This is a genomic window from Rhizobium sp. BK418 (assembly GCF_004341105.1).
Classification (GTDB): Bacteria; Pseudomonadota; Alphaproteobacteria; order Rhizobiales; family Rhizobiaceae; genus Rhizobium.
In genome coordinates this window covers 1-55,744 of sequence record NZ_SLZK01000005.1, presented here as the reverse complement: position 1 = coordinate 55,744, position 55,744 = coordinate 1, and the positions used below count along the sequence as shown (strand labels likewise).

At 59.7% G+C, this 55,744-nt stretch carries 55 protein-coding genes and 1 tRNA gene (1 of these 56 cut by a window edge); 28 read left to right on the top strand and 28 right to left on the bottom strand.

Translation table 11 applies throughout. From position 1 onward, the window contains the following. Together EV281_RS20110 and ftsE are read right to left on the bottom strand one after the other, a co-directional pair. On the bottom strand, positions 1-688 hold the 5' portion of the coding sequence (locus EV281_RS20110) for an ABC transporter permease (RefSeq protein WP_132655568.1). Its footprint begins 335 nt before the window's first position; 688 of the gene's 1,023 nt are visible here — the first part of the coding sequence; its start codon is at positions 686-688; its stop codon lies beyond the left edge, outside the window. After that, a complete protein-coding gene (gene ftsE, locus EV281_RS20105; protein ID WP_132655566.1) occupies positions 681-1,340 on the bottom strand; it encodes a cell division ATP-binding protein FtsE in 660 nt (219 codons plus the stop codon). The genes EV281_RS20110 and ftsE overlap by 8 nt, the downstream gene beginning before the upstream one ends. A gap of 205 nt (positions 1,341-1,545) precedes the next feature. On the opposite strand from ftsE, the gene EV281_RS20100 reads away from it, so the two are divergent. The 3 genes from EV281_RS20100 to EV281_RS20090 all read left to right on the top strand — a co-directional run bounded on the left by EV281_RS20100 (position 1,546) and on the right by EV281_RS20090 (position 3,344). Continuing rightward, complete coding sequence (locus EV281_RS20100; RefSeq protein WP_132655564.1) at positions 1,546-2,211, top strand: hypothetical protein; 666 nt, start codon at positions 1,546-1,548, stop codon at positions 2,209-2,211. Positions 2,212-2,322: 111 nt separating this feature from the next. Continuing rightward, a complete protein-coding gene (gene hpt / locus EV281_RS20095; RefSeq protein ID WP_132655562.1) occupies positions 2,323-2,865 on the top strand; it encodes a hypoxanthine phosphoribosyltransferase in 543 nt (180 codons plus the stop codon). A 119-nt stretch (positions 2,866-2,984) separates the two neighbouring features. Further along, positions 2,985-3,344 (top strand): response regulator, encoded by a 360-nt coding sequence (locus EV281_RS20090; RefSeq protein ID WP_132655560.1) that lies wholly within the window; start codon positions 2,985-2,987, stop codon positions 3,342-3,344. Positions 3,345-3,401: 57 nt separating this feature from the next. On the opposite strand, the gene EV281_RS20085 is transcribed toward EV281_RS20090, so the two are convergent. The 4 genes from EV281_RS20085 to argH form a co-directional block, all read right to left on the bottom strand. Beyond that, positions 3,402-6,041, bottom strand: a complete 2,640-nt coding sequence (locus EV281_RS20085; RefSeq protein ID WP_132655558.1) for a TIGR02302 family protein — start codon at positions 6,039-6,041, stop codon at positions 3,402-3,404. Between the two features lie 168 nt (positions 6,042-6,209). Then, a complete protein-coding gene (lysA, locus tag EV281_RS20080) occupies positions 6,210-7,478 on the bottom strand; it encodes a diaminopimelate decarboxylase (RefSeq protein ID WP_132655556.1) in 1,269 nt (422 codons plus the stop codon). A gap of 12 nt (positions 7,479-7,490) precedes the next feature. After that, positions 7,491-7,685: a lipoprotein gene (locus EV281_RS20075; RefSeq protein ID WP_132655554.1), complete on the bottom strand. Its 195-nt coding sequence runs from the start codon at positions 7,683-7,685 to the stop codon at positions 7,491-7,493. 134 nt (positions 7,686-7,819) lie between these two features. Then, positions 7,820-9,223: an argininosuccinate lyase gene (argH, locus tag EV281_RS20070; RefSeq protein ID WP_132655552.1), complete on the bottom strand. Its 1,404-nt coding sequence runs from the start codon at positions 9,221-9,223 to the stop codon at positions 7,820-7,822. A 26-nt stretch (positions 9,224-9,249) separates the two neighbouring features. Here argH and EV281_RS20065 point away from each other — a divergent pair, with 26 nt between their 5' ends. Beyond that, positions 9,250-9,912: a TlpA disulfide reductase family protein gene (locus EV281_RS20065; protein ID WP_132655550.1), complete on the top strand. Its 663-nt coding sequence runs from the start codon at positions 9,250-9,252 to the stop codon at positions 9,910-9,912. Between the two features lie 175 nt (positions 9,913-10,087). On the opposite strand, the gene EV281_RS20060 is transcribed toward EV281_RS20065, so the two are convergent. The 7 genes from EV281_RS20060 to EV281_RS20025 all read right to left on the bottom strand — a co-directional run bounded on the left by EV281_RS20060 (position 10,088) and on the right by EV281_RS20025 (position 15,475). Next, the gene (locus EV281_RS20060; protein ID WP_132655548.1) at positions 10,088-10,969 is read right to left on the bottom strand and encodes a 3-hydroxybutyryl-CoA dehydrogenase; all 882 of its coding nucleotides are present in this window, start codon (positions 10,967-10,969) and stop codon (positions 10,088-10,090) included. A gap of 147 nt (positions 10,970-11,116) precedes the next feature. Then, positions 11,117-12,046, bottom strand: a complete 930-nt coding sequence (locus EV281_RS20055; RefSeq protein WP_132655546.1) for an electron transfer flavoprotein subunit alpha/FixB family protein — start codon at positions 12,044-12,046, stop codon at positions 11,117-11,119. A 24-nt stretch (positions 12,047-12,070) separates the two neighbouring features. Continuing rightward, a complete protein-coding gene (locus tag EV281_RS20050; RefSeq protein ID WP_132655544.1) occupies positions 12,071-12,820 on the bottom strand; it encodes an electron transfer flavoprotein subunit beta/FixA family protein in 750 nt (249 codons plus the stop codon). Between the two features lie 183 nt (positions 12,821-13,003). After that, the gene (locus EV281_RS20040) at positions 13,004-13,789 is read right to left on the bottom strand and encodes a rhomboid family intramembrane serine protease (RefSeq protein ID WP_132655542.1); all 786 of its coding nucleotides are present in this window, start codon (positions 13,787-13,789) and stop codon (positions 13,004-13,006) included. Between the two features lie 37 nt (positions 13,790-13,826). Beyond that, positions 13,827-14,405: a cob(I)yrinic acid a,c-diamide adenosyltransferase gene (locus EV281_RS20035; protein ID WP_132655540.1), complete on the bottom strand. Its 579-nt coding sequence runs from the start codon at positions 14,403-14,405 to the stop codon at positions 13,827-13,829. Between the two features lie 14 nt (positions 14,406-14,419). Continuing rightward, positions 14,420-14,623, bottom strand: a complete 204-nt coding sequence (locus EV281_RS20030; protein ID WP_007825545.1) for a twin transmembrane helix small protein — start codon at positions 14,621-14,623, stop codon at positions 14,420-14,422. A gap of 18 nt (positions 14,624-14,641) precedes the next feature. Further along, positions 14,642-15,475, bottom strand: a complete 834-nt coding sequence (locus tag EV281_RS20025) for an SDR family oxidoreductase (protein WP_132655538.1) — start codon at positions 15,473-15,475, stop codon at positions 14,642-14,644. Positions 15,476-15,543: 68 nt separating this feature from the next. Between EV281_RS20025 and EV281_RS20020 the strand changes: the two genes are divergently transcribed. Next, positions 15,544-16,515: a YihY/virulence factor BrkB family protein gene (locus EV281_RS20020; protein ID WP_132655536.1), complete on the top strand. Its 972-nt coding sequence runs from the start codon at positions 15,544-15,546 to the stop codon at positions 16,513-16,515. On the opposite strand, the gene gluQRS is transcribed toward EV281_RS20020, so the two are convergent. Then, positions 16,480-17,361 (bottom strand): tRNA glutamyl-Q(34) synthetase GluQRS, encoded by an 882-nt coding sequence (gene gluQRS, locus EV281_RS20015; RefSeq protein WP_132655534.1) that lies wholly within the window; start codon positions 17,359-17,361, stop codon positions 16,480-16,482. The two genes, EV281_RS20020 and gluQRS, sit on opposite strands and share 36 nt — an antisense overlap. Here gluQRS and EV281_RS20010 point away from each other — a divergent pair. Both EV281_RS20010 and EV281_RS20005 read left to right on the top strand, forming a co-directional pair. After that, positions 17,360-18,046 (top strand): DNA-3-methyladenine glycosylase, encoded by a 687-nt coding sequence (locus tag EV281_RS20010; RefSeq protein WP_132655532.1) that lies wholly within the window; start codon positions 17,360-17,362, stop codon positions 18,044-18,046. The two genes, gluQRS and EV281_RS20010, sit on opposite strands and share 2 nt — an antisense overlap. Before the next feature lie 112 nt (positions 18,047-18,158). Further along, entirely contained in the window at positions 18,159-18,716 is a 558-nt protein-coding gene (locus EV281_RS20005; RefSeq protein WP_132655530.1) for an HNH endonuclease, read from the top strand. A gap of 72 nt (positions 18,717-18,788) precedes the next feature. Here EV281_RS20005 and EV281_RS20000 read toward each other — a convergent pair whose 3' ends face one another. Further along, positions 18,789-19,304 (bottom strand): disulfide bond formation protein B, encoded by a 516-nt coding sequence (locus EV281_RS20000; RefSeq protein WP_132655528.1) that lies wholly within the window; start codon positions 19,302-19,304, stop codon positions 18,789-18,791. A gap of 22 nt (positions 19,305-19,326) precedes the next feature. Further along, positions 19,327-19,917 (bottom strand): YqaA family protein, encoded by a 591-nt coding sequence (locus EV281_RS19995; protein ID WP_132655526.1) that lies wholly within the window; start codon positions 19,915-19,917, stop codon positions 19,327-19,329. A gap of 223 nt (positions 19,918-20,140) precedes the next feature. On the opposite strand from EV281_RS19995, the gene EV281_RS19990 reads away from it, so the two are divergent. Continuing rightward, positions 20,141-20,410, top strand: a complete 270-nt coding sequence (locus EV281_RS19990; protein ID WP_245508330.1) for a hypothetical protein — start codon at positions 20,141-20,143, stop codon at positions 20,408-20,410. Between the two features lie 21 nt (positions 20,411-20,431). Here EV281_RS19990 and EV281_RS19985 read toward each other — a convergent pair whose 3' ends face one another. Beyond that, positions 20,432-22,174 carry a cation:proton antiporter gene (locus EV281_RS19985; protein WP_132655522.1) on the bottom strand — a complete coding sequence of 581 codons (1,743 nt, stop codon included), beginning with the start codon at positions 22,172-22,174 and terminating at the stop codon, positions 20,432-20,434. A gap of 156 nt (positions 22,175-22,330) precedes the next feature. Between EV281_RS19985 and EV281_RS19980 the strand changes: the two genes are divergently transcribed. After that, positions 22,331-22,612 carry a hypothetical protein gene (locus tag EV281_RS19980; RefSeq protein WP_132655520.1) on the top strand — a complete coding sequence of 94 codons (282 nt, stop codon included), beginning with the start codon at positions 22,331-22,333 and terminating at the stop codon, positions 22,610-22,612. 112 nt (positions 22,613-22,724) lie between these two features. Here the strand turns inward: EV281_RS19980 and EV281_RS19975 are convergent. Together EV281_RS19975 and EV281_RS19970 are read right to left on the bottom strand one after the other, a co-directional pair. Further along, positions 22,725-22,809 (bottom strand) — tRNA-Leu (locus EV281_RS19975). An 85-nt stretch (positions 22,810-22,894) separates the two neighbouring features. Then, a complete protein-coding gene (locus EV281_RS19970; RefSeq protein ID WP_132655518.1) occupies positions 22,895-24,190 on the bottom strand; it encodes an MFS transporter in 1,296 nt (431 codons plus the stop codon). Between the two features lie 124 nt (positions 24,191-24,314). Here EV281_RS19970 and EV281_RS19965 point away from each other — a divergent pair, with 124 nt between their 5' ends. Beyond that, positions 24,315-24,893, top strand: coding sequence for a TetR/AcrR family transcriptional regulator (locus tag EV281_RS19965; protein WP_132655516.1), 579 nt, complete (start codon positions 24,315-24,317; stop codon positions 24,891-24,893). A 70-nt stretch (positions 24,894-24,963) separates the two neighbouring features. Here the strand turns inward: EV281_RS19965 and EV281_RS19960 are convergent, their stop codons facing one another. Beyond that, positions 24,964-25,944: an aldo/keto reductase gene (locus EV281_RS19960; RefSeq protein WP_132655514.1), complete on the bottom strand. Its 981-nt coding sequence runs from the start codon at positions 25,942-25,944 to the stop codon at positions 24,964-24,966. Between the two features lie 223 nt (positions 25,945-26,167). On the opposite strand from EV281_RS19960, the gene EV281_RS19955 reads away from it, so the two are divergent. Then, the gene (locus tag EV281_RS19955) at positions 26,168-27,826 is read left to right on the top strand and encodes an AMP-binding protein (protein ID WP_132655512.1); all 1,659 of its coding nucleotides are present in this window, start codon (positions 26,168-26,170) and stop codon (positions 27,824-27,826) included. On the opposite strand, the gene EV281_RS19950 is transcribed toward EV281_RS19955, so the two are convergent. From EV281_RS19950 to secA, 3 genes are all read right to left on the bottom strand, one after another. Beyond that, positions 27,801-29,078: a GNAT family N-acetyltransferase gene (locus EV281_RS19950; protein ID WP_132655510.1), complete on the bottom strand. Its 1,278-nt coding sequence runs from the start codon at positions 29,076-29,078 to the stop codon at positions 27,801-27,803. The genes EV281_RS19955 and EV281_RS19950 overlap by 26 nt on opposite strands. Next, on the bottom strand, positions 29,079-30,494 hold the full coding sequence (locus EV281_RS19945; RefSeq protein ID WP_132656277.1) for an oligosaccharide flippase family protein: 1,416 nt from the start codon (positions 30,492-30,494) through the stop codon (positions 29,079-29,081). It abuts the gene before it with no gap. Between the two features lie 158 nt (positions 30,495-30,652). Continuing rightward, positions 30,653-33,370: a preprotein translocase subunit SecA gene (gene secA / locus EV281_RS19940; RefSeq protein WP_132655508.1), complete on the bottom strand. Its 2,718-nt coding sequence runs from the start codon at positions 33,368-33,370 to the stop codon at positions 30,653-30,655. Positions 33,371-33,617: 247 nt separating this feature from the next. Here secA and EV281_RS19935 point away from each other — a divergent pair, with 247 nt between their 5' ends. From EV281_RS19935 to EV281_RS19910, 6 genes are all read left to right on the top strand, one after another. Further along, positions 33,618-34,502 (top strand): peptidylprolyl isomerase, encoded by an 885-nt coding sequence (locus EV281_RS19935; RefSeq protein ID WP_132655506.1) that lies wholly within the window; start codon positions 33,618-33,620, stop codon positions 34,500-34,502. Between the two features lie 226 nt (positions 34,503-34,728). Beyond that, the gene (gene argJ, locus EV281_RS19930; RefSeq protein ID WP_132655504.1) at positions 34,729-35,970 is read left to right on the top strand and encodes a bifunctional glutamate N-acetyltransferase/amino-acid acetyltransferase ArgJ; all 1,242 of its coding nucleotides are present in this window, start codon (positions 34,729-34,731) and stop codon (positions 35,968-35,970) included. Then, positions 35,951-36,757 (top strand): GNAT family N-acetyltransferase, encoded by an 807-nt coding sequence (locus tag EV281_RS19925; protein ID WP_132655502.1) that lies wholly within the window; start codon positions 35,951-35,953, stop codon positions 36,755-36,757. Before argJ ends, EV281_RS19925 begins: the two co-directional genes overlap by 20 nt. After that, a complete protein-coding gene (gene mutT, locus EV281_RS19920) occupies positions 36,754-37,167 on the top strand; it encodes an 8-oxo-dGTP diphosphatase MutT (protein WP_132655500.1) in 414 nt (137 codons plus the stop codon). Before EV281_RS19925 ends, mutT begins: the two co-directional genes overlap by 4 nt. Before the next feature lie 126 nt (positions 37,168-37,293). Next, positions 37,294-37,614, top strand: a complete 321-nt coding sequence (locus tag EV281_RS19915) for a hypothetical protein (RefSeq protein WP_132655498.1) — start codon at positions 37,294-37,296, stop codon at positions 37,612-37,614. 69 nt (positions 37,615-37,683) lie between these two features. Then, positions 37,684-37,851, top strand: coding sequence for a Flp family type IVb pilin (locus tag EV281_RS19910; protein WP_132655496.1), 168 nt, complete (start codon positions 37,684-37,686; stop codon positions 37,849-37,851). Positions 37,852-37,866: 15 nt separating this feature from the next. Here the strand turns inward: EV281_RS19910 and EV281_RS19905 are convergent, their stop codons facing one another. Then, positions 37,867-38,751 carry a methyltransferase domain-containing protein gene (locus tag EV281_RS19905; RefSeq protein WP_132656276.1) on the bottom strand — a complete coding sequence of 295 codons (885 nt, stop codon included), beginning with the start codon at positions 38,749-38,751 and terminating at the stop codon, positions 37,867-37,869. Positions 38,752-38,827: 76 nt separating this feature from the next. Between EV281_RS19905 and EV281_RS19900 the strand changes: the two genes are divergently transcribed. The 5 genes from EV281_RS19900 to EV281_RS19880 are packed head-to-tail and all read left to right on the top strand — an operon-like array spanning position 38,828 to position 41,767. Further along, positions 38,828-39,604, top strand: coding sequence for a ComF family protein (locus EV281_RS19900; RefSeq protein WP_132655494.1), 777 nt, complete (start codon positions 38,828-38,830; stop codon positions 39,602-39,604). A 33-nt stretch (positions 39,605-39,637) separates the two neighbouring features. Then, on the top strand, positions 39,638-39,895 hold the full coding sequence (grxC, locus tag EV281_RS19895) for a glutaredoxin 3 (RefSeq protein WP_132655492.1): 258 nt from the start codon (positions 39,638-39,640) through the stop codon (positions 39,893-39,895). A gap of 9 nt (positions 39,896-39,904) precedes the next feature. Continuing rightward, complete coding sequence (locus tag EV281_RS19890; RefSeq protein WP_132655490.1) at positions 39,905-40,762, top strand: carbon-nitrogen hydrolase family protein; 858 nt, start codon at positions 39,905-39,907, stop codon at positions 40,760-40,762. Then, the gene (locus tag EV281_RS19885; protein ID WP_132655488.1) at positions 40,759-41,187 is read left to right on the top strand and encodes a DUF1178 family protein; all 429 of its coding nucleotides are present in this window, start codon (positions 40,759-40,761) and stop codon (positions 41,185-41,187) included. Before EV281_RS19890 ends, EV281_RS19885 begins: the two co-directional genes overlap by 4 nt. A gap of 1 nt (position 41,188) precedes the next feature. Then, complete coding sequence (locus EV281_RS19880; RefSeq protein ID WP_132655486.1) at positions 41,189-41,767, top strand: DUF3291 domain-containing protein; 579 nt, start codon at positions 41,189-41,191, stop codon at positions 41,765-41,767. Between the two features lie 9 nt (positions 41,768-41,776). On the opposite strand, the gene ubiG is transcribed toward EV281_RS19880, so the two are convergent. After that, positions 41,777-42,523 (bottom strand): bifunctional 2-polyprenyl-6-hydroxyphenol methylase/3-demethylubiquinol 3-O-methyltransferase UbiG, encoded by a 747-nt coding sequence (gene ubiG, locus EV281_RS19875; protein ID WP_132655484.1) that lies wholly within the window; start codon positions 42,521-42,523, stop codon positions 41,777-41,779. 155 nt (positions 42,524-42,678) lie between these two features. Next, a complete protein-coding gene (locus EV281_RS19870; RefSeq protein ID WP_132655482.1) occupies positions 42,679-43,164 on the bottom strand; it encodes a BA14K family protein in 486 nt (161 codons plus the stop codon). 403 nt (positions 43,165-43,567) lie between these two features. Between EV281_RS19870 and EV281_RS19865 the strand changes: the two genes are divergently transcribed. The 6 genes from EV281_RS19865 (at position 43,568) to clpB (ending at position 53,282) form a co-directional block, all read left to right on the top strand. Next, the gene (locus EV281_RS19865) at positions 43,568-44,842 is read left to right on the top strand and encodes an aspartate kinase (RefSeq protein WP_132655480.1); all 1,275 of its coding nucleotides are present in this window, start codon (positions 43,568-43,570) and stop codon (positions 44,840-44,842) included. Between the two features lie 90 nt (positions 44,843-44,932). Further along, on the top strand, positions 44,933-47,200 hold the full coding sequence (gene ptsP / locus EV281_RS19860) for a phosphoenolpyruvate--protein phosphotransferase (protein ID WP_132655478.1): 2,268 nt from the start codon (positions 44,933-44,935) through the stop codon (positions 47,198-47,200). A gap of 28 nt (positions 47,201-47,228) precedes the next feature. Next, the gene (prfA, locus tag EV281_RS19855; protein ID WP_132655476.1) at positions 47,229-48,308 is read left to right on the top strand and encodes a peptide chain release factor 1; all 1,080 of its coding nucleotides are present in this window, start codon (positions 47,229-47,231) and stop codon (positions 48,306-48,308) included. Continuing rightward, on the top strand, positions 48,305-49,174 hold the full coding sequence (gene prmC, locus EV281_RS19850) for a peptide chain release factor N(5)-glutamine methyltransferase (RefSeq protein ID WP_132655475.1): 870 nt from the start codon (positions 48,305-48,307) through the stop codon (positions 49,172-49,174). Before prfA ends, prmC begins: the two co-directional genes overlap by 4 nt. A gap of 345 nt (positions 49,175-49,519) precedes the next feature. Next, complete coding sequence (locus EV281_RS19845; protein ID WP_132655473.1) at positions 49,520-50,224, top strand: DUF4167 domain-containing protein; 705 nt, start codon at positions 49,520-49,522, stop codon at positions 50,222-50,224. 454 nt (positions 50,225-50,678) lie between these two features. Further along, complete coding sequence (clpB, locus tag EV281_RS19840; RefSeq protein WP_132655471.1) at positions 50,679-53,282, top strand: ATP-dependent chaperone ClpB; 2,604 nt, start codon at positions 50,679-50,681, stop codon at positions 53,280-53,282. Positions 53,283-53,351: 69 nt separating this feature from the next. Here clpB and EV281_RS19835 read toward each other — a convergent pair whose 3' ends face one another. Continuing rightward, positions 53,352-55,292, bottom strand: coding sequence for a M23 family metallopeptidase (locus EV281_RS19835; protein WP_132655469.1), 1,941 nt, complete (start codon positions 55,290-55,292; stop codon positions 53,352-53,354). A 252-nt stretch (positions 55,293-55,544) separates the two neighbouring features. Next, on the bottom strand, positions 55,545-55,744 hold a 200-nt coding region (locus tag EV281_RS31465; RefSeq protein ID WP_207896882.1), incomplete at its 5' end, for a hypothetical protein.

The following is a 55,744-nucleotide window of genomic DNA, read 5'->3' as shown; positions in this document are numbered from 1 at the left end:
CGACGAAATGCAGCACTTCGACAATGTGGCGGTTGCCGGAGAGGACGCCGCGGGTGGCGAAGACTACCGTCAGCACCATAGCGGTAAAGACCAGCAGCAAGATGCCGGTGCCGATCATGACCGTGGTGCGAGCCATCGCAACCAGCCTGTCGACCCAGGTGCGGTGATCGTCGAGGAAAGCCTGCGGAATGCTTTCCTTCAGCAGGTCGCGCATTGCCGCAAAATCTGGCGGATTACTCTCGTCGATGGTGATGATGACCAGGCGCGGTACGGGCAATTCCTTGATATCCAGCCCGCTGCCCAGCCAAGGCTCGAGCAGACGCGCTGTGGCGGCTTCATCGACGATCTGGCCGCTCTTCGTGCCGACGAAGGTCAGCGCGATATCGCGGGCCTGAACGAGAGCCTTTTCCATATCCAGATTATCATCCGGCTTGATCTGAATGGTAATCTCTCGTGAGATTTGGCTTTCCCAGCTTGCTGCTGTCGAGCGGACCATACTGACGCCGCCGAGTGTCAGACAGGCGAGGAAGGCCATGATGGCAATCACCACAGTCAACGCATTGCCCTGAATGTTCGACGGCGGCAGGATAGGTGCCGTCGGGCGCACACGCATCTCCGGTCGCTTGGGCTGCTCGGCTGGAGCGGCGGTAGGCTGCTTGGTGCGGGTCCTGGTCGGCGTCTTAGTCATAAATATCGAGGTGCCCTTCCGAAAGGATCATGCGGCGGGCTTCCACCTGGTCCATCAGCGAGAGATCGTGGGTAGCGATCACCACGGCTGTGCCCAATCGGTTGAGTTCGAGGAAGAGGTTCAGCAGGCGCTTGGCCATAGGCGGATCGACGTTGCCGGTTGGTTCGTCGGCAAGCAGCACTTCCGGTCGGTCCATCAGCGCGCGGGCGATGGCGGCGCGCTGCTTCTCACCACCGGATAGCACCGCCGGCAACACATTGATGCGCTCACCGAGGCCGACCCATTTCAGGAGTTCTAGTACATCGGTCTTATAGGTGCTCTCGTCCTTGCCGCGCACGCGAAGCGGCAAGGCGACGTTTTCATAGGTCGTCAGATGGTCGAGAAGACGGAAATCCTGAAAGACGATGCCGACGCGACGGCGCAGCAGCGGCAGTTCCGGACGCGGGATTTCGGAGATGTCACGCCCGAACATGCGGATCAGGCCGCGGGTCGGCTGCAGCGACATGAAGAGCAGGCGCAGCAGCGTGGTCTTGCCGGCGCCGGACGGGCCGGTCAGAAACTGGAAGGACTTTTTCGGGATGTCGAAAGTCAGGTCCCGGAGGATTTCCGGGCCCATTCCATATCGCAAACCGACATTCTCGAAGTGGATCAACGGGCAGCTCAGTCTTTCGTGGTTTCACCGCATGACTTGTTAACCAACACCGTTAACAGCCGGTAAATTTTGCCGGAAAGACGCCCGTTTGATGGCGATCTTTGCGAAGCATTAACCATTGAAATTTACGACTGGGGTGGATTCGTTTCAATGCCAAGATTGTCTCAGGCAGCGAAACCATGTGGACATCCGAGAGGCCGCCACCATGGAAGCATCCTTCTTCAGACGACAGGCCGCCGGCCAGGCTTATGATTTTCTGCCGCCGGAACCGTCTATCCGCCAGGTCCGTCGCATGCCGCGAATGGATGATGTTGCGGATGCCGAGTTCGTCGTTGTCGGCAAGGCGAAGCCGCAAGGGACCCGTGCCGGAGTCCGCAATGCGAGCTTCAATGACAACAGCCGCCGTACCGCTTCGCCCAAGGCCCATCCGTCCGGTCCACTTGCCACCATCTCTGCAACCTTGCTCGGCACGGAGGTCTGGCTGCAACAGGCGTCGCTAAGAGGCTTTGCGGCACTGGTGATCTCGCTCTTCGTGCTGGTCTTCGGGCTTGCCGGCGGATTTTCCGGCTTGTCGCAGGGCGGAACCTCTCCGACCGATACGCTTCATTTCTCCCATGTGACGATCACGCCACGCGATGCCAATGGCATGCGCATCCTGCTGATCAACGGCATCATCGAGAACGATAGCGGTGTGACACAGCAGGTCAGGCCGATCCGCGCCGATCTCGTCTCCGACGAGCGGCTGACGGCCAGCATCGTCATCGAGCCGCCGACGGATGTCGTCTATGCCGGCCAGAGCCGGGGTTTTTCGGCCCGCGTACAACATGCCGGCGGCAAGCTGCCGGAGGTCCGGCTTTCCTTCATGCCTTGATAACCGGCAGGCGTTTTTAGGTTCGTCGGTGGCAAAAACCTGTCCTTGCGGGGTGTTTCGGCGGAATTAATGTGCTAACGGCTTACCCTTCATTTTATGGAGCAAGTCTTTATGCCTGTCGTGCGCGGAAAAAACATCGAGCCGCTCTTCACCGCCGAGCAGATCGCCGAGCGCAATCATTCCATGGCGCGAGAGATCGCCGCCGGGCCGACGAAAGATCTCCTGGTCATCGCCGTACTCAAGGGCTCTTTCATTTTTGCCGCCGACCTGCTGCGGGCCCTGCACGATACGGGCCTTGCTCCCGAAGTCGAGTTCATCACGCTATCGAGCTATGGCACTGGCACGGTTTCGCAGGGCGTGCGCATCGTCAAGGACATCGACAGCGACGTGAAGGACCGTGATGTCCTGCTGATCGACGATATCCTTGAATCTGGTCGGACACTGCTATTTGCCAAGGAACTCCTGTATGAGCGTGGTGCGCGCAACGTCACCATCGCCGTGCTGCTCGACAAGAGCGTGAAGCGCAAGGAAAAGCTGGAAGCAGACTATGTCGGCTTCGAGTGCCCCGACTATTTCGTCGTCGGCTACGGCATGGATGTCGCCTATGCTTTCCGCGAACTGCCCTTCGTCGGTGTGGTTACCGGCGACGCGTGAGCCGTCTCGCTTCAAGACGGCTTGTTAACCATTTCGCCGATCGGCTTGGCATGTTTACCGATCGCTAGGGAACCGCATGCGATTTCCGTCGCGGGGCATGACGACGGAGCAATGCACAGATGGCAAAAATTCTGATCACGGAAGACGAGGATTCCCTTCGCACTTTCGTAGCCCGGGCACTACGCCTTGACGGTCATGAGACCGATGAAGCCGCCGATGGGGCGGAGGGGCTGGAGAAGCTGAAGGGTGGCAGTTACGACCTGCTGCTCTCCGATATTCGCATGCCGGTCATGGACGGCATCGAACTTGCACATCAGGCCAAGGACGCCTTTCCGGCGTTGAAAATCCTGCTGATGACCGGCTATGCCGAACAGCGCGAACGGGCCGACGACCTCGCCGAAAAGATCGTCGATGTCGTGCCTAAGCCGTTCGCCCTGCCGGATATCCGCAAGGCGGTGGCACGAGCTTTGGTGGCTTAACATCTTGTGGCACGGGCGTGCCTCTGGGCACGCCAACTGCCTTTCATTTTCTCGGCATCACTGAATATCCAGCAGCCGCTCGAGATACTGTCGCTCGATCGCCTGGGTTGGATTGTTGCCGAGCTTTTCGCGGATCGCGTCCAGGATCTCCCGGGCACGCTGAACATCGATCTCGTCGGGTATCTTCACATCATTGTTCATGTCAGGCCCATCGGTCTGGCGTGGACGGCCAAGCGGATCGCGGCCGTTCTGGTTGCCCTGGCCGAGCTGCCCGTTCGGGCCTTGCTGTCCTTGCTGGCCCTGCTGTGCCTGCATCATCTGGCTCATCATGTCGCGAGCGCCCTTGCGCAAGGCTTCGAGCGCGCGGCCCTGGCCTTCCAGGGCGCTGCTGCCGTTGCCCTGGCCGAGGTCGCGGCCGGCGCCCTCCATCTCACGCTGGGCCTGACCGAAGCCTTCGCCCGGCTTCATACCCATATCGCCAAGGCTCTTCTGCAGTTCCTGCAGTTGCTTGCCAAGCGCATCCTGTTGCGAACGAAGCTGCTTTAACGCTTCGCGCAGTTGCTCTGCCGTCATCTGGTTCTGGTCGCCCGGCTGGCCTTGCTGCTGCTCCTGGCCCTGCTGTGGTTGCTGCTCGCCTTCCTCGCCCGGCATCATTTCGTCCATGTTGGGATCGCCGCGTTGCATGCGGTCGCGGAGCTGCTGGTCGAGGCGGAAAGTTTGCTCCATCAGCTTCTGCTGGTCGCGCAGGATCTGGCCGAGCTTGTCCATCTGCTGCGTCATCTGGCTGTTCTGGTTCTGCTGGCCGCGCTGCGGACGTGCCGTCTGCAGGTTGTTCATCAGTCGCTGCAGATCTGAGAGCATCTGCTGGGCAGCGTCACGATTGCCTGACCGGGCCAGATTCTCGATCTGGTCCAGCATGCGCTGCAAATCCTGCTGGCGCAGGAAATTCTGGGCATTCTGGTTCGGTTGCTGCATGGGGGCGTTCTGCAGGCGCTGGGCGAGCTCGTTCACATAGTCCTGCATTGCCTTGCGAAGCTCGTCCATCAGCTTCTTGATTTCGGCGTCGGGCGCATTGCGGTTCAGCGCATCGGCAAGGTTCTGCTGGGCATCTCGCAGCCGCCGCTCGGCAAGCGAGAGATCACCCTCCTCGATGCCGAGAGCGATATCCCAAAGATATTGCGCCGTATCCTTAAGCTGCTCGTCGCCTTTGGCAAGTTTCATGCGGGCGAGCGCGGATTCGATCAGCAGATAGTGGGTCGTGTTGGGGATGGTCTCTTCGGGCCGGATCGTCAGCGCCTCGTTGAGGGCAATCGCTTCCGGCATCTTGCGGGTATCGAGCGCAAAGGTCTGGCGCTCTTCGGCAACGGCGGCGGCAAGCGGCTCGCTGAAGGGGCGCGATGGCATGACCATTTCGTAGGGCGGGCTGCGGCCGGTCTGGCCTGCGGCATCCTTGGCGACGAGGGTAATGCGCACTCGCTTGCCGGCGAGCGGATGTTCCGTCAGGTTCTTGCTTGTCAAGCCCTTGCCGTCGCGCGCATTGCGGCGGGGAATATCGAGCTTGAATTCGGGCAGCGGATAGAGCGGCGTGGCCAAGGGGTCGGATTCGATCGGGACGATCTCTGCGTGGGCTTCCTGCACGCCGTAATCATCCTTCATCGTGAAGCCGATTTCCAACGCGCCGTTAACGGCGCGGCGTGGCATGCCGTCAAAGGCGATTTCCGGCGCCTTGTCAGGCAGCACATTGAAGCTCCAGGTGCGCCCATTTGCCTGCAGTGCACCATCCTCCTCAAGCTTCATGATGTGCGTCTGCGCCATCGATTGAGACGCGGCGGGAGCGCCCGAAGCCTGTTCGGCATTGGTGTTTGCGATTGGCTGCTGTGGCCGGCTGTCATCCTGAACGGCGATTTCTTCGCTTTCGCCATTGGCTTTCCTGAAGATCACTTTTTCGGCCGACTGGCCGCCGCTGACGCGTACCGTGAGGCTGGAGAACTGCGGAACGCCAATCGGCGCCTGCTCGCTGCCATCGGCCGTCAGATAGATCGGCGGCCGGCCGGTATAGGCAGGCGGGGTTACCCAGGCGTCAACGCGCACAGCGGGATTGCTCGTTACCTGAGCGGGAGCAGGCTGAAACGCATCGGCAATGGAGCCGCCATTGATCGACAGGGAATAACCAAAGGCGCTGACGACGAGCAGTGCCGGAATGGCGCGCAATGCGAAGCGGTCGTGCCGGGCAATATCGGGTCGCGGCAAACCGGCGTCCAGCGTCGCGATCTTCCGCGCCATGCGCGTCTGGTGTTCGCGCCACAAGGCGCGGGCGAAAGGCGTGTCGAAGGCTGGCTCATCTTCCTGCACCATGACCGGCTGGTGCGGCAGGCCGTTGCGCTCTTCGAGCATGCGATCGGCTTCAACCACCTGTGGCCAGCGAAGCTTGCGGAATGGCAGCAGCGAGGCGACCAAACCGGCGGCAAAGGCGATCAGCAGGATGATGCGCAGCCAATCCGGTACGACGCGAAAGACGCCGAACCAGGAGGCGGAGAGATAAATTGCAACGATAGAAAGGACCGGCACCGCCAGCGGAAGGACTTGCTCAGCGAAAAGCACGATGCGGGCTAGGAAACGTTTTGCCGCCACCAGCCGCGCCAGAGAGGGGTGAAGCGCGAATGCGCCTTTCTTCTTCTGCCCTGCGGGGCTTGTCATCAATCCGGTCTCCGCGATCTGGCGTTCAGGGAACACAGGGCCCTTCCGGCGATTGCTGGGCAATACGCTCGCGAAGGAAAAGGATAACACTCTTTGTGGCGAAGGCGAGGGCGAGGCCCCCCGAATACCAGTTTTTCGCCTTTGGTAGCCAAAAAGTGATTGCGACTTTCAGTCCAGCCAGGCCGGAACGGAATCGAGACCGATCAATTCCGAATAGGTGCGGCGTGGGCGAATGACGTGAAATTCGTCGCCGTTGACCAGCACTTCGGGCACCAGCAGGCGGCTGTTGTAGGTACCGGCCTGGACCGCGCCATAGGCACCGGCGGTGCTGACGGCCTGGAGGTCGCCCGGCTTCGGGGCTGCCATTTCGCGGTCGAGGGCGAGGTAATCACCCGTTTCGCAGACGGGGCCGACGACATCGGCACGGATGCGCGGAGCGTTAGCAGCCGAAATCACCACCGGCTTGATCTCATGATAGGCTTCATAAAGGGTCGGGCGGATGAGGTCGTTCATCGCGCCATCGACGATCACGAAAGTCTTCTCGCCGCCATCCTTCACATAGAGGACCTCGGTGACGAGGATGCCGGCATTGCCGACGATCAGTCGGCCGGGCTCGGTGATGATCTTACAGTTCAGCCCGCGAAGCTGGTTCTTGACGATTGCGGCATAGGCGTCCGGCAAGGGCGGCGGATTGTTGTCGTCCTTGTAGGGAACGCCGAGCCCGCCGCCGATATCGACATGGTGGATCGTGTGGCCATCGGCGCGCAACGTATTGACCAGATCGTGCAACAGCTTGAAGGCATCGTCAAAGGGCTGTAGCTCGGTGATTTGGCTGCCGATATGCATATCGATGCCGGTCACTTCAATGCCTGGCAAGCTGGCGGCGCGGGCGTAGATAGTGCGGGCACGCTCCCAGGAAATGCCGAACTTGTTTTCTTTCTTGCCGGTCGAGATCTTCGCGTGCGTGCGGGCATCGACATCGGGATTGATGCGGAAGGAGATGGGAGCCTTTTTGCCGACACGGACGGCGCGCTGGTTGAGGATTTCGAGCTCCGGTTCGGATTCGACGTTGAAACAGTAGATGCCGGCTTCCAGCGCATAATCCATCTCATGCGGGGTCTTGCCGACACCCGAGAACATGATGCGGCTCGCGGGAATACCGGCAGCAAGCGCGCGGCGCAGTTCGCCCTCCGACACCACATCGATACCGGCGCCGAGCCGACCGAGTGTTTTCAGCACGGCCTGGTTCGAATTCGCCTTCATCGCGTAGCAGACCATGGAATCGATGTCGCCGAAGGCTTCGGCGAATACCCGGTAATGGCGCTCGAGCGTCGCTGTCGAATAGACGTAGAACGGCGTGCCGACCGCCTTGGCGAGGTCAGGAACGGAAACATTCTCGGCGTGGAGAATGCCGTCGCGATACTCGAAATGGTTCACAGGAGTCTGGCCTTAGAGAAGGGGATCGAGAATAAAAGGCTTGTCGACGGAGCCTGGTTGTTTCGTCGGCTTGGAAAGATCGCCGCCCTTCGTCGCGTTGGCGCTCGGAGGATCAAGATCACCCTTGCGGCCGCATCCGGCAACGGCAAGGCCGATGACGGCAAAAACCACCGTGAGGCGGATGAAATGCGGCAAGCTCGTCTGCATGGATATCCTCATGTCGGGCACTGGCTGGCACCTTCATAGCGAAGTTTATCAGCCTTGTGCACCCTGATTGTTGAAGCTTCGTGCTCAGCGCATTTCCCGATGGTGAACAGGTTTTCGCTTTGCCCGGAAATGCATTAGTTGCGGGTACGCCAATAGGCTATCTGCTTCTTGACTTCCGATGGTGCGGTGCCGCCGAAGCTCTTGCGGCTGGCGACGGAGGCTTCGACCGTCAGCACGTCATAGACCTTCTCTGTAATGGCCGGATTGATCGCCTGCAGATCGGCAAGCGAAAGCTCCGAAAGATCGCAGCCCTTGCTTTCAGCGAGTGCCACGGCACGGCCAGTTACATGGTGAGCGTCGCGGAATGGAAGGCCCGCCTCGCGCACCAGCCAGTCGGCAAGATCGGTCGCAGTCGAATAACCGGATCCGGCTGCTGCTTTCATTCTGGCCGTGTTGATCGTCATGTCGCGGACCATGCCGGTCATGGCGGCGATCGCCAGATCGAGGCTTTCGGCGGCGTCGAAGACCTGTTCCTTGTCTTCCTGCATGTCCTTGGAATAGGCAAGCGGCAGGCCCTTCATAATTGTCAGCAAGGCGATCAGCGAGCCGTTGATGCGGCCGGTCTTGGCGCGCACCAGCTCGGCCGCGTCCGGATTCTTCTTCTGCGGCATGATGGAGGAGCCGGTCGAGAAGGCGTCGGAAAGGCGCACGAAGCCGAATTGCGGAGTCGACCAGATGACGATTTCCTCGGCAAGACGCGACAGATGCACGGCGCAGATCGCGGCAATTGCCAGGAATTCGATAGCGAAGTCGCGATCGGAGACGGTATCGATCGAATTGCGGGTCGGCTCGCGGAAGCCGAGAGCCTTTGCCGTCATGTGGCGGTCAATCGGATAGCCGGTGCCGGCAAGTGCCGCCGCACCGATCGGGCTTTCGTCCAGATGTTCAATAGCATGGCGAACGCGCGAACGGTCGCGGCCGAACATTTCGACATAGGCCATGCAGTGGTGGCCGAACGTGACCGGCTGGGCGGTCTGAAGATGCGTGAAGCCGGGCATGACGCTCTCGGCATGTTCCTCTGCACGGTCGAGGAAGGCTGCGATCAAATCGGTCAGCATCGCCTCGGTCTTCTGCAGCTCTTCCTTGACCCACAGGCGGAAATCGAGCGCTACCTGGTCGTTGCGCGAGCGGGCCGTATGTAAACGGCCGGCGGCCGCACCGATCAGGGTCGCAAGCCGAGCCTCGACATTCATGTGAATGTCTTCGAGCTGGCGCGAGAATTCGAAATTGCCGCTTTCGATTTCTGACAGGATCGTGTTTAGCCCGTGAACGATCTTGTCCTTATCGTCTGATGAAATGATGCCCTGATGGGCGAGCATTGTAGCGTGGGCAATCGATCCGCGGATATCCTGGGCAAACAGCTTCTTGTCGAAACCGATCGAGGCATTTATCTCCTCCATGATCGCATCGGGACCGGAAGCAAAACGTCCGCCCCACATCTGGTTGGAGGATTTGGTATCCGTATTGTCCTCGGCCATGGAAGATGCCCGTCCTGGAGAATGAAATGACGACAAAAAAACCCTTCGGGCTGCCGTCCGTTAAACTGATCGCAATCGCCGCCGTTGCAGGCATTGTTGCCGGTGCGGCAGCGGTATACGTGAAGGAGACGGGCATTGGCAATGGCGTCAGTGATACGGCCTCGGCCGAGTGCCCGCTGACGAAGGAGCATGCTGCCAATCTGAGCCCGCTGATGAAGGGTCAGGTTGCGGCCATGGTTGCCGCCAGCCAGCCGAAGAAGCTTGAGACCATCGCCTTCAACGGCCCCGATGGCAAGCCGATGACGCTCGATCATTTCTCGGGCAAGACCGTGCTTCTCAATCTCTGGGCCACATGGTGCGTGCCCTGTCGCGAGGAGATGCCGGCGCTGAACGCGCTGGAGAAGCAGATGGGCAGCGACAAGTTCCAGGTCGTGCCCGTCAATATCGACACCGGCGACGACGAAAAGCCAAAGGCATTCCTCAGCGAAATCGGCGTCGATGCCCTGCAGCTCTACCGGGACAACACGATCGGCGTGTTCAACAGTCTGAAGAAGGAGGGCCTTGCGTTCGGTCTGCCGGTAACGCTGCTGCTCGATGACAAGGGGTGCCTGATTTCGGCCATGAACGGCCCGGCGGCATGGGACAGCGAAGATGCCAAGGCGCTGATCAAGGGTGCTGTCGGTTCATAGCGAGCGATCAGGGGTCGCCGGCGCCGCGAATGAAGAAGATGCCGGAAAGTCCGATCAGGACACAGCACTGAAGCAGAAACATCGGCAATTCGCTCGACATGGCGTCTCCTTCCGTTCATGCAAGGAAAGCACGTTGCGAGCATTTGTTCCACTCGCCTCTTCAGGCGATGCTCGCTCAGCGGGTCGGAATTGGGGTTTCGCCGCGATAATCGTAGAAGCCGCGGCCGGATTTGCGGCCGAGCCAGCCTGCCTCGACATATTTCACCAGAAGCGGGCAGGGACGGTATTTGCTGTCGGCGAGGCCATCATGCAGCACCTGCATAATCGACAAACAGGTATCGAGGCCGATGAAATCGGCAAGCTGCAGCGGCCCCATCGGATGGTTGGCCCCAAGCTTCATGGCAGTGTCGATGGCATCGACGGTGCCGACGCCTTCGTACAGCGTGTAGATCGCTTCGTTGATCATCGGCAGAAGGATGCGGTTGACGATGAAAGCCGGGAAATCCTCGGCGACCGTGACGGTCTTTTCCAGCGATGCGACGAATTCCTTGGCGGCGGCGAAGGTCGTTTCTTCGGTGGCGATACCACGCACCAGTTCCACGAGCTTCATAACCGGTACCGGATTCATGAAATGGATGCCCATAAAGCGTTCGGCGCGGTCGGTCGCTGCGGCAAGTCGGGTGATCGACAGGGAAGAGGTGTTGGTGGCAAGGATTGCTTCCGGCTTCAGCACCGGACAGACCTGCGCGTAGATCTTCCGCTTGACGCTTTCATCCTCGGTCGCCGCCTCGATGACGAGGTCGGAAGGAGCGAGGTCGTTGATATCGGCGGAGCCGGTGATACGCGAAAGCGCTGCGCTGCGCTCTTCGTCGCTCATCTTGCCGCTCGTCACCTGGCGCGCAAAATTGCCGTTGATGGTGGCAAGGCCGGATTCGATGCGATCCTGCGACAGATCGTAGATGTGAACCTTGTATCCTGCGGCGGCCGAAACATGCGCGATGCCACAGCCCATCTGGCCCGCACCGATGATACCAATATTCTTCAACACCGCACTCATCTCCAACCCCCGCCCGGCATACACCCCCGCGCTGCCGGTATTTTTATATGAAATTGCCGGACGAAAGATCGCCCGGCAAAAGTAGTAGACCGATAGAAGACAATTTTCCAGTCATTCGCAAGTGCGAAAAGAAGTCAATCTGCCCGATCAGAGGGCTTTTTCGAGCTCCGGCAGCACGTCGAAGAGATCGGCGACAAGTCCATAGTCGGCAATCTGGAAGATCGGCGCTTCCTCGTCCTTATTGATGGCGACGATGACCTTCGAATCTTTCATGCCGGCCAGATGCTGGATGGCACCCGAGATGCCGCAGGCGATGTAGAGCTGCGGGGCGACGACCTTGCCGGTCTGGCCGACCTGCCAGTCATTCGGCGCGTAACCGGCATCAACTGCGGCGCGCGAAGCGCCGACGGCAGCGCCGAGCTTATCGGCGACTGGCAGGATGACTTCCTTGAACTTCTCGGCGGAGCCGAGCGCGCGACCGCCGGAAATGATGATCTTGGCAGACGTCAGTTCCGGACGCTCGGAGGCCGACAGTGCGTCGGATACGAAATTCGAAAGGCCGGGATCCGAGACGGCCGGGATTGCTTCGACCGCAGCCGAGCCGCCCTCGGAAGCCGAGGCGAAGGAGGCGGTGCGCACGGTGACGACCTTCTTGGCGTCGCTCGCCTGCACCGTCTGAATGGCATTGCCTGCATAGATCGGCCGCTTGAAGGTGTCGGGCGACACTACCTCGATGATTTCGGAGACCTGGGCGACATCGAGGAGCGCTGCGACGCGCGGCATGACGTTCTTGCCGGTGGAGGTGGCAGCAGCGACGATCGTGTCATAGCTGCCGGCGAGCGAAACGATCAGGTCGGCGAGCGGTTCGGCAAGGTTGTTGGCTAGCTCGTCGCTCTCAGCCAGCAGTACCTTGGAGACGCCGGAGAGCTTCGCAGCAGCATCGGCAGCAGCCTTGGCGCCCTTGCCTGCGACCAGCACATGAACGTCGCCGCCGATCTTGGAAGCAGCCGTCAGAGCCTTGGCAGTCTGGTCGGAAAGGCTCGCGCTGTCGTGGTCAGCCAGAAGAAGAATGGCCATTATCGTGTTCTCCCTTTCCAGAACTTACAGTACGCCGGCTTCGTTCTTGAGCTTGTCGACAAGCTCGGCAACCGATTTCACCTTCACGCCTGCCTTGCGGCCGGAGGGCTCTTCCGTCTTCAAAACCTTGAGGCGTGGGGCGGTGGATACACCGAAATCGGCCGGGCTTTTCTTGTCGAGCGGCTTCTTCTTTGCCTTCATGATGTTCGGCAAGGTGGCGTAGCGCGGCTCGTTCAAACGCAGGTCGGTCGTCACGACAGCCGGCAGCTTGATCTTGATCGTCTGCAGACCGCCGTCGATTTCACGGGTAACCGTGGCGCTGTCGCCATCGATCTGAATCTTGGAGGCGAAGGTCGCCTGGGCGGAGCCGAGGAGGGCTGCGAGCATCTGGCCGGTCTGATTGGAATCGTCGTCGATCGCCTGCTTGCCGACGATGATCAGGCCCGGCTTTTCGGCATCTGCAACACCCTTGAGGATCTTTGCGACGGCAAGTGGCTCGACGGCATCATCGGTCTCGACGAGGATGGCACGATCGGCGCCCATGGCGAGCGCTGTGCGCAGCGTTTCCTCTGCCTTGGCAGGGCCGATCGACACGACGACCACTTCTTCAGCCTTGCCGGCTTCCTTCAGGCGAAGGGCTTCTTCGACCGAAATCTCGTCGAACGGATTCATCGACATCTTGACGTTGGCAAGGTCGACGCCCGATCCATCCGGCTTGACGCGGATCTTCACGTTGTAATCGACAACGCGTTTGACTGGGACGAGAATTTTCATGGGGTCCTTCCTTCGAACAGAGATGGGCCTTCAATAGAGACTTCTGGGAAAATGCGCGCTCGGGCGCTGCTCCGATTGTCGAATGGCGACATGGATACGCGTTTTTCCTCCAAATACAACGCTTCCGTGACGCAGACAGTCGATTTGAATGGCAATATATTAACGTTTACGTTCACGTCAATATTATAGCTTGTCGCGCCCCCAGGGCAGGCGCGGCGGCACGGGCAGGCCTGAGGCCGTGACGCGGATAGGGATCGGCCGGTCGCGAACGGCACGAGGCGCGACGATCTGCCGGTCGAAGAGCGGTACGCCCGGCCTGCGCATAACCAGCACAAGCAGGGCGCCAGCGATGATGCCGCCGACATGCGCGCCCCAGGATACGTTGCCGCTGGGATCGATCAGCAGCATAAAGAATTGTTGGCCGACCCAAAGCAGGAGCGGGATGAACGCTGGCAAAGGCAGCGGCACGCGGAAGAAGACCAGAACCCAGACACGCACGCGTGGATGCAGCACGAGATAGGCGGCCACCACGCCCGAAATGGCCCCGGATGCGCCGACGAGCGGCGCTTCCGACGTCGTTGACAGCAGGCCGTGGCAGAGAGCGCCGGCTGCAGCGCAAAGAAGGTAAAAAGCGAGGAAGCGCAGGTGGCCCATCGCATCTTCGACATTGTCGCCGAAGACCCAGAGGAAGATCATGTTGCCGGCAAGATGCCAGAAGCTTGTATGAACGAAGGAATAGGTAATGTAGGTCGCCGCTTCCGGCACGATCTCCAGCCCTGGCGCCAGCACCGCATAGCCGAAAATGATGGCCGGTATATAGCCGAGACCGACGGTCGCACTCTGGGCAACCTGTTCACTTTCAACAGCGGTGAATATCCAGGTGGCTATATCTGCGACCATCAGGCCGAGTGTGACCCACTGGACCTTGATGTACTTCAGCGTATTAGCATCGTGCAGCGGTATGAACATGAAGGCCTGCCCCCGGGCGATCGTGATGGCTGCGACCCTATCTGTTTTTCCCGGGAACCCAAAGCACATCTGCCTTGCCGCCGTCATTTGCGTGCCGAGCGGCAACGAAGAGGAAGTCGGAGAGGCGGTTCACGTATTTGAGCGCCGCAGCGCCAACGATTTCTCCTTCGCTCCGGGCAAGCGCCACCATCAGCCGTTCGGCGCGGCGTGCAAGCGTGCGAGCGAGGTGCAAATGGGCGGCAGCGGCGGTTCCGCCGGGCAGCACGAAGGATTTCAGCGGTTCCAGATCGCTATTCAGCCGGTCGATATCCTGTTCCAACCGCGTTACCTGGCTTTCGACGATGCGCAGCGGCTCGTAGGCCGGCGGCTCCGCGGTTTCGGGTGTGGCGAGATCGGCGCCGAGATCGAATAGGTCGTTCTGGATCAATGCCAGCGTGGCATCGAGTTCAGCAAGATTTGCTGTGTGCAGCCTTGCGATACCGATTGCGGAATTGGTTTCGTCGATCGTTCCGTAGGCTTCGACACGAAGATCGTGCTTGGTGCGGCGCGGGCCGGAGACAAGCGCCGTCGTGCCGTCATCGCCGGTTCTGGTGTAGATTTTGTTGAGCCTTACCATCGCCGGCCCTCAGATCAGCTCGGGCGCCCGCCGCCTGTCAGCCAGAGCGTCAGCATGATCAGGATGACGGCGATCGCCTGCAGCAGCACGCGCAGCTGCATCAGCTTGTTGGAAAGGTTCGCATCGCCACCCTTCATCATGTTGAACAGGCCGCGGATCAGTACGAGGGCGACGAGGCCCATGACGATGATCGCGATGACATAGGTGACCGTGGACATGGCTGTCTCTTTTCTTCTTCAGTCCGTCCAGCGCATCAGGCGGTAGAAGAGATCGGCTGGAAGCAGCCTCTTCAGCAATATGCCCTGTTTTGCCGGAGTTGTTACGGGATAATGTGGCTTCGGATTTTTCGAGTTCAATGCATGCGTCAACACTGCATAGACTGCCTCGGGGCCACGTTTGTGGCGGTTGATGGGGCCCGAACCCTCAAGACGGGCCAGCTGCCGACGGTATTCGACCGCGTGGGGTGAGCTTTCGAGGTCGATATGCTCTTTGATCTTCGCCAGCGCATTGGCGGTGAAGCGGCTGGTAATCGGTCCCGGCTCGATCAGACTGACGTGAATACCGCTTCCTTGCAGTTCCATGCGCAGGGTGATGCTCAGGCCCTCGAGCGCGAATTTCGATGCCGTGTAGGCGCCGCGATAGCGATAGGGCACGACGCCGAGGATTGAGGAGCATTGCACGATCCGGCCTTGGCCGCGCCGACGCATGAAGGGAATAATCTGTTTGGTCAGTTCGTGCCAGCCGAAGACATTGGTCTCGAACTGGTCGCGCAGCGCCTGCGTAGGGAGATCCTCGACTGCGCCGGGCTGCCCATAGGCGCCGTTGTTGAACAACGCATCGATCCGGCCGTTGCTGCGCTCGGTCACGGTGGCCACCAGAGCCGAGATCGTCTCGGGTTGCGTGTAGTCCATCAAAACAGCTTCGATGCCGTCGGCTTCCAGCGCTGCCAGGTCACCGATCTTGCGTACTGTGGCGAAGACCCGCCAGCCATCCGCCTTAAGGGCGCGTGCGCAATAGGCGCCGATGCCGGAAGAGCATCCGGTCACGACGATGGTGCGCTGGTCGGCCATTCAATGATTCCTGTACAAAATGGGACTTGTTTCCCATATTCGCCGAAAGGATACAATTGGGAAGCCGAATGCCGAAGGCCCTGCGCACGCTCTACGATGTGGTCTACGACGCCATCTGCCACCTGATCGAGGACGATGGCTTTGCCATGGCAAGCCATGTGGCGCTTTCCAGCCTGCTTGCGGTCTTTCCCTTCCTGATTTTCGGCACGGCGCTCGCCAATTTTCTCGGGGCCGATCAGTTTTCCACCACGGCCATCCACCTGATCTTCGACACATGGCCGGAGGCGATCGCCAAGCCGCTCGCCGACCAGGTAGTGCAGGTGTTGACGATCCCGCGCGGCGGGCTTCTGACCATCTCGGTGCTGGCTGCCGCTTATTTTGCCTCGAACGGTGTCGAGGCGCTTAGAATCTCCCTGAATCGCGCCTATCGCGTGCAGGAGACACGGCCTTGGTATCTCACGCGCCTTGCCAGTCTCGGTTACGTACTCGTGGCCGTGATCATCTTTGCGGTTATCAGCATTCTGCTCGTGGCAGTCCCTGTCGGCCTCGACTATGCGCGCCACTGGCTGTTGCATAACGATACGCTCGAATGGCTGCCGGTGAGGGTCCGTCAATGGTTGCCAATCACTGTCGACACGCTCGAAATTATTTTCAGCTGGCGCATCTACGGCACGCTCCTCATGCTGGTCATCGCGCTGCTCGTGGTCCATCTCTGGTTGCCCGCCGGAAAGCGCCGTGTCTTCGATGTCATTCCCGGTGTGTCTCTGACCCTGCTGTTCTGGCTCGTCGGCGCGCTGATCTTTGCCTATTATCTGGCGACCTTCGCCACTTACACCGCCACCTATGCCGGTCTGGCATCGGTGGTGATCGTACTCATCTTCCTCTACATGGTAGGTGTCATCTTCATCGTCGGCGCCGAGATCAATGCGGCGCTGATGAAATTCCGGGTGCTGCGCAATTTTTCGCGAACCTTCTCGGTGGTCGGACGCGACCGCGTCTCCGATTCAAAGTCCGACAAGACGGCGAATATCGGCAACTGAGAGTTTGCGGCCACGCAGTTCCGCGAGACCGGTATCACCCTCACTCTTCGATAGCTTGCGGCCGTTGGCGTCCACGATGAGGCGATGATGATGATAGATCGGTTGCGGCAGGTTGAGCAGGTTCTGTAGCAGTCTATGCACAGAGGTGGCGTGGAAAAGGTCGAGGCCGCGTACGACATGGGTCACGCCCTGCAGCGCATCGTCGATGACGACGGAGAGATGGTAGCTGGAGGGGGCATCCGAGCGTGAGAGCACGACGTCGCCCCAGACCGCCGGCTCGGCCAGTATCTCGCCTTTTCGTTCGTCACCGGTTTCCGTCCAGAACAGCGGCGCGCCGACCAGATCCAGTGCCCTGTTCATATCGAGCCGCCATGCATGCTTGAGACCCGAGACGAGCATTGCGTTGCGCTCTTCGTCGCTGCGGTCACGATCGTCGGAGGGATAGTGCGACGTGCCGTCAGGATCGCGCGGCCAGGGCTCGCCCATCCGCTCATAGGCGGCGACGCGCGTCTTTACCTCGCTGCGTGTCAGAAACGAGGGGTAAACCAGTCCGCGTTCGATCAGCGAATGAAGGGCTGCCTGATACTCGGAGAAATGTTCCTGCTGGCGACGGACCGGCTGCTCCCATTCGATACCAAGCCAATTGAGATCAGCATAGATCCCGGCTTCGAATTCGGGGGTGCAACGGGTCAGATCGATGTCTTCGATGCGCAGCAGCAGCCGGCCGTCTGCGGCCTTGGCCATGTCGTCATTGATGAGTGCAGACAGCGCATGACCAAGGTGCAGCGGCCCGTTGGGGCTTGGGGCGAAACGGAAGACGGGTTTTTGACGCGGAGTAGTGATCATGCTTTCTTCTGGCATGGATTTAAAGCGATCGCGAGGCAAGGTGCGGGTCATCAGCAATGAAAAGGATATTGAAGAGGGGCTTGCCGCTCTTCTTGTTCTCGATCCGCGCCTGGCGGCGATTGCCAGGGAAGCCGGTCCTGTCCCGCTCAGGCTGCGCGAACCGGGCTTTGCCGGCCTTGCCCATATCATCGTTTCGCAGATGGTCTCGCGCGCCAGCGCCGAGGCGATCTGGCGGCGGATGCAGCCCGAGAGCGGGTTGCTGAATGCCGAGACTTACATAATGCTTCATCCGGAAGCCTGGCGTGAATTCGGTCTTTCGCGTGCCAAGGCAGATACGCTGATGCGAATCGCCCAAGCCGTCGCTGAGGGGCGAATCGATCTGCAGGGGCTGCTCCAAAAGCCTCCTGCCGAAGCGCTGGCGGAATTGACGGCACAGAAAGGAATCGGACCATGGACGGCAGAAGTCTATCTGATGTTCTGCGGCGGGCATGTGGATGTGTTTCCGGCGGGTGACGTGGCGCTCCAGGCAGCGGTTGCTGCGGCATTCGGTCTCGCCGAGCGCCCGCAGGCCAAAGCGCTTGCCGGGCTTGCAGAAATCTGGTCGCCCTGGCGCTCCGTCGCGGCCCGGCTTTTCTGGGCTTATTATGCCGCAAAAATGCGTCGGGACGTGTTGCCGATCGGTTGAACGGCACCGTCCCTCGATTCGCCTTTATTCCCTGAATTTATTGGACTTCACAATCCTGTAACAACCGGCCTAATATACAAGTGCAGATGCCGAATCGATCCAGGAGGGCTCCTTGACGATTGCAGTCTCCCCACAGGCCCTGCCGGCGCTCGTTCTGAACGCTGACTATCGGCCGCTGAGTTATTACCCCTTGTCGCTCTGGTCCTGGCAGGACGCGATCAAGGCGGTATTTCTCGACCGTGTGAATATCATTGCTGAATATGAGCATGAGGTTTCTTCACCGAGCTTCTCGATGCGGCTGCCGAGTGTCGTGTGCCTAAAAACTTACGTTCAGCCATCCCGCAATCCCGCCTTCACACGTTTCAACGTCTTCCTGCGCGACAGGTTCGAGTGCCAGTATTGCGGCGCTCATGACGATCTGACCTTCGACCACGTTATCCCGCGCGCGCATGGCGGCGAGACGACCTGGGAGAATGTCGTGGCGGCTTGTTCGCCCTGCAATCTGCGCAAGGGCAGCAAGCTTCCGAGACAGGCAGGCATGTTCCCGGCGCAAAAGCCGTATCAGCCGACGGTGCAGGACTTGCACAATAACGGCCGGCTCTTCCCGCCGAATTATCTACATGAAAGCTGGCTCGATTACCTCTACTGGGATACCGAGCTGCAGCCTTGATTCAAGATCGTTAGCTTGCGCAGTCGTTATCGCAAGACCGCTACGCAGTTTTGCGCGACAGGCTTTAGGTGCCTAGGCAGTCTTCTTCACGCTCCAGAAGGCGAAGGCTGCGAGAACCAGGCTTGCGATCACATTCCAGCCCGCGAAGGACAGTCCGAGAACGCGCAATGCTGCATCCGTGCACGACGGGCCTTTGATCGTGTTCAGCTCGCCGAGCAGATCGCCTGCATTGGTGGTCATGCTGCTGGCCGTGGTCGAGCAGGTGGCGGGGCCGGGCCAGAAGTGCCATTCGACGCCCGCGTGATAGACGCCCATGCCGGCGCCGACGAGCATGAGGATGCCGACGGCGAGAATGATTGCGCGCGTCAGCCAGTTCGGCAGGCCGATGAGAGCCACAATGGCGCCAACGACAGCGATCGGAATCCCATAATAATAGGGCTGGCGCTGCAGCAGACAGAGCGCGCAGGGAATATAGCCGCCGATATATTGGAATCCGAGAGCCGTTCCGACCACCACCGCCATGCCGATGGCGAGCAGGAGCGGAAGCAATACGGCCGGACGGGCAAGCGGCGAGGATGTGGCATTCATGGCGGAACTCCGCGAAGTTGGCTCAGTGGGCAAAATATCGGTAGGCGATGTATAGCACGATTACGACCGCCGCGCCGACGCCGACGATTTGGCCGAGGCGCTTCTCGATGAAGTGGCGGATCGGCTCGCCGTAACGGCGCAGCAGCCAGGCGAGGAAGAGGAAGCGCGCGCCGCGGGCGATGATTGCCGAAACGATGAAGAGCGGCAGGCCCACATGGATGACGCCGGACAGGATCGTGACGACCTTGATCGGCGGCAGATGCGCAAGGCCTGACGTGACGAGCAGCAGCAGGATCGTTTCATAGGTAACGTAGGACTTCATCTGCTCGAATTGATCGAGCTTTCCATAGAATTCCAGAATCGGGCGCGCCACGGTTTCGTAGGCATAGTAGCCGAGCGCCCAACCGGCTATCCCGCCGAGGACCGATGCGACGGTGGCAACCATCGCGTAGCGATAGGAGCGTTCGGGCTTGGCAAGCGCCATCGGCAGGAAAAGGACATCGGCCGGAACGAGAAAGACGGAGCTTTCGACGAAGGCGATGACGGCGAGCCAGACTTCAGCCCATTTTTTGGAGGCCAGAGACATGGTCCAGTCGTAAAGTCTGCGGAGCATCCGTTTCCTTTCCCTGTTGCAACGCACAAAGCATTAGGGGGCGATCATGATGCTGTAAATGCTCGCTCTGCGGCTTCCCGGTGTTCGCGTTGAAAATTTTCGTGATGTGCCCTCCCAAGATTTAGCAGGATGGCAAGGCTGTGAATCTGCGGCAAGTTGTCGGCGGGTTTGAAATAGGTTGTGGCAAGTCGTGAAATTGAGGGTCATAGAGGGCGGGCTTAGCATCGCCAAAGAACGGGATGGTAGTCTGAATCGTCGCCGACCGGACCATGAGGATGTCCGCCGCGAGGCCGAGCGACGCCTTGACGCCAGCGGGTATCACCGTTCACGAGTCAAGGAATTTGCCGTCGGTGTGCCTATGCCGGCATCGCTCAGGTATCTTGCCATGCAAATCGAATTCGCGGCTGAGGCGATCTGCCGGCTCGATCGTATCCCGGCTGATTTCGATTCGGATCTTTATTGGCCGAAACTGGACAATGTCACGACAGCCTGATCACCAGGTGCGCGGCGCCTTTCAGGAAAGATCCATGGATTTTTCCCACTGCTGGCGCATCACGTTCATTTCCGTGCGCTTCTGCGCCATCTCGCTGACGACGGCGCGGAGATTCGGATGGCGCGACATGAACATGTTGAAGTCGCGCCGCTCCAGTACTTCGAACTGGCAGAAATCGACCGCAATGACATCAGCCGTGCGGCGTCCGCCGCTAAGTAGCGCCATTTCACCGAAGAAGGCGCCGGGCTCAAGTCGCACCGCGCCGCTTGCCAGCCGCACCTCGACCGCGCCGGAGGAGATGAAGAACATGCTGTCGCCACGGTCACCGCGCCGGATGACGCGTTCGCCCGGCGAGGCAAGTTTCGGGTTGAACAGCAGCAGCAGTTCCTCGAGGGCATCCTCGCCGACTTCGGAAAAGAGCGGGAAGGTATCGACGAGCTGCTGGATGCGCAGATGATGCTGGCGGGCACGCTCCTCGCCGAGTGCCCGGATTTTTTCCAGTTCCCGCGCCAGGATGTCCTGGTTCTTCCGGCCGTAGCTTTCATAGATACGCGGCCACCTCAACTTGATGCGGCCGTTCAGCTTTTCCGCCGCGAAGATGACGAGCGGGTTGAGCGTGATGGAAAGAATGGCCGCGGCAAGGATCAGATCTTGCCCTTCCTGGGGCAGGAGTCCAAGCGAGACGCCGAGACCGGCGAGAATGAAGGAGAATTCACCGATCTGTGCAAGGCCGCCGGCGGCCGTCAGGCCCATGCCGATCGGATAGCGCAACAGGGTAACGATCGCAAAAGAGATGACTGCCTTGCCAACGATGATCAGCCCCAATGCGCCAATGATGGCAAGAGGCTGACGCAGGATGATCGACGGGTCGAAAAGCATGCCGACCGAGACGAAGAACAGCACCGAAAAGGCGTTCTGCAGCGGCAGGGAATCGGCTGCGGCGCGGTGGCTGAGATGGGATTCACTCATGACCACGCCGGCGAAGAAGGCGCCGAGTGCAAAGGAGACGCCGAAGATCGCTGCCGAGCCGAAGGCGATGCCAAGCGCGATGGCAAGAACCGCGAGGGTAAAGAGCTCGCGCGAGCCGGTGCGCGCAATCAATGTCAGAAGCCAGGGCACGATGCGGGGGCCGAGGAAGATCGCCATGGCGGCAAAGGCTCCGACCTTTGCCAGGGTGAGGGCGATCGTGGCTGAAAGTGGCAGGTCGACGCCGTGCCAGGTGTCGCCCGCATGGCCGCCGAGAAGCTCGGCCAGCGCCGGCAGCAGCACGAGCGCCAGCACCATTGCCAGATCCTCGACGATCAGCCAGCCAACGGCAACGCGTCCGCCGGCGGTATTGACGAGGTTACGCTCTTCCAGCGCTTTCAAAAGCACGACGGTACTGGCGACAGACAGGCTAAGGCCAAAGACAACGCCGGCGCCGAGGCTCCAGCCCCAGAGTTCGCCGAGGCCGATACCGAGCAGGGTCGCCAGCAGGATCTGGCCGATGGCGCCGGGAATGGCAACGCCGCGCACGGCAAGAAGATCGGATGCGGAGAAGTGCAGGCCAACGCCGAACATCAGCAGAATCACGCCCATTTCGGCAAGCTGGCTGGCAAGCTCCGTGTCCGCCACGATCCCCGGCGTGAAAGGTCCCATAACAACGCCGGCGGCGAGATAGCCGACCAGCGGCGGCAGCCGCAGCCTGTCTGCACCATAGCCAAGAATTGCCGCGAAGACGAAGCTTATGGCTACCGTCGCAATGAGTCCCGTTTCCTGATGCATCAGCCCTCTCAAAATGCCCGGAGGCCGGCACTTTAGGATGAAGCGCCAGCAAAGTTAAAGAGTTGATTTGAAGGGAATAGGCGTAAATTGCCGGCTTTTTTCGGAACTACAAAGCTCCCGTGTCGTTGCCCTTATGTGAAGACAAGGAGAAGAGAGATGCGAAAAATCCTCATCAACTGCGCAATCGCTGCCCTTGCCCTAGCCTCAGCGGCAGCGCCTGCGATGGCAGATAGCGTAACCGTCACACGCGAGCGTGCCTATGACGGTTATGACCGTGACCGCCCCGGCGTTACCATCAGTGATCGCGGCATTACGTTCGGCGCGGTGCGCGAACGGGATCGCTGGCGCGATCGGGACCGTGACCGCTGCTACACGCGGAGCGTGACCCGTGAGACCGACGAAGGCACTGTCACAAAAACGGTTCGCCGTTGTGACTAACGACTTCGCTGGGGATTCGGCATTCCACTCCGCCGAGACCGCAGCATTAATCTGCGAGAAGCATGCCTTCGCCTTTTGGGGGGCGAAGCATGAAATTCGCTTCAGAGATGTTTGGTGCCCCATGCCGGGGTCGAACCAGCACTTCTTTCGAAACTCGATTTTGAGTCGAGCGCGTCTACCAATTCCGCCAATGGGGCAGCGAAATACGAGGCGGCTGTCTAACATGCGTTCGCCCGCGCGTGCAAGACGGCGGGCGAAGTTTAGCTGCGTGGAATTTGATGTTTAGTGGGCGACCGTTGCGCTTGCTCCGGTCAGACCTGACTTTTTCAGCGTGATCGCCAGAACCGAGGCGAGCAGGCAGAAGGCGCCGGCAATGAAGAAGGCGGGCAGGTAGCTTTCCAGCGCCGTGCGCGACAGGCCGGCGCCGTAGGCGGCCGTGGCAGCGCCAAGCTGATGGCCCGCAAAGACCCAGCCGAAAACGAGACCTGCTTTTTCACGGCCGAAGCGGTCGGCAGCGATTTTGACGGTTGGCGGCACGGTGGCGATCCAGTCTAGTCCGTAGAAGACGGCGAAGATCGATAGGCCGTAGAAAGAGAAATCGCTGAAGGGCAGGAAGAGCAGCGAGAGGCCGCGCAGACCATAATACCAGAAGAGCAGCCAGCGATTGTCGAAGCGGTCGGAAAGCCAGCCGGAACCGATCGTGCCGAAGAAATCGAAGATGCCCATGACGGCAAGAACGCTTGCGGCCGCAACCGGCATGATGCCGAAATCGCCGCAGAGGGTGACGAAATGTGTCTGGATCAGACCATTGGTGCTGAGCCCACAGATGAAGAAGGTGGCAAACAGGATCCAGAAGGTCGATGTCTTCGAGATTTCCTTGAGTGTGGTGAGCGGCGTTGCAAGTGCTGCGCCGAGCGTGCCGCGGACAGGGGCTGGCGTGATCTGGGTTTCGCCGACCGAGGGCAGGTTCACATCAGAGGGGCGATCACGCATGAACAGGAGCACGAGAAGGGCGGCGACCATGATCATGGCGCAGACGAAGAAGACGGTCGCGCGCCAGCCATAGCGTTCGGTCAGCTCCGCCATCAGCGGTAGGAAGACGAGCTGGCCCGTCGCTGAGCTCGCCGAGAGCATGCCGACGACGAGGCCTCGATGCTTGACGAACCAGCGAGTGGAAACCGTGGCTGCCAGCACCATGGCGGTCAGCCCGGTGCCGAAGCCGACGACGACGCCCCAGAGCGCCAGCAGATGCCACAGCTTGGTCATGAATAGCGAGCCGACGAAGCCAGCCCCGATGAGGGCGAGTGCAAAGACGATGACTTTACGGACGCCAAAATAGTTCATGAAGGCTGCTGCAAACGGACCCATCAGACCGAAGAGGATCAGGCGGATGGCAAGAGCAGACGAGATTTGCGAGGTTTCCCAGCCGAATTCGTCCTGCAGCGGTTTGATGAGGACACCCGGCGCACCCATGGCGCCGGCGGTTACGAGCATGGTCAGGAAGGTGGCGGCGACGACGACCCATCCATAATGAATGTTTCGCCGGGCAAGGGAGGATGCAAGGACTGCAGAGACCATGGGCAAATTCCGTTTATGACGTGGGGACCATACAAGAGAGTTTTACATGACGATCATCATATTTGTTGCGTATTGATGATGGACATCATATAAATTGTCAAGTGACCATTTCCGGAGACGAAAAATGCGGGTCAGCCGAGAAAAATTTGCAGAAAACCGTGAAAAGATCCTGACGGCTGCCAGCGTGCTTTTTCGCGAGAATGGATTTGACGGCGTCGGCGTCGCCGACATCATGAAAGCCGCCGGTCTGACCCATGGCGGATTTTACGGCCATTTCGAATCAAAGGACGATCTTGCGCTGGAAGTCAGCCGCAATCTGATCGAACGCGTGGAGGAACGCTGGCGAGAGCAGATTGCCAGCCATCCAGAGCGGCCACTACAAGCGCTGCTTGATCACTACATCCACTGGCGCACGGTCGACGATCCAGGTGGAAGCTGTGTATTCGCCTCGCTGACCCAGGAAGTCAGCCGCAGCGAAGGTGCGGTTCGTGCGACCTTCAGCGAGGGTTTATCGACGCTGGTCGCTGTTCTCCAGGATATCGTGCCGGGTGAAACGTCGGAGGAGCGTCGCGCCAATGCGACGACGACGCTCTCCTCGATGATGGGGGCTGTTATTCTGGCCAGGGCGGTCGAGGATCGGGCGCTCGCTGAACAGTTCCTGGTCACGATGCGCCGCAAGCTCGACCCGGCGCAGTCGTTCTAAATCGGTGCGCGCTCTTGTTGGAATGGAATGATCTCCCGCCGCGTTATCAGCAGGAGATTGCCGTGGCGGCTTATTTGAAGCCGGCGACATTGTGCGGAATGTAGGGCGCTTCGAGTGCTGCGACATCCTCGGCGCTCAGTTTCACCGTCAGCGCTCCGACGGCATCCGTCAGGTGGTTCGGCTTGGAGGCACCGATGATCGGGGCGGTGACGGCGCTTTTCTGCAGGATCCAGGCAGTGGCGACCTGGGCGCGGGAGAGGCCATGAGCCCTGGCGATCTCGGCAACCTTCTCAACGATCTTGCGGTCGGCATCCTCGGCCTGCTTGTAGAGCGTCTTGCCGAATTCGTCGGTCTCGCTGCGGTTGGTCTTCTCGTCCCAGTCGCGGGTCAGACGGCCGCGGGCAAGCGGGCTCCAGGGAATGACGGCGATCTTCTGGTCCTCGCAGAACGGCAGCATTTCCCGCTCTTCTTCGCGGTAGAGCAGGTTCACGTGGTTCTGCATGCTGACGAATTCCGTCCAGCCGTTGAGACGCGACGTGTAGAGCGCCTTGGCGAACTGCCAGGAATACATGGAGGAGGCGCCGATATAGCGCGCCTTGCCGGCCTTCACGATATCATGGAGGGCTTCCAGCGTTTCCTCGATCGGTGTCGTGTAGTCCCAGCGGTGAATTTGATAGAGGTCGACATAGTCAGTGCCGAGGCGGCGTAGGCTGTTGTCGATCTCATCGAAGATCGCCTTGCGCGACAGGCCGGCGCCATTCGGGCCGGGGCGCATGCGGTTGAAGACCTTGGTGGCAAGCACGATGTCTTCGCGCTTGGCGAAATCCTTGATGGCACGGCCCACGATCTCCTCCGAGGAGCCGTTGGAATAGGTATTGGCTGTATCGAGGAAGTTGATGCCGAGATCGATCGCCTGCTTGAGCAGCGCACGGCTTTCTTCCTCCGGCAGGCTCCAGGCGTGGTTTCCGCGATTCGGATCGCCATAGGTCATGCAGCCGAGGCAGATCTTCGAGACTTCGAGACCGGTCTTCCCGAATTTTACATATTCCATGAAAGTGCTCCGTGATGAATTTCAGCGACTCCCCAGACGCATGCGTATGATGTAGCGCAGAAATCGTGGAAGTCTCAGCCAGCCTGGCGGAGAATTTGTTCTGCGGTTAGCGCAACAATGGGCGACCATTGAGCGGGATCTCGCCTTATCCTTGCGAACTACACCGCTTGCGTGTCCGCACTGGGAGGTGTTAGCTGGTGCAGCATCTTACCGGATCTTGCCCATGAAACTGCCGTCTGGCGATCAATACGACACGCTCTACTGCGATTTTTCCTGGCAGATCCCTGAGGATTTCAATATCGGCCGTGCCGTCAGCGACGATTGGGCGGGGCGTGATCCCGGTCGCATCTGCCTCGAACACTTCAGCCCTGACGGCGATCACCTGTCTTTGACCTATGGCGAGCTAGCTGCCCGCTCATCATCCCTCGCCAACGCGCTTTCAGCACTCGGCATCGGCCGGGGAGATCGCGTGGCGCTGCTTCTGCCGCAGTGTTTCGAGACGGTCATTTCGCATGTGGCGATCTACAAGATGAGCGCGATTGCTCTGCCGCTTGCTCTGCTTTTTGGGGTCGAAGCGCTGGAATACCGACTGAAGGCCGCGGGCGCGGCAGCCGTCATAACCAACGGCTTCGGTCTTGCTCGGATCAATCAGATCCGCGACCGGCTGCCTGACGTCAAACATATCATCAGCATCGAAGGACCTTCGGCAGATACGCTCGGCTTTGCCGATCTGGTCTCGGCCTATCCGCCCGTCTTCGATATCGCGCAATCGGGACCGGATGAGCCGGCCCTGATGATCTTCACGTCGGGCACGACAGGCCCTCCGAAGGGTGCGCTGCACGGTCATCGGGTGCTCGCCGGCCACATTCCGGGCATGCAGTTTGTCCACGAAGGTTTCCCGCAGGCGGGAGATAAAGTCTGGACGCCGTCGGACTGGGCCTGGGCTGGCGGTTTGCTCAATGCGCTACTGCCGAGCCTGCTGCTCGGTGTACCTGTCGTCTCTTCGCCGGCCCAGAAATTCGATGCGGACACGGCCTATCGCATCATGGCCGAGATGAAGGTCCGCAACGCCTTCATTCCGCCAACGGCGTTGCGGCTCCTGAAATCCGTTGATGCGCCGCGCTTGAAATATGATCTCGTGCTGCGCACGATCGGCTCGGCGGGCGAATCGCTTGGCCGTGAGACCTATGAGTGGGTGCGCCGCACGCTCGGTATTACGGTCAATGAATTTTACGGGCAGACGGAATGCAATTTTGTGCTGTCTTCCAGCGCTGCCTTCGGCGTTACGAAGCCAGGTGCAATCGGACGCGCTTCGCCTGGCCACAAGGTGGCGATCGTCAACGATGAAGGTGCCGAGCTGCCGGTCGGAGAGCAAGGACAGATCGCCATTGCCAGCCCTGATCCGGTAATGTTCCTCGGCTACTGGAACGATCCCGATGCGACGCAGAGGAAATATGTCGAGGGTTGGCTGCTGACCGGCGACATCGGCCGGCAAGATGAGGAGGGCTATGTCACCTTCGCGGGCCGCGACGATGACGTCATTACCTCTTCGGGTTACCGCATCGGTCCGGCGGAGATCGAGGACTGTCTCATCGGTCATCCGGCCGTACAGCTCGCCGCTGCCGTTGGCAAACCCGATGCGTTGCGAACCGAAATCGTCAAGGCCTATATCGTGCTTGCACCGGGCCACGAGCCCAGCGCGGAGCTGGCCGCAGAAATCCGGGACTGGGTAAAGACGCGGCTTTCAATGCACGAATATCCGCGCGAGGTCGAGTTTGTGGATGCCTTGCCGCTGACGACGACAGGTAAGGTGATACGCCGGCTGCTGCGGGAAAAGGCTGCCGCGGAAGCCGAAATCAGCCTCGGCCGGCAAGCGACATGATCTTCTCGCGCAGCATCTTCGCCATGTTGCGGGTGCTGCGGTACATGTGAAGTTGGGCCGCGACCTGGCGCATGTCGCGGTCGCCGTTCTGGGTGAGGCCGATCACCAGCGTGCCCATCTCCTCGCGCTCCCGCCAAAAGCGGCTCATGATCGGATGATCGGAGACGGCGCAGGAATCCGAGCGCACGACGTTGGCGTCGTCGAGATGCCATTCCGTCAGCTCGCTCATCAGCAGCTTGCCCGGCGAGTAGCGGGAATAGTTTTCGTCATAGGCGGTCTTCCAGGTGTAGGCCTCGCCGCCCATCATCAGCACGACGACGGAGGCAATTGCCTTGCCTTTGAGGTCGATCGTGTGGATGCGTACGGCGTCGACCTCCGCCAGGTTGGAGACGGCCTCGCGGGCGAAGGCGGTGTGATAGCGGTCGGTCACCAGCGCACTGCGGCGCTTGCCTTTCCAGCCGCCGGCCTCTAGCGCCAGGAATTCCTCGAAGCGCATGTGAATCTCCCGCGGCTGGCGGGCAACGGTGTGGACGACCGTGCCGAGCTCTTCGAGCAGCCGCCACTGGCGGCGCATCTCGCGCAGGTGAGAGGAGGATATGGTGCGGCCGAGATAGACCATGGCGTCGTCATCGCTCTGCAGCATCGGCCGCTCATAGGGATTGGCGATCGTCAGCGGCAGGTTGCGGCTGAGCGCTACGGCCTTGGCCATGCGCACGAAGATGCCGTTCAGCCGTACGTCTGGCAGCACCAGCGTGCCCGGCAGGCCGAGGTCCGGCGTGATCAGGCCTTCGAAGAGATTGTCCAGCGTCTCGGCCGCGTCCTCGGCATCGACGAGCGGGGTGCCGAGCGGACCGAAGCTGTTTGCCCAGCCGCGGATAATCGATGGGCCGACGGCAAAACCCGGCTTGTCGACTGAGAACGGCATCAGCAGGCGCATGCGGCTGCGATGCTCATTCTGATCGCGGATGATGGCGAAATTGACCTGCCGATCCTCCAGCCGCGGCATGGCGGGGGCCAGGAAACGGCCGCTGAAGAAGACGTTCGGCTCCATCGCGCGGTTTGAAAGGAAGTCCAGTTCCTCCTGCAGATCGTAGCCGAGCTTACCGGGGTAGAGGCAGAGTTCGCGGCCCGGCCGGCCGATTTCGATGCGCCCTTCGGCCTGCGGCGCGTCGAACTTGAGCGCGGCAAGATCGTGAACCATGCGGTTCGCGTTGCTGTCGGTGCTCTCGGTGATGGGTGGTACGCGTACCATCTATCGGGCTCTCATTTCTGGCGTTGCGGCGGAAGGGGTCGCGAAGGCGAAGAGCGTGAAGCCAAGTGCGCGGCGCACGAAGACATGCAGCAGCATCGCTTCCACGGCCATGGCGGAGGCAGTGGCGATCGCCGTACCGACGATACCGTAGTGTGGGATCAGTAGAATATTGAGGCCGACGTTAGCGGCGAGCGCTCCGGCATAAAGAGCGACGCAGAGGTTTTGTTTGCCCGCCATCATCAGAAGCGTCTCTGCAGGGCCGACCAACGCCTTGGCGAGGATGCCGGCCAGCAGGATCGCCATCAGCACATAACCGGCCGTAAAAGCACCACCGAAGAGCGACAGCAGCAGATGCCCGGCAGCCAGGACAGCGAGACCGATGCCGAGGGCAGGCCAAAACGTCCAACGGGCGGCATCGACAGCGGCAATAGCAAGATCGGTCCGGTTGCCTTCGGCGATGATGGAGGAGAAGCGGGGACCGGCGGCGGCCTTCACCGAGAAATTGATGAAATGCACTAGCGCCATGGTCTTGGCGGCCGCGAAGTAGATCGCGACATCATGCGGCTCGAGAAAGATACCGACAACGATGACGTCGGAATTGGTCAGCAGGAAGCTCACGCCTTCGATCAGGAAGATCGGAAAAGCAACGCCCAGCCATTCCAGGAAGTCGACTTTGCGCGGGCCGGCGTCATAGTGCCGGCGCATCCGATAGAGCGTGGCGGCGTATTGGCCGAGCGCAGTGACGAACGTTGCCGCAAGTGCAGCCTGCATGGCGGTGACTGCGGTGTGCGGCGCGCCGAAGACGACGGCTATCAGCATGAAGAGAATGATGAGAATTGGCCTGACAATATAGACGGGGCTCAGCGCCATGACCGGCCAGTGGTTGGCCCGCGACGTGCCCTCGAGAATATCGCCGAGCGCGATCATCGGCATGGCGATAAGGCCAAGGAAGGTCGGCACGAGGTAATAGCTTTCGATCCTGTCGCCGAAGAAATGCAGGCCGAGCATGCCGGTGATGAGAACGGTCGTGCCTGAGAACATCGCGAAGACTCGGGCGGTGCCGGTCAGGCCACGGATTTCGGCAAAGGCGCCGGCAGCACGATATTGCGGCAGGAAGCGGACGATTGCGGTATGGAAGCCAAGACAGGAAAGGTCGCCGCAGAGGACGACCAGCACCCATACGAAAACGAAGATGCCGTATTCATATTCGCCCATCAGCCTGGCGAGCACGATCTGCGACAGAAAGGCGAGGGCTGCACTCAGGATGCGGATCGCAAAGGCGATCAGCGCCATACGCTGGGCGGCGGCCTTGTCGCCCCGTTCGGCAAGAACTATGGCAAGGCTGCGCAGCGCCCGGCTGGCGATCGGCCGCAGCCCCGCGGGCAGCATCTTTTCCGCTGTTTCCATGACCGCCATTCTGAACACGCAAAACTCTAAGGGCAGGGCAATTATAGCGGCAAGTCTTGCCAGATCAGGGTTAAGAAACGGTATGCCTAACAGGGCGCTGTATTCTGTCGCACTGATCCATAACTGGGCGGAAATACCAAGAAAAATGGCGCCCGAAGGCGCCATTCTCAGGCCTGTTCGAAAGCACCGTGGCAGTGCTTGTATTTCTTGCCTGAACCGCAGGGGCAGGCCTCGTTGCGGCCTACCTTGCCCCAGGTCGACGGATCGTCAGGATTGCGGTTTTCCGGCGGGACGGCGACTTCAAGCGCCCGATAAGTCGTATTCGTGAACTCATCTTCGCCGGTTGTCGGGTCCAGATGGTGCGCCTGCATGACCGGCGGTTCCGGTTGTTCCGGAGCCTGCTGAACGAGCTCGACACGCATCAGCTGCGCCGTGACGGCCTGACGCAGGTTATTAAGCAGCGACTGGAAGAGTTCGAAAGCTTCCGACTTATATTCCTGCAGCGGGTCGCGCTGGGCATAGCCGCGGAAACCAATGACGGAGCGCAGGTGGTCGAGGTTGACGATGTGCTCGCGCCACAGATGGTCCAGCGTCTGCATGACGATCTGGCGCTCGACATAATGCATGATGTCGGGACCGAAGCGCTCGACCTTCTCGTTGAAGGCGGCGTTGGCGGCTTCCGACAGGCGCTCGCGTATGTCGTCCTCGCCGATGCCCTCTTCCTTTACCCAGTCCTCGATCGGCAGATCGAGATTGAGGATATTGGCAACCTGTGTCTTCAGGCCTGCCGCATCCCACTGTTCGGCATAGGCGCGTTCCGGAATATGGGTCGCGACCAGATCATCGATGGCTTCGCGACGCATGTCGGACACCGTTTCGGAAATATTCGGCGCTTCCATCATCTCGACGCGCTGTTCGAAGATGACCTTGCGCTGGTCGTTCAGAACGTCGTCGTACTTCAGCAGATTTTTGCGGATATCGAAGTTACGGGCTTCGACTTTTTTCTGCGCACGTTCCAGAGCTTTATTGATCCAGGGATGGACGATTGCCTCGCCCTCCTTGAGACCCAGCTTCTGCAGCATGCTGTCCATGCGGTCAGAGCCGAAAATGCGCATCAGGTCATCCTGCAGCGACAAGTAGAACTTGGACCGGCCGGGGTCGCCCTGACGGCCGGAACGGCCGCGCAGCTGGTTGTCGATACGGCGGCTTTCGTGGCGCTCGGTGGCGATGACGTAAAGACCGCCGGCGGCGAGCGCCTTTTCCTTCAGCTGCTTGATCTCTTCGCGGATCGCTTCGATCTTGGCGTCGCGTTCCGGGCCTGGTTCGACTTCGCCGAGTTCACGTTCCACACGCATCTCGAGATTGCCGCCGAGCTGGATGTCGGTGCCGCGACCGGCCATGTTGGTGGCGATCGTTACGGCACCCGGCACGCCGGCCTGGGCGACGATATAGGCTTCCTGCTCGTGATAGCGGGCATTCAGAACCTGGAAGTTCGAGAAGCCCTGCTTGCGCATCAGCTCGGCGAGGAATTCGGACTTTTCGATCGAAGTCGTACCGACAAGCACCGGCTGGCCGCGCTCATGGGCATCCAGGATCTCAGTGATGATCGCCTTATACTTCTCTTCGACCGTCCGATAGACTTCATCGTCTTCGTCGATACGCTTGATCGGCAGGTTGGTCGGAACCTCGATGACGTCAAGATTGTAGATGTTGCCGAATTCCTCCGCTTCCGTCTGCGCCGTACCGGTCATGCCGGCGAGCTTGTCGTACATGCGGAAGTAGTTCTGGAAGGTGATGGAAGCCAGCGTCTGGTTTTCCGGCTGGATCTGTACCTTTTCCTTGGCTTCCAGCGCCTGGTGCTGGCCTTCCGAGTAGCGGCGGCCCGGCATCATGCGGCCGGTGAATTCGTCGATGATGACGATCTCGCCATTGCGGACGATGTAGTCCTTGTCGCGCTGGAAGAGCTTGTGGGCCTTCAGGGCATTATTGATGTGGTGAACGATCGCGACGTTTTCGATGTCATAGAGCGAGGCGCCCTTGAGGAGACCAGCCTGCTTCAGCAGGTTTTCCAGCTTTTCGGTGCCGACTTCGGAGAAGTTGGCCGAACGCTGCTTTTCATCGATCTCGTAATCTTCCGGCGTCAGCAGCGGAATGTAGGCATCGATGGCGTTGTAGAGGTCGGAGCGGTCGTCGAGCGGGCCGGAGATGATCAACGGCGTGCGGGCTTCGTCGACGAGGATCGAGTCCACTTCGTCGACGATTGCGAAGTTGTGGCCGCGCTGTACCATCTGGTTCTTCTCGTACTTCATATTATCGCGCAGATAATCGAAGCCGAGCTCGTTGTTGGTCGCGTAAGTAATGTCGCAATTGTAGGCATCGCGGCGCTCCTCGTCGGAAAGGCCGTGAACGATGACACCGGTGGTGAGGCCGAGGAAGCCGTAAAGACGGCCCATGGTCGCGGCGTCACGCTGTGCGAGATAGTCGTTGACGGTGACGACATGCACGCCCTTGCCGGCAAGCGCGTTCAGATAAACCGGCAGTGTAGCGACCAGCGTCTTACCTTCACCGGTCTTCATTTCGGCGATGGCGTTGGAATGCAGGATCATGCCACCGACGAGCTGTACGTCAAAAGGTCGCATGCCGAGGACGCGGCGGGAGGCTTCGCGAACGACCGCGAAGGCCGGGATCAGGATATCGTCCAGCGTCTTGCCTTCTGCGAGGAGAGCACGGAACTCCACCGTCTTGGCGGCAAGCTGCTCGTCCGTCAGCGCCTTGGTTTTCTCTTCTATAGAGTTGATTGCGGCGACGTTCGGCTGGAAGGACCGCACGCGGCGATCGTTGGCTGAGCCAAATAACTTGCGGGCAATACCGCCAAAGCTGACCATATGACTGGTCCTTTCTGAATATTCTTCCCCGACGTTTCTTATTCGCTACCCGGCCGAAAAACAGGCGCGCGTTGAAAACGCCCGGAAACTGTTCTGGACGCGAGGTTGCGTGACAGATAAGAGGGGGGGCAAATGATGTCAACGGATTTGGCCGATATAGAAAGGCCACATTCCGATGTTGAAGCCTGTTTTCGGGCTGGATTCACGAAAGCTGAAGCCGGCGGGTATAATTGTGAAGGGTTATTTGATGTTGAGCACCAACAAACTTGCTGCGCTGGCGTTTACGGCCTTCGTCGCCTTCCAGATTCCGGCCTATGCTGACGACGCCGTCGTCGCCAAGGTCGGCAATCTGGAAATCCACCAGTCGGAACTCGATCTGGCTGTCGCCAATCTCGACCCGCAGCTCGCACAGCTCCCGGACGATCAGAAGAAGGTCGCCGCGTTGTCTGCTGCGATCGACGTCAAGCTGCTGGCCACAGACGCTACCGCCGAGAAGCTCGATCAGACCGACGACTTCAAGAAGCGCCTGCAGTATCTGACCGACCGTGAGCTTCACAACGCCTACTTCAAGAAGCATGTCGTCGACACCGTGACCGATGCCGACGTGAAGGCACGCTACGACAAGGAAGTCGCCGGCTTGCCGAAGCAAGAAGAGGTTCACGCCCGCCACATCCTCGTCAAGACTGAGGACGAGGCCAAGGACGTCATCAAGCAGCTCGACTCCGGCAAGGACTTTGCCGAGCTTGCCAAGGAAAAGTCCACCGATCCGAACAAGGATGACGGTGGCGATCTGGGCTATTTCACCCGCGGGCGCATGGTCAAGGAATTTGAGGATGCAGCCTTCGCTCTCGAAAAAGGCACCTATTCCAAGACCCCTGTGAAGACCGATTTCGGCTATCATGTCATTAAGGTCGAGGATAAGCGTGACGCTCCGCCGCCGCCGTTCGAACAAGTTCAGGACCAGGTTCGTCAGCTCGTCATGCGCGACAAATATCTTGCGCTTCTGAACGATGCGAAGGCCAAGTCCAAGGTCGATATCATGGACGAAACGCTCCGCAAGGGTTACGAAGACGCAAACAAGCAGCCAGAGCCGGGCGCTGAGCCCGCCCCGGCTCCCGCCCCGCAGCAGTAATCATAAGCATCAGGGCCCGGTTCTTCCGGGCTCTTCATTAGATCCGGATGATTTTTTGCCTGATCGGCCTAAAATCATCCGGATCTAATTCATAAAACAGAGCATGATGTCGCCCGAAAGCCGCTCACACTCTTCGGCATGATGCTCAAACATCGTTTGTTGTCGCATTTCCGGACGGCGAGCCGCTTCCATTTCGCCTGGAAATGCTCATAGGCAGGTCGCTTCCATGTCCGCTACCGTTTCTCCGCTTGCCCCGAAAACCTTTGCCTCGCTGCCCGCACTTCGTGGTGTGCGCATGGCGACCGCTTCCGCCGGCATCAAGTACAAGAACCGGACGGACGTATTGATGATGGTCTTTGATGCGCCTGCGGCTGTCGCGGGCGTTTTCACCAAGTCGAAATGCCCCTCCGCACCGGTCGATTTCTGCCGGGCGAACCTGCCGCACGGTACGGCTCGTGCCGTCGTCGTCAATTCCGGCAACGCCAATGCTTTCACCGGCATGAAGGGCCGCGCTGCGACCGAGCTGACGGCGAAGGCCGCTGCTGCTGCTGTCGGCTGCCGCGAAAACGAGATCTTTCTTGCGTCGACGGGTGTTATCGGCGAACCGCTCGACGCCACCAAATTTGCCGGTGTGCTCGACAAGATGCAGGCCGATGCCACGGGCGATTTCTGGTTCGAGGCTGCCAAGGCCATCATGACCACCGACACCTATCCGAAGGTTGCGACCCGCACGGCCGAAATCGGCGGCGTCACGGTGACAATCAATGGTATCGCCAAGGGTGCCGGCATGATCGCACCCGACATGGCGACCATGCTGTCCTTCGTCGTCACGGATGCCGATATTGCCTCTGCCGCCCTGCAGTCGCTCCTGTCTGCCGGCGTCGAACCGAGCTTTAACTCCATGACGGTCGATAGCGATACTTCGACGTCGGATACGCTGATGCTTTTTGCGACGGGCGCTGCCGCAGCCGACGGGCAAGTGCGGATCACGAGTGCGGAAGATCAGCAGCTCGATGCATTCCGTTCGGCTCTGAACGATCTTCTCAAGGATCTGGCGATCCAGGTCGCTCGTGACGGTGAAGGCGCCACGAAGATGCTCGAAATCACCGTGACCGGTGCGGAGAGCGATGCCGCCGCCAAGACGATTGCGCTTTCCATCGCCAATTCACCGCTGGTCAAGACCGCGGCTGCCGGTGAGGACGCCAACTGGGGCCGCGTTGTCATGGCCGTCGGCAAGGCCGGCGAAATGGCTGATCGCGACCGGCTAGCCATCTGGTTCGGCGATGTGCGCGTCGCCGTCAACGGCGAGCGAGACCCTTCCTATTCCGAAGATGCAGCCTCCGCCGTCATGAAGAAGCAGGATATTCCTGTGAAGGTTGATCTTGGCCTGGGTTCAGGCAAGGCCACGGTCTGGACCTGCGACCTCACCAAGGAATATGTTGCGATCAATGGCGACTACCGGAGCTGATCGTTCGTTGATGCAGGCATCCCTTCCGAAGCAGAATCTGCCGCTGGTCCGGCGGCTGGAAGCCGTGGGCTTTCGTGCCTGGCCGGCGGCGTCCGTGCAATATGATGGAAGCTGGCAGGTCCGCCTGACGGCGGGACATCCCTCCAATCGCCTGAATTCCATCGTTCCGCTCGATCCCTCCGATCACCGCGACGTCGAAATCCGGCTGGAGAAGGCAAGCCGCAAGTTCGAGGCTTATGGCCGTCCAGCCGTGGTGCGTGAGACACCGCTTGCCTCGCCTGTTCTGGTCAACCTGATCAAGGAACAGGGATGGAAGTGTTTCGATGAGACGGCCGTCATGGTTTGCGATCTGTCGCAGGCCGATCTGCCCGATACGCTCGATCATCTTCCGACCCACGATATCGGCCGGTTCGTCGATGCCAACCTTGCGGTCGATCATGCGCCCGTCTCGCTGAAGCCGGCGCTCGCCGAGATCATCTCGGCGATCAAGCCTCCGTCGGGGCTCTTCATGATCGAGGATGCAGCCCACGGCTCTTTAGCAACCGTTCTCTGCGTGCAGGACAACGATCTTGCCGGCATCATGTCGCTTTCGGTTGCCCACGCGCATCGCCGCAAAGGGCTCGGCATCGAAATCCTGACCTCGGCTTTGCGCTGGGCGCGGATGCGCAGCGCCCGCACCGCCTGGCTGCAGGTGAAACTTTCCAATGCACCGGCAATCGCTCTTTATGAGCGTCTCGGTTTCCGCGATGTCTATCACTATTGTTACTGGCGGGAGCGTTGCGAATGAGTGGGGCGGGAAGGAAGCTTCTCCTCGTCGCCGCTTGCGCGCTGATCGACACCGACGGGCGTATCCTTCTGGCACAGCGACCGGAAGGCAAATCGCTTGCTGGCTTGTGGGAATTCCCGGGCGGAAAGGTTGAGCACGGCGAGACGCCGGAGGAGACGCTGGTGCGCGAGTTGAACGAAGAGCTCGGCATCACGACGAAGGTGCCGTGTCTGGCGCCACTGACCTTTGCCAGCCACAGCTACGATGCGTTTCATCTACTGATGCCGCTCTACGTCTGCCGTCGCTATGAAGGCATTCCGCACGGTCGCGAGGGACAGGCGATCAAATGGGTGCGCCCGCAGGCGCTGCGCGATTATCCGATGCCGCCGGCTGACGAACCGCTCATCCCGGTACTCCAGGATTTACTTTAGCTCTTGCTGATTATTGGCTCGAAACGGCGATTTCGCCTGTGGATATTAATCGATCATTTAGCACCTTCTGGCAATGATCGGCCTCACTCAAGCAATTGGCGTGTGTGTATTTAAGGGCTTGACGTCATGGACGACGATTTCTGGAAAGCTGTGCGTGAGAAGGAACAGGCTTCTTCGTCTGCTTCGCGCAGGACGGGGGCACTGAATATTGCCCTTCTGTTCGGTACGGCCGTGGTGGCGCTCACCCTTATCCTGACGCCGATGCTGGCAGATTCCTCCAAAAAGAGCGTGCTCGCCAGCGCGCCGGCGGATTTTGACACGATCACCACTGGCTCGATCCCGAAGACCGAGAATGGCAAGCGTTATACGATCCGCCGCAGCGTCCTCCAGGATACACCTGGTTCGGTCTGTGTCGTCCAGGGCTACGGTGTCGGCGCCGGCTGCTGAGGAAATGAAGCCTCCCGCGGGGAGACCGTCAATTTCATTGTCATCTTGGGCGCAAAAAGGGTTGGATTGATGAATTTGCTAAAGAAGTTTCTGGCAAACAGAACAGGTGCAACCGCGGTCGAATATGGATTGATCGCAGCACTGATGGCCGCTGCCCTCATTGGCGGCCTGGGTACCTTCACCAACAGCCTGCAAGGCATGTTCAACACCATTGATAACAACCTGACGATCAACTGAGCCGCCACCAAGGCCTCACTGCTTGAGCTTCTGTTCTTCCACCTTCAGGGCATCGGCAAGCCGGGCTTTTGCCGATCCCGGCTTAAGCGGCTGCTGCTGGCTTTCGTGCGGCGCCCATCCCGACACGTAGATCATTGAAAATGTCGCGCGGATACGGCCGTCCGAATCCGAATAGCGCTCGGCATAGATTTCCGCTGCGCGCAGGAAGAAGCTGCGTGTCAGCGGCTTACGGCTGCGGGCCACCAGCGGATTGGTCATACCCATCGCTCTCAAGTCGCGCATCAGCGGAAACAGTGAATCATAGCGAACCGTATAATTCTCCGCATCGATGACGGGGAGCGCAAAGCCTGCCCGTTGCAGCAGGCCGCCGACATCGCGCACGTCGGCAAAGGGGATGATGCGCGGGCTTGCGCCGCCGGTCATTTCGATTTCGGTTGCAAGCAGCACCTCGCGCAGTTCCTGCAGCGTACCGGCGCCCGGAATGGCAGCGAGGAACAGCCCATCCGGCTTCAATGCCCGGCGGATCTGGATGAAGACGCCGGGGGTATCGTTCGTCAGATGCAGATTGAGCGGTGCAATCACCAGATTGGCGGATTGGGGCGCAAGCGGTACGTCTTCGAGCGGTGCTTCGACGAAAGGCTCACCTGGTGCCACATAGCGGATGTCGCTTTCCACGCGAGTGAGGCTGCCGACCTTGCCGGTCGCTATCGCCGCATGGGCGGCGACACCTGTGGTACCGTGCAGTTCTACCGCATGTTCGAAACTGCGTTCCACGACGGCCAAGCGGTCCGCCAATTCCTCAGCGGCGATATCGAGCAGGAACCCCGCCTTCAGGTCGCCATTCGCGAGCGCGCGGCGACGGTTTGCGGCGATCTGCGCCTTGTCGAAGATGGTATCCATGGCGATGTCCATATTCTCCTGTCCCGCAGGCGGCAAGACGATTTTCCTTTGCTGCGTGACACGCTAGTCTCTTCATATGGGGATGATCGAGACAGAAAGAGAGAAGGGACGGGTATGGACGCGGCTTCTGCGGCCGTTCTCTGTGCTCGCCGATCTGGTCTATCCACCAGCCTGCGCAGCGTGCGGCATTTCGACGGGTGGCCATCGTGGGCTCTGTTCCAAATGCTGGTCCGACGTCCGTTTCATCGAGCGGCCTTATTGCGAAGTGCTCGGCATTCCTTTTTCCCACGATCTCGGCATTGGCATTCTGAGCGCCGAGGCCATTGCCAACCCACCGCCATTCGACCGGCTGCGTTCGGTAGCCGCACATGACAATGCCATTCGCACCCTCGTGCATGGTCTCAAATACCGGGATCGCACCGACCTTGCCCCGATGATGGCCGGCTGGATGCTGCGTGCTTCCGATGGCATGGTCCAGCGCTCCGACGCCATCATTCCAGTTCCCCTTCATCGCACTCGTATGGTTTCGCGCAAGTTCAACCAGGCGGCGGAACTTGCCCGACATCTGGCCCGGCTTGCCGAAAAACCGCTATTGCCCGGAACCCTTCTGCGCGCAAAGCGGACCAGCCAACAGGTCGGTCTGGGCGTGCGGGCGCGAGAGGACAATGTCCGCGGCGCTTTTGTTATCGCCGCCAATAAAGAGAATGACGTTTTCGGCAAACGCATCGTGCTCGTCGATGACGTTTATACGACAGGTGCTACAGTCAGTGCGGCTACGCGGGTGCTACGCAAGGCAGGTGCTGCCGATATCACGGTTTTGACCTTTGCAAGGGCCTTTGCAGAAACTATATGACAATAAGAAAACAGCATCGTCTGGAGATCATTCATGGTACCTGTTACCATTTATACACGGCAGTTCTGCGGCTTTTGTGCACGCGCTAAATCTCTGCTTGAAGAGAAGGGCGTGGACTATGTCGAGCACGACGCGACCTTTTCACCCGAGCTTCGCCAGGAAATGCTCGGCAAGTCGAATGGCCGCACCACCTTTCCGCAGATTTTCGTCGGCAGCACGCATGTCGGCGGCTGCGACGATCTCTATGCACTCGATCGGGCAGGCAAGCTCGATCCGCTGCTGGCAGCCTGAGGAAGGGAAATGAGCTTCACGGCCGCCGCTATCCAAATGTGCTCGGGTGTCGATCCGGAGCGGAATGCCGCGTCGATGGCGCGCCTCGTCCGAGAAGCAGCCGCAAAGGGTGCGACCTACGTGCAGACGCCCGAAATGACGGGCATGCTGCAGCGCAACCGTGCCGCGGCCAAGGAAGTGCTGCGTGATGAGAGCAATGACATCATCGTCAAGACCGGCTCGGCGCTTGCAGCTGAGCTTGCCATCTATATGCATATCGGCTCCACGGCGATTGCGCTCGATGACGGCAAGATGGCCAATCGCGGCTTTCTCTTCGGGCCTGACGGCAAGATCCTCAATCGCTACGACAAGATCCATATGTTCGACGTCGATCTCGACAATGGCGAGAGCTGGCGCGAAAGTGCGGCTTATCGGGCAGGATCGGAGGCCCGTGTCCTGTCGTTGCCTTTCGCCGAGATGGGCTTCACCATCTGTTACGACGTGCGTTTCCCGCAGCTTTTCCGTGCGCAGGCGGTTGCCGGTGCGGAAGTGATAACCGTTCCGGCGGCTTTCACGAAGCAGACGGGCGAGGCGCATTGGGAAATCCTGCTGCGGGCGCGCGCCATCGAGAACGGGGTTTTCGTCATTGCTGCTGCGCAGGCCGGCCTGCATGAGGATGGACGGGAGACATTCGGCCACTCGATGATTATCGATCCCTGGGGGAAGGTGCTGGCTTCGGCTGGCCCTACCGACGAGGCGGTCATTCTGGCAGAGATCGATCTGGCGGCGGTGAAGGCTGCGCATGACAAGATTCCGAACCTTAAGAATGGTCGGGAGTTTTCCATCGAGAGGATTGCGGGGGAAGTTTCAGGAGGCGCAGCAGCTTGATCCGCTATTCCCTTATTTGTGAGAATGCCCACGAGTTCGAAGGCTGGTTTTCTGAAAGTGCCGATTTCGACCGGCAGGTTGCAAGTGGCTTTCTAACTTGCCCGGTGTGCAATTCCGCTTCCGTCTCTAAATCTTTGATGGCGCCATCGGTTTCGACCGCACGCAAGAAGGAAGAAATGCAAACGGTTGCCATGGATGCGGCCCGCCGCGAGGCCTTCGTGAAGCTGAAGGAAGCCATTGCCACTATCAAGGCGAATTCCGAAGATGTCGGAACACGCTTTCCCGAAGAAGCCCGCAAGATCCATTACGGTGAGGTGGATGCTCGCGGCATTATCGGCCAGGCGACGCCCGATGAAGCCCAGTCACTGGTGGAAGAGGGCATAGAGATTGCTGCCTTGCCGATCCTGCCTGAAGACGTGAACTGATATGGAGACTGCGAGGCTGGCCTTCTATAATTTTGGCCTGCATGTCGCACCTTCTGACAGCCGGGCCGTCGAAGGCTTCGTTCTTCGTGAACCTGCGAATTTCGAAGCTGCCGCCCGGGCATGCGGCTTCATTGGCCGTTCCGGCTATCCCGGATATCCCGGCCCCAGAAGCTGGGGGCCGCAGGTTTTTCCGCGTTACATCGAGGGCAGCGGTTTTACCTCCGCGCCATCTTCCCTGTCATTGTGGGTCGATATCGAGTCTCTGATGGCTTTCACCTATAATGGTGTTCACGCCGACGCGCTGAAACATGCCCGCAAATGGAATGTGAAGCAAACTTGGCCGCCGCTGGTCCTGTGGTGGGTGTCAGCTTATCATCGGCCGGACTGGCAGGAGGGTGTGGAGCGTCTCGAATATCTTGCCGACCACGGCGCAAGCCCGAAGGCCTTCACTTTCAAACAGCCCTATGGGCCTGACGGGGCGGAAATCGTGATCGATCGCGACCGCGTCAAAGAGCTTACCGCGCGCAATGCCGAGACCCAAAAGGATCTGCTCGCTTTTGTCCAAACCTTGAAAATCTAGACCGTCGGATCAAGCCGGTCGTTTTGCCAGCAGCATGTAGTTCACATCCATGTCCTTCGACAGGTTCCACTGGTTTGCCAGCGGATTGAAGAAGACGCCCGTGCGGTCGATGATTTCGAAGCCGTTTGTGGTAAGCGGCTTTTCCAGCTCTTCGGGACGCACCAGCTTTTCATATTGATGCGTGCCGCGTGGCAGCCAGCGCAGGACATTTTCTGCGGCGAAGATGGCAAGCGCGGCCGCCTTCATGGTGCGGTTGATGGTAGCAACGAACATCAGCCCGCCCGGCCGGACCATGCCGGCGCAAGTATTCATGAAAAGTTCGACATCGGCCACATGCTCGACGACCTCCATGTTGAGCACGATATCGAAGGTCTCGCCGGCTTCGGCGAGTTGTTCGGCTGTCACGGCGCGATAATCGACCGCAACGCCTGATGCCTTGGCATGGGTCGAGGCGATGCCGATGTTCTTTTCAGACGGGTCCGCGCCGACAACGTCGGCTCCCATACGGGCAACCGGCTCCGACAGAAGGCCGCCGCCGCAGCCGATATCGAGCACGCGCAGACCTTCAAGCGGTTTGGCACTCTTCGGGTTGCGAGAAAAATTCTCCGCTGCCTTGTCGCGGATATAGGCCAGGCGAACAGGATTGAACTTGTGCAGCGGCTTGAACTTGCCGGTTGGGCTCCACCACTCGGCCGCCATGGCGGAAAAGCGATCGACTTCGCTTTGGTCGATGGTGGTCTTTGCCGCTTCGGTCATATTGCCAGCTCCTTTGTCCTGCCAGTGAAGTCGGACGATCGAGGTGATAAGTCAAGGGCGCTCCGGTTAGCATGGACCGCTAAAAATAGAGCAAGTCTGAAGGCAGTAAAAAACCCCGCGTCTTCGCGGGGTTTCGGATCCTAGCTAATGCGGATTTAGCGGCACTGACGGCGCGGGCCGTATGTGGGCTGGTACGTATTGTCATACGCGCGGTATGAGCGATACCGGCTGTAGCAATAATCGGCATGCGAACTGCCCGTCCGCACGCGCGGCTGCGAGGCTATGATGCCACCGATGAGCGCCCCGGCGGCCAAGCCCCCGATAATAGCCCCGGTATTGTCATGGTGGCGATAATACCGGTCGCGGTAGTAGCGGTCGCCATAATAGCGGCGGTCCCTGTCCCATCCGCGATCATAGCGATAACGGTCCGAATAGCGGTAATTGCGGCCCCAACCTTGGTTATAACGAGGGCATTTCGTGAAATTGTTGCAGCCCACCTGAAGAAGCTCGGCCTGGTCGCCGGTGGCTTCGGGTTGCACTGCCGACTGGACAGGGTTTGCCGTATAGGCCGGCCCTGCCCAAGCGGGCATTCCGGAGAATGCGGTTACTATCGACAGTGCAATTATCGCTAATCTTCTCATTCTGCTCACCAGCTTTCTCGACTTATCTATTGCTGTTTAAACGCATTTCGGGCCACTAAGTTCAATCGCCTTCATGCTCCGATTTGACGGGTATGGTGAAAGGGATGTTTTGCAGGGGCGGCGCGGACCGTTTCCAGCGAACTCCTGCCGTCTCCACTTCACCCTTTCCCCGCCCTTGCCACCCCTTGCCAAACTCGCTAAGAGACGCGCCAACTTTCGTCCTTGGTTGGCGGGCTAGAAGCGTTCCAGAAACCAGTATTTCCGGGCTCTTCGGCCATTCGGCAGCCGAGGTTTTCTGATGCCCGGGAGGGCAATGCGTCTCCCGGCGGATTGTGAACGCGTGGCGTACCGGAGAAGCAAATCCCGTTTTCCGGCAGTCGCGCGCGGGTCGTGGTAGAGGCTTATGGCACGCATCGTTATGAAATTCGGCGGAACCTCCGTCGCTGATCTGGACCGCATCAAGAACGTTGCCCGCCATGTGAAACGTGAAGTCGATGCCGGTCATGAAGTGGCGGTCGTCGTTTCCGCCATGTCCGGCAAGACCAATGAGCTGGTCGGCTGGGTGCAGAACATGCCGAAGGTAATCGGCGCCAACTCGCCCTTCTACGACGCACGCGAATATGACGCCATCGTCGCTTCCGGCGAACAGGTTACGTCAGGCCTTCTCGCAATCGCGCTGCAGAGCATGGGCATCAATGCACGTTCTTGGCAGGGCTGGCAGATCCCGATCCGCACAGACAATGCACATGGCGCAGCTCGCATCGTGGAAATCGATGGGGCCGATATCATCAAACGCATGGGCGAGGGGCAGGTTGCTGTCGTCGCTGGCTTCCAAGGCCTCGGCCCTGACAATCGTATCTCGACGCTCGGACGCGGCGGATCGGATACGTCGGCCGTGGCAATCGCAGCTGCTGTCAAAGCCGATCGCTGCGACATCTATACGGACGTCGATGGCGTTTACACGACCGATCCGCGCATCGAGCCCAAGGCGCGGCGTCTGAAGAAGATCGCTTTTGAAGAAATGCTGGAAATGGCGTCGCTCGGCGCCAAGGTTCTTCAGGTGCGCTCGGTCGAGCTTGCCATGGTGCACAAGGTGCGCACTTTCGTGCGTTCGTCGTTCGAGGATCCCGATGCTCCGGGCATGGGTGACCTCATGAACCCTCCCGGAACGCTGATTTGTGACGAGGATGAAATCGTGGAACAGGAAGTAGTCACCGGCATCGCCTATGCCAAGGATGAGGCTCAGATCTCGCTTCGCCGTCTTGCCGACCGGCCAGGCGTTTCTGCCGCGATCTTCGGGCCGCTCGCCGAAAGCCACATCAATGTCGACATGATCGTCCAAAATATCTCCGAAGATGGTTCGAAGACGGATATGACCTTCACCGTTCCCTCCGGTGATGTCGAGAAGGCCATCAAGGTTCTCTCCGACAACAAGGAGAAGATTGGCTATGACGTCGCGCAGAGCGAATCGGGGCTGGTGAAGGTTTCCGTCATCGGTATCGGCATGCGCAGCCACGCTGGTGTGGCGGCAACAGCCTTCCGGGCGCTGGCCGAAAAAGGCATCAACATCAAGGCGATCACGACCTCGGAAATCAAGATTTCGATCCTGATCGATGGTCCTTATGCAGAACTCGCTGTCAGAACTTTGCATTCCTGCTACGGTCTGGATAAAAATTGATTCCCAGCGGGCGGCCTGCCCCTTCAGGTTGAAGATGCGGCCGGTTGTTCTGGCCGCATTAAGCGTTTGTTTCGGGGAGCTTGAGTCGCAATGAGAGACCTTTCCGGCGGTCCGCGCGTGCTGCTCAAGCGGCTGCGCGAGTTGATGGCGGAGCCACTGGAGCCGCAGGAGCGGCTCGATCGGATCGTGCGCCAGATCGCCAGCAACATGGTGGCGGAAGTTTGCTCCGTCTACGTGCTGCGCGCCGACGGTGTTCTCGAGCTCTATGCTACTGAAGGTCTCAATAAGGAAGCCGTCCACCTTTCGCAGCTGAAGATGGGGCAGGGCCTCGTCGGTACGATTGCCGCATCGGCACAGCCGCTTAATCTTTCTGACGCGCAGTCGCATCCGGCTTTCCGTTACCTGCCGGAAACAGGCGAAGAGATCTATCACTCTTTCCTCGGCGTGCCGATTCTGCGCACGGGCCGGTCGCTCGGCGTTCTCGTCGTACAGAACAAGGCGAGCCGCAATTATCGCGAGGAGGAGCTGGAAGCGCTCGAGACGACGGCGATGGTTCTCGCCGAGATGATCGCGACAGGTGAACTCAAGAAGATCACCAAGCCCGGCCTTGAACTTGACCTTACCCGCTCGGTCACGATCGACGGCGATACGTACAATGACGGGATCGGCCTCGGCTACGTCGTGCTGCACGAGCCGCGCATCGTCGTCAACAATCTGCTCAACGAGGATGCGGAAAAGGAAATCCGGCGGCTGGCGGAAGCCATGGGTTCGCTCAGGATCTCCATCGACGACATGCTGTCGCGCCGCGATGTTTCCATGGAAGGTGAACATCGCGAGGTGCTCGAAACCTATCGCATGTTCGCCCATGACCAGGGTTGGGTGCGTAAGCTGGAAGAAGCCATCCGCAACGGCCTGACGGCGGAAGCGGCGGTCGAGAAGGTCCAGAGCGACACCAAAGCGCGCATGATGCGTCTTACCGATCCGTATCTTCGCGAGCGGATGCATGATTTCGAAGATCTTGCGAACCGGCTGCTGCGCGTTCTGACCGGCTATACGGGCCGCACGACGGCTGAGGGCTTCCCGAACGACGCGATTATTCTTGCACGCGCCATGGGTGCAGCGGAGCTCCTCGATTATCCGCGCGCCAATGTGCGCGGGCTGGTGCTGGAAGAAGGTGCGGTCACCAGCCATGTGGTCATCGTCGCACGCGCGATGGGCATTCCTGTCATCGGCCAGGCGGCGGGTGTGGTGGCGCTCGCTGAAAATGGCGACGCCGTCATCATCGACGGCGACGAGGGGCATGTGCATATCCGGCCAAGGCCGGAGCATCAGCGTTCTTATGAAGAAAAGGTTCGCTTCCGTGCAAGGCGGCAGGAGCAGTTCCGGGCGCTGCGTTCCGTCGAGCCGGTCACCAAGGATGGTCAGCGCATCCAGCTTCTGATGAATGCCGGCCTGCTGGTCGACCTACCTCAGCTGGCGGAATCGGGCGCAGAAGGTATCGGCCTGTTCCGCACTGAACTGCAGTTCATGATCGCCTCGACCATGCCGAAGGCGGAAGAGCAGGAGATATTCTACCGCAATGTGCTGAAGCAGGCGGGCGGTCGTGTTGTGACCTTCCGGACGCTCGATATCGGCGGCGACAAGGTTGTCCCATATTTCCGCGGCCATGAGGAAGAGAACCCGGCACTCGGCTGGCGGGCAATCCGCTTGTCGCTCGACCGGCCTGGATTGTTGCGCACGCAGTTGCGCGCCATGCTGAAGGCTGCGGCCGGTGCCGAGCTGAAGCTGATGGTGCCGATGGTGACCGAGGTTTCAGAGCTGCGGCAGGTACGTGAACTCCTGCAGAAGGAAGTACAACATCTTTCACGCTTCGGTCATGGTCTGCCTCGTAAGCTGCAGTTCGGGGCGATGCTGGAAGTGCCGGCGCTGCTCTGGCAGCTCGATGAGTTGATGGATGCGGTCGACTTCGTCTCGGTCGGTTCCAACGACCTCTTCCAGTTCGCTATGGCGGTCGACCGCGGCAATGCCCGCGTTTCCGAACGCTTCGATCCGTTGGAGCGGCCGTTCCTGCGGATTCTGCGCGATATCGTGCGCGGAGCGGATCGCAACAAAACGCCCGTGACGCTGTGTGGCGAGTTGGCCGGGAAGCCGCTTTCGGCCATGGCCCTACTCGGCGTCGGCTTCCGTTCCATCTCTATGTCGCCGGCCTCGATTGGTCCCGTCAAGGCGATGCTGCTCGGCCTCGACGTTGGGGCACTGACGAAGGTCGTCAATGAGGCGCTGGACGACCGGAATACGACCGTGCCGATGCGCGAGGTGCTTGCCCGCTTCGCTGAGAGCCACAATATTCCCCTTTAGACATATATAAGAAGAACAGGAGCAAGGGGTGGCGAAGCTTCCCATTGAAAAGATGCGCGAGCTTGAGCGCCGCTTCGGTGAGATCGAAGCGCGCATGTCGGCTGGCCCTTCGGCTGACGTTTATGTAAAGCTCGCATCCGAATATTCCGAACTGCAGCCGGTCGTGACCAAGATCCGCGCCTATCAGAAAGCAATCGGCGAGCTTGCCGATCTGGAAGTGCTGCTCGAGGACAAGTCTGTCGACCGCGACATGCGCGACCTTGCAGAACTTGAGCTGCCTGACGTGAAAGAGCGTATCGAGGCGCTTGAGAACGAGATCCAGATCCTGCTCTTGCCGAAGGACGCAGCCGACGAGAAGAGCGCGATCCTGGAAATCCGAGCCGGTACTGGCGGCAACGAGGCGGCTCTTTTCGCCGGCGACCTTTTCCGCATGTATGAGCGTTACGCCGCAACGCACGGCTGGAAGGTCGAAGTGTTGTCGTCGAGCGAAGGCGAAGCCGGCGGCTATAAGGAAATCATCGCGACGATCACCGGCAAGGGCGTCTTTGCAAAGCTGAAATTCGAATCCGGCGTGCACCGTGTCCAGCGGGTGCCGGAGACGGAAGCGGGCGGGCGTATCCATACCTCGGCGGCTACGGTTGCGGTCCTTCCCGAGGCAGAGGAAATCGATATTGAAATCCGGCCGGAAGATATTCGCATCGACACGATGCGCTCCTCCGGTGCGGGCGGCCAGCACGTCAATACGACGGATTCGGCAGTGCGTATCACCCACCTGCCGACGGGCATCGTGGTAACCAGCTCGGAAAAGTCCCAGCACCAGAACCGTGCAAAGGCCATGCAGGTGCTGCGCTCGCGTCTTTATGATGCCGAGCGGCAGAGGGCCGACAGCGAACGTTCCGCCGACCGCAAGAGCCAGGTCGGTTCGGGCGACCGTTCTGAACGCATCCGCACCTATAATTTTCCACAGGGGCGCGTGACCGACCATCGCATCAACCTGACGCTCTACAAGCTCGACCGGATGATGGTCGGCGAGATCGACGAAGTGGTGGATGCGCTGCTGGCCGACTATCAGGCGAGCCAGCTCGCACAGCTTGGCGAACAGCAATGACTGCGTCCGGGCCGACGGTTTCAGAAATGCTTGCCGAGGCCCGGCGCCTTTTCACGGAAGCGGGTATCGACGATCCGCAAACCGATGCGCGGCTGCTGATCGCCGGATTGCTGAAGCTTTCTCCGACCGCGATGTTAACAGCCGGTCGTGAAGAGATTTCGCAGGAGCAGGCAGAGGTCATCGGTCGAGCGATCGCGAGGCGATTGAAGCACGAGCCGGTCCATCGCATTCTTGGCGAGCGGGAGTTCTACGGCCTGCCGCTTTGGCTTTCCGCAGGCACGCTGGAGCCGCGGCCGGATACCGAAATTCTCGTCGATACGATTATTCCTTATCTGCGTGACCTTGCAAAGATCGAGGGCAATCTCCATATTCTGGACATCGGAACCGGGACCGGAGCGATTTGCCTTGCGCTCCTAAGTGAATGCCCGGAAGCATCAGGCGTCGGCAGCGATATTTCGACCGATGCACTTGAAACGGCAAGATCAAACGCAGAAAGAAACGGATTGCAGGAGCGATTCACAACCATTCGATCGAACTGGTTCGAGAACATCCACGGGACGTTTCATGCGATTGTCTCAAATCCGCCCTATATTGCTTCCAATGTCATTCACGATCTCGCTCCCGAAGTGACGAAATTTGATCCGGCTGCAGCTCTGGACGGCGGCCCGGATGGGCTTGACGCTTACAAAGCCATAGCAAAGGATGCGGCAAGGTTCATACGACCGAATGGGGTCGTCGGACTGGAAATCGGTTATGATCAGCGAAACGATGTGACGGCGATCTTCGAAGCGGAAGGCTTCAAGTGCCTCAAATCCGTTAGAGATTATGGTCAGAACGACAGAGTGCTCGTGTTCTCGCCGACATGATCGGCGACAAATTGCAGCATCGAACTGGACATTGTTGCTATTGCGAAGAAAAGGCTTGGATTTCCCGAGGAAGCAATATAGGTTGCGCTCACGCGTTGGGCGCATAGGAATGAACGAGATTCGTTCGGTACTTGCTCAGCTTCGGGGGTCTGCTCTTTTAAACGAGAGTTTCAAAGGTTGAACACGACCCAATGTGTGAATCAGTCAAACTGACTTGAAGACAAGCGGCAGGTCGGCGCGAAGGCGCACTATGCTTGCGGCACGAAGGCCCTGATCCGGATAGACCGGTCTTGGCGGTTGGTGCCATGTATCCAATCACAAACAGAGAATTCAGGTGAACGATCGATGAGGCCAGGACAGCAGAACAAGCGCGGTCGAGGGCGTGGCAATAACAATAACAATGGCGGCGGTGGAAATAACAATAACAACAATTTCAACCGCAAGGGTGGAAACCCGCTGACCCGGACTTATGACAGCTCCGGCCCCGATGTGAAGATCCGCGGCACTGCTCAGCACATTGCGGAGAAATACGCCCAGCTCGCCCGTGACGCCCAGAGCTCCGGAGACCGCGTCATTGCTGAAAACTACCTGCAGCACGCCGAGCACTATAATCGCATCATCGCCGCCGCACAGGCGCAGATGCAGGAGCGCTTTCAGCGCGATGACCGCCACGAGTTTAATGATCGTGACAATGCGGACCGGGATGGCGACGAACTGGATACGGCAGACAATGACGATGTCGTCGTCATTCAGCCGCCGCACCAGCCGCGGCGCGAACAGCAGCAGCCAGTGGCCGCGGCACCTGCGCCCTCACAGGCTGAGGTGGAAGTGATCGATGGAACCGGCCCGCAGCCGGATATCGAAGGCATTCCTGCCGAGGTCGCCATGGAAGAGGAAGGCTCTGCCGCGCCGCAGCGCGAGCGCCAGCCCCGCCGCCGCAACGCCGGCAGCCGTCCCCGCCGCCCGCGCCGTGGTGCCGAAGGCGAAGCGGCCGGCGAAGAAGGCGCTCCCGTGGACGCGCCGGCTCTCGCCGAGGCCGCTTCCGAATAAGCTTACTTCAAACGCAGACTTTCAAAGGCCGCTCTTTCCGGGCGGCCTTTTCTATTGCGAAGCCGCCTGAAGTTTGCGTCAGGAACAAGGATGGCGATCGATCCTACTTCGGCCGCAGGCGCTCAAAAGCAAGGACGCCAGCTGGGCGCCGACCGACCACAAATGGAATTTCGAATTGATGTCCCGCGCCCCAGTCCGATCGAAGACTTCTCGACAGAAACGGATGCCTGCCGGATGTCGCGTTGATGGCAGATAGCGCGCGCAGGGACGGCTTGCCGGCGACAGTTTTCCGGTGTGTTACCCCTTTAAACTCTTGGGATTCTCCACCATATCCTGCCCAGATCGTTTGCCGCAAATCTCAACGGCGACAAACGGGGCTTGCCTTTTGAGGGAGCTCAATCTCAATCATCGGTCTGTGCCTTATGAAGGGCAGGGCGATTCATGGAGGTAACATATGAATATCGAAAAATACTCCGAACGGGTGCGCGGTTTCGTTCAGTCCGCGCAGACCTATGCGCTTGCGCAGGGACACCAGCAATTCACGCCGGAACATGTTCTCAAGGTCCTGCTCGATGATGATCAAGGTATGGCCGCTTCGCTGATTGAACGTGCCGGCGGTGATGCGAAAGCTGCGCGCCTTGCCAATGATGCAGCGCTTGCCAAATTGCCGAAGGTTTCTGGCGGTGGCGGTAACATCTATCTCGCCCAGCCGCTCGCCAAGGTTTTCTCCACGGCCGAAGAGGCTGCAAAGAAGGCCGGTGACAGTTTCGTCACGGTTGAGCGTTTGTTGCAGGCGCTGGCGATCGAAACCTCTGCCTCGACCTATCAGTCGCTGAAGAATGCCGGCGTGACTGCGCAGGCTCTCAATCAGGTGATCAATGACATTCGCAAGGGTCGTACGGCCGATACCGCGAGTGCCGAGCAGGGCTTCGACAGCCTGAAGAAATATGCACGCGACCTGACGAGTGAAGCCCGCGAGGGCAAGCTTGATCCGGTCATCGGCCGCGATGACGAAATCCGCCGGACGATCCAGGTTCTTTCCCGCCGCACCAAGAACAACCCTGTTCTCATCGGTGAGCCTGGCGTCGGCAAGACGGCAATCGTCGAAGGCCTTGCGCTGCGCATCGTCAATGGCGACGTGCCGGAGAGTCTGAAAGACAAGAAGCTGATGGCGCTCGACATGGGTGCCCTGATCGCCGGTGCGAAGTTCCGGGGTGAATTCGAAGAGCGCCTGAAGGCTGTTCTGAACGAGGTTCAGTCTGAAAACGGCGAGATCATCCTCTTCATCGACGAAATGCATACGCTGGTTGGCGCCGGCAAGGCGGATGGGGCTATGGATGCCTCCAATCTGCTGAAACCTGCCCTCGCCCGCGGCGAACTGCACTGTGTCGGCGCAACCACGCTCGACGAATACCGCAAGCATGTCGAGAAGGATCCGGCCCTTGCTCGCCGTTTCCAGCCGGTCATGGTCGAGGAACCGACGGTCGAGGATACGATCTCGATCCTGCGCGGGTTGAAGGAAAAGTATGAGCAGCATCACAAGGTGCGCATCGCCGATGCCGCGCTGGTTGCGGCTGCGACCCTTTCGAACCGCTACATCACGGACCGCTTCCTGCCGGACAAGGCGATTGACCTGATGGATGAAGCCGCTGCCCGCCTGCGCATGCAGGTGGACTCGAAGCCGGAGGAACTCGATGAGCTTGACCGTCGCATCATCCAGCTGAAGATCGAACGCGAGGCGCTGAAGAAGGAGACCGATGTTGCCTCCGCCGATCGGCTGAAGCGGCTGGAAGGTGAGCTGACTTCCCTTGAGGAAGAGGCAGATGCGCTGACGGCCCGCTGGCAGGCGGAAAAGCAGAAGCTCGGTCTTGCCGCTGACCTGAAAAAGCAGCTCGACGATGCTCGCAATGAACTGGCGATCGCCCAGCGCAAGGGTGAATTCCAGCGCGCCGGCGAGCTTGCCTATGGCGTAATCCCTGGTCTCGAAAAGCAGCTTGCCGATGCCGAAAGCCAAGAAGACAACAGCCGCAATGCGATGGTGCAGGAGGTCGTGACCCCCGACAATATCGCCCACGTCGTTTCCCGCTGGACCGGTATTCCGGTTGACAAGATGCTGGAAGGCGAACGCGACAAGCTGCTGCGCATGGAAGACGAGTTGGCGAAGTCGGTGATCGGTCAGGGCGATGCTGTTCAGGCGGTTTCACGCGCCGTGCGCCGTGCTCGAGCCGGCCTTCAGGATCCGAACCGACCGATCGGCTCTTTCATATTCCTCGGTCCGACCGGTGTCGGCAAGACGGAGCTCACCAAGGCGCTCGCCCGTTTCCTCTTCGATGATGAGTCGGCGATGGTACGCATGGACATGTCGGAATACATGGAGAAGCACTCCGTGGCCCGGCTGATCGGTGCGCCTCCCGGCTATGTCGGTTACGATGAAGGTGGTGCGCTGACGGAAGCCGTCCGCCGCAGGCCCTATCAGGTCGTGCTGTTCGACGAGATCGAGAAGGCGCATCCCGATGTCTTCAACATCCTGTTGCAGGTGCTGGACGATGGTCGTTTGACTGACGGTCAGGGCCGGACAGTCGACTTCCGCAACACGATGATCATCATGACGTCGAACCTCGGTGCCGAATATCTCACGCAATTGCGTGAGGGCGATGATAGCGAGACGGTTCGCGATCAGGTGATGGAAGTGGTTCGCAGTCACTTCCGGCCAGAGTTCCTGAACCGTATCGACGAGATCATTCTCTTCCACCGCCTCAAACGCGAGGAAATGGGCGCGATCGTCGATATCCAGCTGAAGCGGCTCGTCTCGCTGCTGTCTGAGCGCAAGATTGTGCTCGATCTCGACGAGGATGCCCGCAATTGGCTGGCGAACAAAGGATATGACCCGGTTTACGGCGCTCGTCCGCTGAAGAGGGTGATCCAGAAGTTCGTCCAGGATCCGCTTGCCGAGCAGATCCTCTCGGGTGAAGTGCCGGATGGATCGACGGTCAAGATCACCAGCGGTTCGGACCGGTTGCTGTTCCGGTCGAAGCAATCGGTGAGTGAAGCCGCATAAGGCTGCACAGATGACAATTGGCAATGGCGGCCCGAGAGCCGCCATTTTTGTTTCCGCAGAAAGGAAGAATTATTTGCTTGCGACCTGATCAGTAGCGGGCTGGGTGTTCAGCAGTGTGTCGATGCGCTTGCGCTCGTCCTCGAACTTGGCAAGAGCCTCGCCCTGAAGCGACTTGCCGCCGGGGAGGCGGATGCGCAGTGGGTCTACTTTGGTGCCGTTGACGATCAACTCGTAGTGCAGATGCGGACCAGTGGATTCACCCGTTGTGCCGACCCAGCCGATGACTTGGCCCTGCCGCACCTTGGCACCGGGCACGATGCCCTTGGCGATGGCGCTCTGGTGGTTATAGGAGGATTCGTAGCCGTTGGCGTGGCGGATAATCGTCTGGTTGCCATAGCCGCCGGAATCCCAGCCAGCCTTTTCGACGGTGCCGTTACCGGCCGCGATGATCGCCGTGCCGCGCGGGGCTGCCCAATCGACGCCGGTATGCATGCGCGCGAAGCCGAGAATCGGGTGGCGGCGCATGCCGAAGCCAGACTTGAAGATCCCGTTCGGAACGGGGTTTCGTAACAGGAACTGGCGGATGCTCTTGCCGTCCTGGTCGAAGTAATCGATCGTACCGTCTTCCGGATCCTGGAACCGATAGAAGCGGGTCAGTGTATCACCGAAGCGGGCATTGACGTAGAGAAGTTCGGAATCCTCGGTCGCCTGGCCTTTGCTGTCGGCAACGGAGAAGAAGGCCTCGAGGTAATCCGTTGGTTTCAATTGCGCCTGGAAGTCGACATTGGCCGCGAGCAGCTTGATGATCAGCGCCGTCATGTCCGGAGTCATGCCATAGGAGAGCGCTGCGCGGTAAATGCCATCATAGACGCGCGGCAGGTTCTGGCCGGCGGCTGGGGCGAAGGAATTGTCCTCGAAGGCGGTGGCGATCGCATCCAGCATGGGTGGCTCGCTGCCGGCTACGAAACGCCCACTATCATCGAGTGCAACGGTAATCAGGTGGCGGGTGCCGCGGTAGATACTGGCGCGAATGATCTTCGCCTGCTCGCCTTTCTGAATGATGCCGATACGCAGGACGTCGCCCTTCGAAAGCGTATCGGTTCCGAGAAGAGGAGCGATATAACCGGACATGCCGTCCGCCTGCGGCTGCGGGTAGCCGGAATCGGCAAGCGCCTTGGCGATCGTCATATCCTGGCGCACTGGCAGGATGTCGTCGGCGAATTCCTCAGTTTGCGGCGTGATGGATTCCGGCGCTGAGACCGTCATGTTCTGCTCTAGGACGCGGGCCGCGAGACCAGCGGTCAGGTCGACGTCGTTGTCTTCATTGGAGAAGCGGCGCGGATCGACATAGTAGAGAGCGGCGAGCTGGGCGTTTCCGTCCGTCAGAACCGAACCGTTGGAGCGGACGTTCTCCTCGACTTCATCAAGCGAAAGTCCGGGCGCCATGTTGAGGTCGGATTTGCCGGTTGGGAAAGGAATGGTCTTCAGTGCCACTTCGGATTCCACATCGGAACCGTAAATCGCACCCGTGCGGCTTTGCGGCGCTGGCTGCGGTTCATCGGCCGAGAAGATCGCCAGGGGATCAAAGTCCGGATAATCCTCAGTCGCAACGTGATTGGCAGCCAACATCATCTTCACATGAGAGAAGGGCTGGCGGCGTACGACCTCCTTCTCACCGTCATGGACCACGGTCGAGACTTCCATGATGGCTCGGTCGGATGGCTTTGCCGCGATGACGGGAGCGATCAGACGGCCACCGCGGGTCACAGACGTATCCTGATGCGCATCGGCAGCGGACGCATAGGCTTCTGCCGGGATTGCCAGCTGCTGGCGGCCGTCGAGGGCGGCAAAAAGCGCGACCCCCATAAGGATTGAAGAGGTAATGCCGGTGAGGAACGTGCCCGAAAGCCAGCGAAGCGAAACCTCGCGCCGGTCGGGTGCGCGTCGCCCGTCTGCCAGAAGCGGAGGCTCGCTGCCGAGCGAGCGGATCATCATTTTCTCCGTCATCATGGCAGTGGAGTTCGCATCCTTACATTCGATGTCGTTCTGAGCATCCGCGGGCCATCCTGGCTGGGGCGAAAGATGTGCATATTTTGGGCACTGAAGTCAAATCACACCGGAATGGGCATCTTACGTGCGCATGCCTGCGTGAAACGTGTGTGTTTCCTCAGACCAGTAGAATGTGATGATGTCGGGGCAAATTGGATCAAAATCGTATCTTCCACAAGAAAACCGACAAACAGTCATGTTTTGCGGCCTCTATCAGCGCGATCGGGAATCCGGGAAACAAGCGAATTCCAATGACCAATATAAAATCCCATGAAGAAACAACAGGATACGAGAAAAACGATTTTTTTGAAAAAGGCCTGTTGACTGTTTTGCGGGTGTAGGCTTATAAGCCCACTCACTGACGAGGGCGGCGGCGCTGCTGGCGACGAAGTTCCTCGTTCTGAAGAAATCAA

What these genes read in the sequence shown, in the direction of transcription:
- EV281_RS20100 (WP_132655564.1), top strand. Translation starts at nt 1,546, where the DNA reads ATGGAAGCATCCTTCTTCAGACGACAGGCCGCCGGCCAGGCTTATGAT.
- hpt (WP_132655562.1), top strand. Translation starts at nt 2,323, where the DNA reads ATGCCTGTCGTGCGCGGAAAAAACATCGAGCCGCTCTTCACCGCCGAG.
- EV281_RS20090 (WP_132655560.1), top strand. Translation starts at nt 2,985, where the DNA reads ATGGCAAAAATTCTGATCACGGAAGACGAGGATTCCCTTCGCACTTTC.
- EV281_RS20085 (WP_132655558.1), bottom strand. Translation starts at nt 6,041, where the DNA reads ATGACAAGCCCCGCAGGGCAGAAGAAGAAAGGCGCATTCGCGCTTCAC.
- EV281_RS20075 (WP_132655554.1), bottom strand. Translation starts at nt 7,685, where the DNA reads ATGCAGACGAGCTTGCCGCATTTCATCCGCCTCACGGTGGTTTTTGCC.
- argH (WP_132655552.1), bottom strand. Translation starts at nt 9,223, where the DNA reads ATGGCCGAGGACAATACGGATACCAAATCCTCCAACCAGATGTGGGGC.
- EV281_RS20065 (WP_132655550.1), top strand. Translation starts at nt 9,250, where the DNA reads ATGACGACAAAAAAACCCTTCGGGCTGCCGTCCGTTAAACTGATCGCA.
- EV281_RS20060 (WP_132655548.1), bottom strand. Translation starts at nt 10,969, where the DNA reads ATGAGTGCGGTGTTGAAGAATATTGGTATCATCGGTGCGGGCCAGATG.
- EV281_RS20055 (WP_132655546.1), bottom strand. Translation starts at nt 12,046, where the DNA reads ATGGCCATTCTTCTTCTGGCTGACCACGACAGCGCGAGCCTTTCCGAC.
- EV281_RS20050 (WP_132655544.1), bottom strand. Translation starts at nt 12,820, where the DNA reads ATGAAAATTCTCGTCCCAGTCAAACGCGTTGTCGATTACAACGTGAAG.
- EV281_RS20040 (WP_132655542.1), bottom strand. Translation starts at nt 13,789, where the DNA reads ATGTTCATACCGCTGCACGATGCTAATACGCTGAAGTACATCAAGGTC.
- EV281_RS20035 (WP_132655540.1), bottom strand. Translation starts at nt 14,405, where the DNA reads ATGGTAAGGCTCAACAAAATCTACACCAGAACCGGCGATGACGGCACG.
- EV281_RS20030 (WP_007825545.1), bottom strand. Translation starts at nt 14,623, where the DNA reads ATGTCCACGGTCACCTATGTCATCGCGATCATCGTCATGGGCCTCGTC.
- EV281_RS20025 (WP_132655538.1), bottom strand. Translation starts at nt 15,475, where the DNA reads ATGGCCGACCAGCGCACCATCGTCGTGACCGGATGCTCTTCCGGCATC.
- EV281_RS20020 (WP_132655536.1), top strand. Translation starts at nt 15,544, where the DNA reads ATGCCGAAGGCCCTGCGCACGCTCTACGATGTGGTCTACGACGCCATC.
- EV281_RS20010 (WP_132655532.1), top strand. Translation starts at nt 17,360, where the DNA reads ATGCTTTCTTCTGGCATGGATTTAAAGCGATCGCGAGGCAAGGTGCGG.
- gluQRS (WP_132655534.1), bottom strand. Translation starts at nt 17,361, where the DNA reads ATGATCACTACTCCGCGTCAAAAACCCGTCTTCCGTTTCGCCCCAAGC.
- EV281_RS20000 (WP_132655528.1), bottom strand. Translation starts at nt 19,304, where the DNA reads ATGAATGCCACATCCTCGCCGCTTGCCCGTCCGGCCGTATTGCTTCCG.
- EV281_RS19995 (WP_132655526.1), bottom strand. Translation starts at nt 19,917, where the DNA reads ATGCTCCGCAGACTTTACGACTGGACCATGTCTCTGGCCTCCAAAAAA.
- EV281_RS19985 (WP_132655522.1), bottom strand. Translation starts at nt 22,174, where the DNA reads ATGCATCAGGAAACGGGACTCATTGCGACGGTAGCCATAAGCTTCGTC.
- EV281_RS19980 (WP_132655520.1), top strand. Translation starts at nt 22,331, where the DNA reads ATGCGAAAAATCCTCATCAACTGCGCAATCGCTGCCCTTGCCCTAGCC.
- EV281_RS19970 (WP_132655518.1), bottom strand. Translation starts at nt 24,190, where the DNA reads ATGGTCTCTGCAGTCCTTGCATCCTCCCTTGCCCGGCGAAACATTCAT.
- EV281_RS19965 (WP_132655516.1), top strand. Translation starts at nt 24,315, where the DNA reads ATGCGGGTCAGCCGAGAAAAATTTGCAGAAAACCGTGAAAAGATCCTG.
- EV281_RS19960 (WP_132655514.1), bottom strand. Translation starts at nt 25,944, where the DNA reads ATGGAATATGTAAAATTCGGGAAGACCGGTCTCGAAGTCTCGAAGATC.
- EV281_RS19955 (WP_132655512.1), top strand. Translation starts at nt 26,168, where the DNA reads ATGAAACTGCCGTCTGGCGATCAATACGACACGCTCTACTGCGATTTT.
- EV281_RS19950 (WP_132655510.1), bottom strand. Translation starts at nt 29,078, where the DNA reads ATGGTACGCGTACCACCCATCACCGAGAGCACCGACAGCAACGCGAAC.
- EV281_RS19945 (WP_132656277.1), bottom strand. Translation starts at nt 30,494, where the DNA reads ATGGCGGTCATGGAAACAGCGGAAAAGATGCTGCCCGCGGGGCTGCGG.
- secA (WP_132655508.1), bottom strand. Translation starts at nt 33,370, where the DNA reads ATGGTCAGCTTTGGCGGTATTGCCCGCAAGTTATTTGGCTCAGCCAAC.
- EV281_RS19935 (WP_132655506.1), top strand. Translation starts at nt 33,618, where the DNA reads ATGTTGAGCACCAACAAACTTGCTGCGCTGGCGTTTACGGCCTTCGTC.
- argJ (WP_132655504.1), top strand. Translation starts at nt 34,729, where the DNA reads ATGTCCGCTACCGTTTCTCCGCTTGCCCCGAAAACCTTTGCCTCGCTG.
- EV281_RS19925 (WP_132655502.1), top strand. Translation starts at nt 35,951, where the DNA reads ATGGCGACTACCGGAGCTGATCGTTCGTTGATGCAGGCATCCCTTCCG.
- mutT (WP_132655500.1), top strand. Translation starts at nt 36,754, where the DNA reads ATGAGTGGGGCGGGAAGGAAGCTTCTCCTCGTCGCCGCTTGCGCGCTG.
- EV281_RS19915 (WP_132655498.1), top strand. Translation starts at nt 37,294, where the DNA reads ATGGACGACGATTTCTGGAAAGCTGTGCGTGAGAAGGAACAGGCTTCT.
- EV281_RS19910 (WP_132655496.1), top strand. Translation starts at nt 37,684, where the DNA reads ATGAATTTGCTAAAGAAGTTTCTGGCAAACAGAACAGGTGCAACCGCG.
- EV281_RS19905 (WP_132656276.1), bottom strand. Translation starts at nt 38,751, where the DNA reads ATGGATACCATCTTCGACAAGGCGCAGATCGCCGCAAACCGTCGCCGC.
- EV281_RS19900 (WP_132655494.1), top strand. Translation starts at nt 38,828, where the DNA reads ATGGGGATGATCGAGACAGAAAGAGAGAAGGGACGGGTATGGACGCGG.
- grxC (WP_132655492.1), top strand. Translation starts at nt 39,638, where the DNA reads ATGGTACCTGTTACCATTTATACACGGCAGTTCTGCGGCTTTTGTGCA.
- EV281_RS19890 (WP_132655490.1), top strand. Translation starts at nt 39,905, where the DNA reads ATGAGCTTCACGGCCGCCGCTATCCAAATGTGCTCGGGTGTCGATCCG.
- EV281_RS19880 (WP_132655486.1), top strand. Translation starts at nt 41,189, where the DNA reads ATGGAGACTGCGAGGCTGGCCTTCTATAATTTTGGCCTGCATGTCGCA.
- ubiG (WP_132655484.1), bottom strand. Translation starts at nt 42,523, where the DNA reads ATGACCGAAGCGGCAAAGACCACCATCGACCAAAGCGAAGTCGATCGC.
- EV281_RS19870 (WP_132655482.1), bottom strand. Translation starts at nt 43,164, where the DNA reads ATGAGAAGATTAGCGATAATTGCACTGTCGATAGTAACCGCATTCTCC.
- EV281_RS19865 (WP_132655480.1), top strand. Translation starts at nt 43,568, where the DNA reads ATGGCACGCATCGTTATGAAATTCGGCGGAACCTCCGTCGCTGATCTG.
- ptsP (WP_132655478.1), top strand. Translation starts at nt 44,933, where the DNA reads ATGAGAGACCTTTCCGGCGGTCCGCGCGTGCTGCTCAAGCGGCTGCGC.
- prmC (WP_132655475.1), top strand. Translation starts at nt 48,305, where the DNA reads ATGACTGCGTCCGGGCCGACGGTTTCAGAAATGCTTGCCGAGGCCCGG.
- EV281_RS19845 (WP_132655473.1), top strand. Translation starts at nt 49,520, where the DNA reads ATGAGGCCAGGACAGCAGAACAAGCGCGGTCGAGGGCGTGGCAATAAC.
- clpB (WP_132655471.1), top strand. Translation starts at nt 50,679, where the DNA reads ATGAATATCGAAAAATACTCCGAACGGGTGCGCGGTTTCGTTCAGTCC.
- EV281_RS19835 (WP_132655469.1), bottom strand. Translation starts at nt 55,292, where the DNA reads ATGATGACGGAGAAAATGATGATCCGCTCGCTCGGCAGCGAGCCTCCG.